59 protein-coding genes and 1 pseudogene (1 of these 60 running past the window's edge) are annotated in these 57671 nt (G+C 42.3%); 44 read left to right on the top strand and 16 right to left on the bottom strand.

All coding sequences use genetic code 11. From position 1 onward, the window contains the following. The 16 genes from arsB to JL57_RS03830 all read left to right on the top strand — a co-directional run. Nucleotides 1-1047, top strand: the 3' portion of a protein-coding gene (gene arsB, locus JL57_RS03905) for an ACR3 family arsenite efflux transporter (protein WP_034140747.1). The gene continues 27 nt to the left of window position 1, outside the view; only the last 1047 of its 1074 coding nucleotides appear in the window; the start codon falls outside the window, past its left edge; the stop codon is at nt 1045-1047. 305 nt (nt 1048-1352) lie between these two features. Next, nucleotides 1353-1877 (top strand): co-chaperone YbbN, encoded by a 525-nt coding sequence (locus tag JL57_RS03900; protein ID WP_034140746.1) that lies wholly within the window; start codon nt 1353-1355, stop codon nt 1875-1877. After that, nucleotides 1874-2566, top strand: coding sequence for a cytochrome c biogenesis CcdA family protein (locus tag JL57_RS03895; RefSeq protein WP_034140745.1), 693 nt, complete (start codon nt 1874-1876; stop codon nt 2564-2566). Before JL57_RS03900 ends, JL57_RS03895 begins: the two co-directional genes overlap by 4 nt. Nucleotides 2567-2741: 175 nt before the next feature. Then, nucleotides 2742-3017 (top strand): type II toxin-antitoxin system Phd/YefM family antitoxin, encoded by a 276-nt coding sequence (locus JL57_RS03890; RefSeq protein WP_034140744.1) that lies wholly within the window; start codon nt 2742-2744, stop codon nt 3015-3017. After that, complete coding sequence (locus JL57_RS03885; protein ID WP_034140743.1) at nt 2998-3303, top strand: type II toxin-antitoxin system RelE/ParE family toxin; 306 nt, start codon at nt 2998-3000, stop codon at nt 3301-3303. The genes JL57_RS03890 and JL57_RS03885 overlap by 20 nt, the downstream gene beginning before the upstream one ends. A 373-nt stretch (nt 3304-3676) precedes the next feature. Beyond that, the gene (locus JL57_RS03880) at nt 3677-4207 is read left to right on the top strand and encodes a DUF2179 domain-containing protein (RefSeq protein WP_034140742.1); all 531 of its coding nucleotides are present in this window, start codon (nt 3677-3679) and stop codon (nt 4205-4207) included. A gap of 32 nt (nt 4208-4239) precedes the next feature. Beyond that, on the top strand, nt 4240-5208 hold the full coding sequence (gene phnD / locus JL57_RS03875; protein WP_034140741.1) for a phosphate/phosphite/phosphonate ABC transporter substrate-binding protein: 969 nt from the start codon (nt 4240-4242) through the stop codon (nt 5206-5208). After that, complete coding sequence (locus tag JL57_RS03870; RefSeq protein ID WP_034140740.1) at nt 5209-6699, top strand: ATP-binding protein; 1491 nt, start codon at nt 5209-5211, stop codon at nt 6697-6699. It abuts the gene before it with no gap. Continuing rightward, nucleotides 6696-7343, top strand: a complete 648-nt coding sequence (locus JL57_RS03865) for a response regulator transcription factor (protein ID WP_034140739.1) — start codon at nt 6696-6698, stop codon at nt 7341-7343. The genes JL57_RS03870 and JL57_RS03865 overlap by 4 nt, the downstream gene beginning before the upstream one ends. 234 nt (nt 7344-7577) lie before the next feature. Beyond that, nucleotides 7578-8492: an NrfD/PsrC family molybdoenzyme membrane anchor subunit gene (gene nrfD, locus JL57_RS03860; RefSeq protein WP_034140738.1), complete on the top strand. Its 915-nt coding sequence runs from the start codon at nt 7578-7580 to the stop codon at nt 8490-8492. A 79-nt stretch (nt 8493-8571) separates the two neighbouring features. Then, a complete protein-coding gene (locus JL57_RS03855; protein ID WP_034140737.1) occupies nt 8572-11103 on the top strand; it encodes a molybdopterin-dependent oxidoreductase in 2532 nt (843 codons plus the stop codon). A gap of 26 nt (nt 11104-11129) precedes the next feature. Beyond that, nucleotides 11130-11822 (top strand): 4Fe-4S dicluster domain-containing protein, encoded by a 693-nt coding sequence (locus tag JL57_RS03850; protein WP_291299674.1) that lies wholly within the window; start codon nt 11130-11132, stop codon nt 11820-11822. A 233-nt stretch (nt 11823-12055) separates the two neighbouring features. Further along, nucleotides 12056-12646 carry a molecular chaperone gene (locus JL57_RS03845; RefSeq protein ID WP_034140735.1) on the top strand — a complete coding sequence of 197 codons (591 nt, stop codon included), beginning with the start codon at nt 12056-12058 and terminating at the stop codon, nt 12644-12646. A 240-nt stretch (nt 12647-12886) separates the two neighbouring features. Continuing rightward, nucleotides 12887-13219, top strand: coding sequence for a metalloregulator ArsR/SmtB family transcription factor (locus JL57_RS03840; RefSeq protein ID WP_034140734.1), 333 nt, complete (start codon nt 12887-12889; stop codon nt 13217-13219). Between the two features lie 58 nt (nt 13220-13277). Next, nucleotides 13278-13523 carry a thioredoxin family protein gene (locus JL57_RS03835; RefSeq protein ID WP_034140733.1) on the top strand — a complete coding sequence of 82 codons (246 nt, stop codon included), beginning with the start codon at nt 13278-13280 and terminating at the stop codon, nt 13521-13523. Nucleotides 13524-13730: 207 nt separating this feature from the next. After that, nucleotides 13731-14159, top strand: a complete 429-nt coding sequence (locus tag JL57_RS03830) for a universal stress protein (protein WP_034140732.1) — start codon at nt 13731-13733, stop codon at nt 14157-14159. Nucleotides 14160-14380: 221 nt separating this feature from the next. On the opposite strand, the gene JL57_RS03825 is transcribed toward JL57_RS03830, so the two are convergent. Then, nucleotides 14381-14644 (bottom strand): hypothetical protein, encoded by a 264-nt coding sequence (locus JL57_RS03825; protein ID WP_034140731.1) that lies wholly within the window; start codon nt 14642-14644, stop codon nt 14381-14383. Between the two features lie 348 nt (nt 14645-14992). On the opposite strand from JL57_RS03825, the gene JL57_RS03820 reads away from it, so the two are divergent. Continuing rightward, complete coding sequence (locus JL57_RS03820; RefSeq protein ID WP_034140730.1) at nt 14993-15421, top strand: universal stress protein; 429 nt, start codon at nt 14993-14995, stop codon at nt 15419-15421. A 111-nt stretch (nt 15422-15532) separates the two neighbouring features. Here JL57_RS03820 and JL57_RS03815 read toward each other — a convergent pair whose 3' ends face one another. Continuing rightward, nucleotides 15533-16099 carry a hypothetical protein gene (locus JL57_RS03815; RefSeq protein WP_034140729.1) on the bottom strand — a complete coding sequence of 189 codons (567 nt, stop codon included), beginning with the start codon at nt 16097-16099 and terminating at the stop codon, nt 15533-15535. A gap of 209 nt (nt 16100-16308) precedes the next feature. Between JL57_RS03815 and JL57_RS03810 the strand changes: the two genes are divergently transcribed. From JL57_RS03810 to JL57_RS03750, 13 genes are all read left to right on the top strand, one after another. Continuing rightward, nucleotides 16309-17778: a sigma-54-dependent Fis family transcriptional regulator gene (locus tag JL57_RS03810; protein ID WP_291299673.1), complete on the top strand. Its 1470-nt coding sequence runs from the start codon at nt 16309-16311 to the stop codon at nt 17776-17778. 342 nt (nt 17779-18120) lie between these two features. After that, on the top strand, nt 18121-19608 hold the full coding sequence (locus tag JL57_RS03805) for an aldehyde dehydrogenase family protein (protein WP_034140728.1): 1488 nt from the start codon (nt 18121-18123) through the stop codon (nt 19606-19608). Between the two features lie 230 nt (nt 19609-19838). Then, nucleotides 19839-20705 carry a xanthine dehydrogenase family protein subunit M gene (locus JL57_RS03800; RefSeq protein WP_034140727.1) on the top strand — a complete coding sequence of 289 codons (867 nt, stop codon included), beginning with the start codon at nt 19839-19841 and terminating at the stop codon, nt 20703-20705. A 12-nt stretch (nt 20706-20717) separates the two neighbouring features. Further along, nucleotides 20718-21209, top strand: a complete 492-nt coding sequence (locus JL57_RS03795) for a (2Fe-2S)-binding protein (RefSeq protein WP_034140726.1) — start codon at nt 20718-20720, stop codon at nt 21207-21209. Between the two features lies 1 nt (nt 21210). Beyond that, entirely contained in the window at nt 21211-22473 is a 1263-nt protein-coding gene (locus JL57_RS36210) for a xanthine dehydrogenase family protein molybdopterin-binding subunit (protein ID WP_034140725.1), read from the top strand. 22 nt (nt 22474-22495) lie between these two features. Then, the gene (locus JL57_RS36205; protein ID WP_034140724.1) at nt 22496-23476 is read left to right on the top strand and encodes a xanthine dehydrogenase family protein molybdopterin-binding subunit; all 981 of its coding nucleotides are present in this window, start codon (nt 22496-22498) and stop codon (nt 23474-23476) included. Between the two features lie 30 nt (nt 23477-23506). Further along, complete coding sequence (locus JL57_RS03780) at nt 23507-24667, top strand: amidohydrolase family protein (RefSeq protein ID WP_034140723.1); 1161 nt, start codon at nt 23507-23509, stop codon at nt 24665-24667. 36 nt (nt 24668-24703) lie between these two features. Beyond that, complete coding sequence (locus JL57_RS03775) at nt 24704-26182, top strand: 4Fe-4S binding protein (protein WP_034140722.1); 1479 nt, start codon at nt 24704-24706, stop codon at nt 26180-26182. A gap of 18 nt (nt 26183-26200) precedes the next feature. Continuing rightward, the gene (locus JL57_RS03770; protein WP_034140721.1) at nt 26201-27073 is read left to right on the top strand and encodes a UPF0280 family protein; all 873 of its coding nucleotides are present in this window, start codon (nt 26201-26203) and stop codon (nt 27071-27073) included. Further along, nucleotides 27060-27638, top strand: a complete 579-nt coding sequence (locus tag JL57_RS03765; protein WP_034140720.1) for an amino acid synthesis family protein — start codon at nt 27060-27062, stop codon at nt 27636-27638. The genes JL57_RS03770 and JL57_RS03765 overlap by 14 nt, the downstream gene beginning before the upstream one ends. A gap of 488 nt (nt 27639-28126) precedes the next feature. Further along, nucleotides 28127-29173 (top strand): PTS transporter subunit IIC, encoded by a 1047-nt coding sequence (locus tag JL57_RS03760; protein ID WP_034140719.1) that lies wholly within the window; start codon nt 28127-28129, stop codon nt 29171-29173. Between the two features lie 432 nt (nt 29174-29605). Then, the gene (locus JL57_RS03755) at nt 29606-30919 is read left to right on the top strand and encodes a cytosine permease (RefSeq protein ID WP_045691056.1); all 1314 of its coding nucleotides are present in this window, start codon (nt 29606-29608) and stop codon (nt 30917-30919) included. Nucleotides 30920-31066: 147 nt separating this feature from the next. Then, nucleotides 31067-31672, top strand: a complete 606-nt coding sequence (locus JL57_RS03750) for a Druantia anti-phage system protein DruA (RefSeq protein ID WP_291299672.1) — start codon at nt 31067-31069, stop codon at nt 31670-31672. A 256-nt stretch (nt 31673-31928) separates the two neighbouring features. On the opposite strand, the gene JL57_RS03745 is transcribed toward JL57_RS03750, so the two are convergent. After that, nucleotides 31929-32309 carry a RidA family protein gene (locus tag JL57_RS03745; RefSeq protein WP_034140718.1) on the bottom strand — a complete coding sequence of 127 codons (381 nt, stop codon included), beginning with the start codon at nt 32307-32309 and terminating at the stop codon, nt 31929-31931. A 274-nt stretch (nt 32310-32583) separates the two neighbouring features. Between JL57_RS03745 and JL57_RS03740 the strand changes: the two genes are divergently transcribed. From JL57_RS03740 to JL57_RS03720, 5 genes are all read left to right on the top strand, one after another. Further along, nucleotides 32584-34185, top strand: a complete 1602-nt coding sequence (locus JL57_RS03740; protein ID WP_034140717.1) for a sigma 54-interacting transcriptional regulator — start codon at nt 32584-32586, stop codon at nt 34183-34185. Nucleotides 34186-34451: 266 nt separating this feature from the next. Next, complete coding sequence (locus JL57_RS03735; RefSeq protein ID WP_034140716.1) at nt 34452-35834, top strand: tryptophanase; 1383 nt, start codon at nt 34452-34454, stop codon at nt 35832-35834. 205 nt (nt 35835-36039) lie between these two features. After that, nucleotides 36040-36924 (top strand): pyridoxal 5'-phosphate synthase lyase subunit PdxS, encoded by an 885-nt coding sequence (pdxS, locus tag JL57_RS03730; protein ID WP_034140715.1) that lies wholly within the window; start codon nt 36040-36042, stop codon nt 36922-36924. Between the two features lie 139 nt (nt 36925-37063). Next, nucleotides 37064-37315 carry a hypothetical protein gene (locus JL57_RS03725; RefSeq protein WP_045691122.1) on the top strand — a complete coding sequence of 84 codons (252 nt, stop codon included), beginning with the start codon at nt 37064-37066 and terminating at the stop codon, nt 37313-37315. Nucleotides 37316-37728: 413 nt separating this feature from the next. Further along, on the top strand, nt 37729-38292 hold the full coding sequence (locus tag JL57_RS03720; protein ID WP_034140714.1) for a hypothetical protein: 564 nt from the start codon (nt 37729-37731) through the stop codon (nt 38290-38292). Between the two features lie 822 nt (nt 38293-39114). Here the strand turns inward: JL57_RS03720 and JL57_RS33415 are convergent. From JL57_RS33415 to JL57_RS03710, 3 genes are all read right to left on the bottom strand, one after another. Next, nucleotides 39115-39708, bottom strand: a complete 594-nt coding sequence (locus JL57_RS33415) for a BBE domain-containing protein (protein ID WP_291299679.1) — start codon at nt 39706-39708, stop codon at nt 39115-39117. Next, nucleotides 39680-40465 (bottom strand): FAD-dependent oxidoreductase, encoded by a 786-nt coding sequence (locus JL57_RS33410; RefSeq protein ID WP_291299671.1) that lies wholly within the window; start codon nt 40463-40465, stop codon nt 39680-39682. The genes JL57_RS33415 and JL57_RS33410 overlap by 29 nt, the downstream gene beginning before the upstream one ends. 135 nt (nt 40466-40600) lie before the next feature. Next, on the bottom strand, nt 40601-40840 hold the full coding sequence (locus JL57_RS03710) for a DUF4085 family protein (protein WP_034140713.1): 240 nt from the start codon (nt 40838-40840) through the stop codon (nt 40601-40603). Nucleotides 40841-41145: 305 nt separating this feature from the next. Between JL57_RS03710 and JL57_RS33405 the strand changes: the two genes are divergently transcribed. Both JL57_RS33405 and JL57_RS03705 read left to right on the top strand, forming a co-directional pair. Continuing rightward, complete coding sequence (locus JL57_RS33405; RefSeq protein ID WP_291299670.1) at nt 41146-41355, top strand: hypothetical protein; 210 nt, start codon at nt 41146-41148, stop codon at nt 41353-41355. A 6-nt stretch (nt 41356-41361) separates the two neighbouring features. Continuing rightward, nucleotides 41362-41703 carry a type II toxin-antitoxin system PemK/MazF family toxin gene (locus tag JL57_RS03705; RefSeq protein WP_034140712.1) on the top strand — a complete coding sequence of 114 codons (342 nt, stop codon included), beginning with the start codon at nt 41362-41364 and terminating at the stop codon, nt 41701-41703. A gap of 96 nt (nt 41704-41799) precedes the next feature. Here the strand turns inward: JL57_RS03705 and JL57_RS03700 are convergent, their stop codons facing one another. Then, nucleotides 41800-42003 (bottom strand): hypothetical protein, encoded by a 204-nt coding sequence (locus JL57_RS03700; protein WP_291299669.1) that lies wholly within the window; start codon nt 42001-42003, stop codon nt 41800-41802. Between the two features lie 190 nt (nt 42004-42193). On the opposite strand from JL57_RS03700, the gene JL57_RS03695 reads away from it, so the two are divergent. Continuing rightward, nucleotides 42194-42664, top strand: coding sequence for a putative iron-sulfur cluster-binding metallochaperone (locus tag JL57_RS03695; RefSeq protein WP_291299668.1), 471 nt, complete (start codon nt 42194-42196; stop codon nt 42662-42664). A gap of 93 nt (nt 42665-42757) precedes the next feature. Here the strand turns inward: JL57_RS03695 and JL57_RS03690 are convergent, their stop codons facing one another. From JL57_RS03690 to JL57_RS33395, 4 genes are all read right to left on the bottom strand, one after another. Beyond that, complete coding sequence (locus JL57_RS03690) at nt 42758-43195, bottom strand: MerR family transcriptional regulator (RefSeq protein WP_291299667.1); 438 nt, start codon at nt 43193-43195, stop codon at nt 42758-42760. A gap of 97 nt (nt 43196-43292) precedes the next feature. Next, complete coding sequence (locus JL57_RS03685; protein WP_291299666.1) at nt 43293-44651, bottom strand: 4Fe-4S dicluster domain-containing protein; 1359 nt, start codon at nt 44649-44651, stop codon at nt 43293-43295. 294 nt (nt 44652-44945) lie between these two features. Next, nucleotides 44946-45278 (bottom strand): hypothetical protein, encoded by a 333-nt coding sequence (locus tag JL57_RS33400; RefSeq protein ID WP_291299665.1) that lies wholly within the window; start codon nt 45276-45278, stop codon nt 44946-44948. A gap of 47 nt (nt 45279-45325) precedes the next feature. Beyond that, nucleotides 45326-45976: a hypothetical protein gene (locus JL57_RS33395; protein WP_291299664.1), complete on the bottom strand. Its 651-nt coding sequence runs from the start codon at nt 45974-45976 to the stop codon at nt 45326-45328. 414 nt (nt 45977-46390) lie between these two features. Here JL57_RS33395 and JL57_RS03675 point away from each other — a divergent pair, with 414 nt between their 5' ends. Together JL57_RS03675 and JL57_RS03670 are read left to right on the top strand one after the other, a co-directional pair. Further along, nucleotides 46391-47821 carry a prenyltransferase/squalene oxidase repeat-containing protein gene (locus JL57_RS03675; RefSeq protein WP_291299663.1) on the top strand — a complete coding sequence of 477 codons (1431 nt, stop codon included), beginning with the start codon at nt 46391-46393 and terminating at the stop codon, nt 47819-47821. A gap of 220 nt (nt 47822-48041) precedes the next feature. Continuing rightward, nucleotides 48042-49379, top strand: coding sequence for an FMN-binding glutamate synthase family protein (locus JL57_RS03670; RefSeq protein WP_034140710.1), 1338 nt, complete (start codon nt 48042-48044; stop codon nt 49377-49379). A gap of 226 nt (nt 49380-49605) precedes the next feature. Here JL57_RS03670 and JL57_RS03665 read toward each other — a convergent pair whose 3' ends face one another. Continuing rightward, nucleotides 49606-50202: a zinc dependent phospholipase C family protein gene (locus JL57_RS03665; protein ID WP_034140709.1), complete on the bottom strand. Its 597-nt coding sequence runs from the start codon at nt 50200-50202 to the stop codon at nt 49606-49608. Between the two features lie 352 nt (nt 50203-50554). Further along, nucleotides 50555-51534: pseudogene (locus JL57_RS03660) on the bottom strand (polyprenyl synthetase family protein). A 392-nt stretch (nt 51535-51926) separates the two neighbouring features. Here JL57_RS03660 and JL57_RS33390 point away from each other — a divergent pair. Continuing rightward, nucleotides 51927-52229, top strand: coding sequence for a hypothetical protein (locus JL57_RS33390; RefSeq protein WP_291299662.1), 303 nt, complete (start codon nt 51927-51929; stop codon nt 52227-52229). A gap of 119 nt (nt 52230-52348) precedes the next feature. Here JL57_RS33390 and JL57_RS03655 read toward each other — a convergent pair whose 3' ends face one another. Further along, nucleotides 52349-53221, bottom strand: a complete 873-nt coding sequence (locus JL57_RS03655) for a class I SAM-dependent methyltransferase (RefSeq protein ID WP_291299661.1) — start codon at nt 53219-53221, stop codon at nt 52349-52351. Between the two features lie 595 nt (nt 53222-53816). Between JL57_RS03655 and JL57_RS03650 the strand changes: the two genes are divergently transcribed. The 3 genes from JL57_RS03650 (at nt 53817) to JL57_RS03640 (ending at nt 55987) form a co-directional block, all read left to right on the top strand. Further along, on the top strand, nt 53817-54017 hold the full coding sequence (locus tag JL57_RS03650) for a hypothetical protein (RefSeq protein ID WP_291299660.1): 201 nt from the start codon (nt 53817-53819) through the stop codon (nt 54015-54017). A 231-nt stretch (nt 54018-54248) separates the two neighbouring features. After that, nucleotides 54249-55127, top strand: coding sequence for an ABC transporter ATP-binding protein (locus tag JL57_RS03645; RefSeq protein WP_034140708.1), 879 nt, complete (start codon nt 54249-54251; stop codon nt 55125-55127). 53 nt (nt 55128-55180) lie between these two features. Next, nucleotides 55181-55987 (top strand): ABC transporter permease subunit, encoded by an 807-nt coding sequence (locus JL57_RS03640; RefSeq protein ID WP_034140707.1) that lies wholly within the window; start codon nt 55181-55183, stop codon nt 55985-55987. 153 nt (nt 55988-56140) lie between these two features. Here the strand turns inward: JL57_RS03640 and JL57_RS33385 are convergent, their stop codons facing one another. Beyond that, entirely contained in the window at nt 56141-56293 is a 153-nt protein-coding gene (locus tag JL57_RS33385) for a hypothetical protein (RefSeq protein WP_291299659.1), read from the bottom strand. A gap of 200 nt (nt 56294-56493) precedes the next feature. After that, nucleotides 56494-56847: a hypothetical protein gene (locus tag JL57_RS03630; protein WP_291299680.1), complete on the bottom strand. Its 354-nt coding sequence runs from the start codon at nt 56845-56847 to the stop codon at nt 56494-56496. Nucleotides 56848-57671 lie beyond the last annotated feature (824 nt).

Genomic DNA, 57671 nt, shown 5'->3' with positions numbered 1-57671 from the left:
AAGTTATCAACACTTGACCGCTATTTGACTTTGTGGATTTTTTTAGCAATGGCAGTGGGTGTTGGAATAGGGTTTGTATTCCCTGGTACCTCTGATTTTATTAACCAATTTCAGATGGGGACGACTAATATTCTGATTGCCGTGGGTTTAATCGTAATGATGTATCCACCTCTAGCAAAAGTTAAATATGAGGAAATCGGACGTGTCTTTAGAAATGGCAAAGTCATGACCTTATCTTTAATTCAAAACTGGATTATTGGGCCTGTTTTAATGTTTGGTCTCGCTGTAATCTTCTTGCATAATTATCCAGAGTATATGGCCGGACTGATTATGATTGGTCTAGCCCGTTGTATTGCCATGGTCATTCTCTGGAACAGTCTGGCTAAAGGAGACTCAGAGTATGCTGCAGCCTTGGTTGCGCTGAATTCTGTTTTTCAGGTTATCTTCTATTCAATCTATGCCTACATCTTTCTGACCGTCCTACCTGGCTGGCTCGGTCTAATGAGCATTAAAGTTGACATCAGCATTTGGGAGATTGCCCAAAGTGTGCTTATTTATTTAGGAATTCCTTTTTTTGCGGGGATGCTTACGCGCTTAATACTTTTACCTATGAAAGGAAAAGAGTGGTACGAGAAAAAATTTATTCCTAAGATTAGCCCACTCGCGCTAATTGCCTTGCTCTTTACAATTATTATTATGTTCTCGCTCAAAGGCCAGACTATTGTTTCCGTACCGTTGGATGTTGTAAGAATTGCGATACCTCTGTTGATTTACTTCACAGTTATGTATTTTGTCTCTTTCTATATGGCTTGGCGACAAGGACTTCCCTATGGTCAAACGATCACCTTAGCTTTTACGGCAGCGAGCAATAACTTTGAACTGGCCATTGCTGTTGCTGTCGCGGTGTTTGGAATTAACTCCGGAGCTGCGTTCGCGGCAGTCATCGGCCCGCTCATCGAAGTGCCTGTCATGATCGCCTTAGTTAATGTTAGTTTGTCCTTCGGGAAGAAGTATTTTAACAAAGAGGGAGTGCCGATAAAAGCATAGCATCTCCATTTCACCCATAAATATTGTAAATTTCTAAGAGTCTTTCACCATTGTGTGAAAGGCTCTTGCTTTTGGGGATGGGTGGGTTTGACATAGAAAAAATTGACAAACATTAATGTATTATTATAAAATTATAATATATATAAATATTAATATAAAGTAAAAACTATAAAAAATAAGTATTTGGAAAATGCAATCAATTCAAGTCGATCCTAATAGATTGAACATACAAAAGATGAAGCAAATACTTGGAAGTAAAATGGCTCAAAGAGTTAGCGTAACGGCGTGGGAGGTTGGAAAGCTTAATGAATAATAAAGAGAAAAAACCTAAATCAGTCATTAAAATCATGGTTCCTATGCTCATCATAGTAGTAATATTAGGGATTTTTATCCTAAAAAGTAATCAGGAAAAGCTTATGGCAGATAACACTGGTGACTTCGCGCTTGAAGCTACTGCCATAGACCTTGAACAGCTAAAATCTTATGGTTTACCTATTGTGATTGATTTTGGCGCAGATTCTTGTATTCCTTGTAAAGAAATGGCGCCTGTCCTCAAGGAATTTAACAAGGAGATGCAGGGCAAAGCCGTTGTGAAGTTCGTTGATGTCTGGAAAAATCAAAGTGCAGCAGCTGATTTTCCTGTACAGGTAATCCCAACGCAGTTCTTCTTTGATAAAGAGGGCAATCCATTTGTGCCTCGAGATGCAGAAGCTATGCAAATGATGTTGTATTCTACGCGTGATACTAATCAACATGTTTATACTGCACATCAAGGAGGTCTGACAGAAGAACAACTCCGAGCTGTACTAAAGGAGATGGGTGTGGAATGATTACTGAATGGCTTGATATTCTTTCGACACTTATCTCGCAAAGTATGTGGGTAGCTCCATTGCTTGCTTTGCTTGCTGGAGTGTTAACTTCTATAACACCTTGCTCCTTATCAAGTGTTCCACTTGTCATAGGCTATGTAGGCGGCACGGGAAACAATGACCCTAAAAAGGCTTTTCGGCTTTCTCTTACCTTTGCGGCAGGCTCAGCCGTAACCTTTACCATCTTAGGAACAGTATCATCACTTGTCGGTAAACTAATGGGAACATCCTCTTCATGGTGGTATCTTTTGCTGGGTGTACTGATGGTGTTAATGGCCTTGCAAACCTGGGAGATTTACGATTTCATCCCATCAACCTCTCTCATTGCCAAGAACACAAGAAGAGGGTACATCGGAGCATTTATAGCAGGAATATTAGGTGGTGTGTTTTCATCCCCCTGTGCAACTCCTGTACTGATTACACTTCTTGCTGTTGTAGCAGAAAAAGGCAGCCTGTTATGGGGAATTATTCTGTTATTGCTCTATTCAGTAGGGCATAGTGCATTAGTGCTTGTAGCAGGAACCTCGATGGGTTTTGTAAAGAATATGACATCAAACAATAAATATGGCACCTTCAGCAAGGTTTTGAGAATTGTCATGGGCAGTGTAATTCTGCTTATAGCATTTTATATGTTCTATTTAGGATTTTAGAGACAAAAGTCTAAACCCAAAAGGTTTGGAAAAAATGGTCAGGGTTAGTACCAAAAGAGAAGGGGGAGTCCTTCGACGAGACGAAGGACTCCCCCTTCTTAAATTGTAAAAGTCATTTTATTTTGTCAAAATAGTGATATAATAATGATATAGTATTAGAGGTGAGGTGAGCGATATGCCAGTAATTCGTCCTGTTTCAGATTTGAGGAACAAGACCCCTGAGATTGAGGAAATTTGTATAAATGAGCATATACCTGTTTTTATCACCAAGAACGGCAACGGGCATTTAGTCATCATGAGTCAGCAGCTTTTTGAGGAACAGCAAGCCCTATTAGACCTTTATGAAAAGCTGGACGAGGCCGAAGAACAAAGTCGTTCCGGAAAACGACGCCCGTTCCGCGATGTTATGGTAGACATAAGGAGCCGCATCCATGCCAAAGCATCTAATTAGTATCACCGAAGCGGCAGAACAGGATCTGGCCGAAATTGTTGATTATATTGCTAGTGACAATCCTGCCGCCGCACTTAAATTGGCTGAAAATATCGAACAGAGCATTTTGATGCTTGAGGATTTTCCTCTGACTGGCACAACACCGAAAAATCGAAGACTAACACGGCAAGGATATCGTATTTTAATAGTTGATAGTTTCTTAATGTTTTACGTTTTGCTGAATAATGAGGTGGTAGAAATCCGGCGTATTATTAGCGGAAAAAGAGACTATAAGTTTTTACTTTAGTGGAACGCAAATAGTACGGGTCCCCACCTTTTTATGTAGGGATAAAGAGAAGTAGGTTTAGGATTTCTCCCGCTATATGCGGGAGAGACTGCGCGACTCGGAGGCAGGTGTGAAGATATTCACCTGCCTCCGAGTCGTGCGCCACGCATGGCTCAAGCACTCATAATAATAAGGATGAGACAATGAGAAAAATGTTTCCCGCCATCGCTTTCCTCACTGGAGGGAGTTTTTATGTCGGTTTCCTTATCGGACAGAATTAGGTGTATACAGGAAATAAGTCTAATCCCAAAAGTTGGATTATAGAAATCAGATCTATTCGGTGACAATATGAAATTAAAAAGGTAGAATATAGGAAGTAAATCAAGCAGCTAAAATGGAGGATATAATGAAACTTATTCTAATCATCATTGGAATTAACGTTGTCTACGTATCTATGTGCACTTTGCGTATGATTTTCGTCATAAAAGGGCAGAGAATTTTAGCATCCATTCTTTCCGTAGTTGAGATTTTTGTCTATATGATGGGGTTAAGGATTGTTCTGAAAAACCTTGATAATTATTGGAATCTAGCAGCTTATTGTATCGGTTATGGTTTAGGGGTGTATATCGGCAGTCGAATCGAGGAGTATATTGCCTTGGGTTATGTCACGGTTCAAGTGACTGTGGATTGTGTTGAAACAGAAATACCGTCCAAACTACGGGAGTATGGTTATGGTGTCACTTCCTGGTTAGCTGATGGCAAGGATGGTCCACGGCTCATGATGCAGGTTTTGGCCAAGAGGAGTAATGAGCGCCAGCTAATTGACATCCTCGATAAGCTCTGTCCTAAAGCGTTTGTTGTCTCTTATGAACCCAAAAATTTCAAGGGCGGATTTTGGATTAAACGAATGCCCAAGTCTTTTTAATAAATAAGCAATTGCTGAACGGAGGGAAAGTAATGTCCAAAAATGATTTTACACGTCGAGAAGTAATTTGGATGGGTGCTTTAGGTATTGTTCAGCTAGGAATTCTAGGAACAGCGGCCTCGGGATTCTGGAACTTCAAGACTAACCAAGAACGTCCTAAAATTCAGCTTTCTCAACTACAGACTCCTCCGAAACAGGAACCTGAATTGGAGGGAAAGCCTGTGTTAAATATTGCGGTGGCTTCTGTCATCTCGCCTATGGAAAATGTTAATCTTTATGGAGATTTGCTTAATATCATCGGAGAGCGTGTCAATATGAAGGTTAAGATGGTTCAAAGGCAAAATTACACTGAGACAAATCGTCTGATCGAAGCTGGGGAAGTTCAATTAGGGTTCATCTGTTCAGGGGCTCTAATGGGGGACAGCGGGGCTAATCAAATCAAACAAATTCTCGTTACTCCCCAAATTGCGGGGTCTACTACGTATAGTTCCTATATCGTCGCTCCTTCATCGTCCAAAGCATCGTCGCTTATAGACTTGAAAGGAAAATCCTTCGCTTATATGGACCCTTTATCGTTTTCAGGTCGTATTGCACCTCAAGTGATGCTAAAAAGAAAGGGATATCAACCTGATGATTTTTTTGGGCAGACGATTTTTACGTATAGTCATGATAAGTCGATTCGAGCGGTGGCTGAAGGCATTGTTGATGGAGCCGCTGTGGACAGCTTGATTTATGACCTGACGGTAGCACGTGATGCAAGCATCGTGGGAAAGATTAAAGTGATTGATCAATCAGAAGCGATGGGGAACCCTCCGGTTGTTGTTTCGCATAAGGCTGATCCAGAGCTTACTGCCACTTTGAAAAACATTTTGCTGACCATGCATATGAATGAACAGGGGCGAAAAGCCATGGAACTTTTGCATTTTGATCGTTTTGTTCATCCAGACCAAGGAATCTATGAAAAAATACAGGTAATGGCACAAGAAGTGGGTTTAACTTAAATGATTAAAAAGACGAAAAGAATTACTGAGTATTTGACTTCTCGAACACTTCAAAAAATCCAAGAGGCGGTCCCTCTTTCCGTCAAAATTATGGGGATTGTTGGAGTATTTATATGCTTATTAGGCTTAACTGTTATTATTGATATGCGGTCTAATATGACCGAAATATTAGATGATCAAATAAGGAAACGAGCGGTTACGATTGGGAACGAAGTAGCTGCTGAAAGCATGGATCTGATACTCGTGGGGGATTTAATCGGCCTTTATGAGAAGACAAAAGCGGTTGCATTGCATAATGAAGATGTTCGCTATGTTCTTATTTTAGATGAGAAGGGACAATTGGTTGCGCATAACTTCGGACAAGGGATTCCAGTGGGTTTGCTGGAATTACGTCAACTTGAGAAAGACTCTACCGGAGCGAATGTAATAGAAGTCGATTCCGAGGAGGGTGTTATCCTTGATGTCCTAGTCCCACTGGGGAAAAATACAGGTTGGGTACGTATCGGTATGTCTGAAGCCAATATGAATCGAACCATTAATGCTCTCTCAATAAAGCTGATGGTCACAACTATTGGAATTACTATCTTAGGTTTGTTCGGTGGCTTTATCATGTCTCATCTTTTGACGAGACCTATAAAGCGCTTGGTGGATGCGAGCATAGCCGTTGCTGAAGGAGATTTAAGCCAACGAGTGAGCATTGGGGGGGAGGATGAGATCGGACAGCTCGGTCGTTCGTTTAATGGAATGGCGAAGAGTTTGGAACGATATACTCAAGAAAGAGAAGCCTTATTGGCAGAGCTAATGGACAAAGAACAAATTCGCCAACAATTACTAAATAAAGTGATTACGGCGCAGGAAGAGGAGAGAAAGCGAATAGCCCGCGAACTTCATGATGAGACGGGTCAAAGTTTGACGTCCTTGATCATTGGGCTGAAACTTCTAAGTCAGGAAAGTGACTTGGAACAAACAAGAGGGATGGCGGAAGACTTGAGAAGAGTTGCCTACTTGACCTTAGAAGATGTACATCGCCTAGCAGTTGAACTGCGCCCTACGGTATTAGACGATATGGGTTTGATTGCGGCTCTGGAACGTTATGTCACTGAATACAAACGCAAACAGGACAGCATGGTGGTAGATCTTGAAGTTCATAATCAAGTGATGGAACGCTTACCAAGTGAAGTAGAGACGATTCTGTACCGAATTGTGCAAGAAGCCCTGACAAATGTAGCCAAATACGCCAAGGCTCGTAACGTAAGTATCGTTTTGGAGATTCGCCCCGAAAGTGTGAATTTGATTATTGAAGATGATGGAGTAGGATTTAACGTAGAGCAGGTTATAAGTGAAAGAAACCAGGGACGTCAAAATCTAGGGCTTGCCGGTATGGAAGAACGGTCAGCACTGTTTGGCGGAACCTTCGAGATTGAATCCGAACCGGGTAGGGGGACTACGCTTTATGTCAGGTTGCCGCTAGAAAGGGGGGGAAAAGCATGAGCGAACAGACACGAGTGTTGCTGGTCGATGACCATACGATCTTGCGCACCGGGTTAAGAATGTTTTTTAATTCTCAGGAGGATATGGTGGTGGTTGGAGAAGCAGTGTGCGGAGAAGAGGCCTTGGAAAAGGTACAATTACACCAGCCTGATGTGGTCATTTTGGACATTTCAATGCCAGGTATGAATGGAATAGAGGCCATTGCCCGGATTAAACAATTAAACCCAGACGTCGGAATTCTCATGTTGACCATGCACGAGGCAGAAGAGTATCTTCAGCAGGCCATGCAGGCAGGTGCCAGTGGATATGTTTTGAAAAAAGCTGCAGATTCTGAACTTTTAGAGGCAGTGCGTGCAGTGGCCAGGAAAGAGATATTTCTTCACCCGGCGATGGCGAACATGCTTATTCAGTCCATCTACCATCCGGAAACCAGAGAAGACTCTAAAAAGAGTATTAATTTGACCGGTCGCGAGACAGAGGTTTTAAAGTTAGTTGCCCTAGGGCATACCAATAAGGAGATTGGAGAAAAATTATCTGTCAGCATAAAAACAGTCGAAACCCATAAGGCGCGAATTATGGAAAAGACCGGGTGCGAAAGACGTTCGGAACTCGTTCGCTATGCTATGCAAGAAGGCTATATTTGAGGAGAAAGCTCAATACATTAAATGCGGTTAGTGTTTGAAAATATAGATTGGAAAGATCCCCCCAATCCCTTTAAGCGATCAGTTGCTTAAAATAGGTATTGGGGTTTTTCATCTCCACCTTCGCAAAAACCCTGATAGATTTTTAGGGTTTTTACTGATTTTTACATAAATCATTCTATGTAATAATGAAAGTAAGTACAAAGCAAAACGTATCAAATTAAAGGAGGTAAATGTATGGAATGGCATGCTCCATGGGACATTCGTGTAACTTTGGATCTGTTCCTCGGAGGGTTGGGAGTGGGAATCTTCCTTCTCTCTGTCCTGCTCACGGTCTATGACAAAAACCGTTATCGCAAACTCGCAGCAATGGGGGCTTATCTGGCTCCGGTATTGGTTGGAGGAGGGATTCTTTTCCTCTTGAGCGAACTTGGTCGCCCCGAACGCTTTATTACAACCCTCTATAACTTCAATCCCCAATCGGTCACATCTTGGGGAGGCCTTTTCCAAACGATCTTTATCCTACTCTCATTAATCTACGCCTGGCTTCACTTCAAAAATACAACTTCAGGATCTTTATTCAGAGCAGTTCTAGGATTCGGAACGATATTTGCCCTCTTGGTTGGGGTATATCATGGACTCTTACTCGCTTCTCTTGGTCGCCCGCTCTGGGTCGGTGGCATGGTGACGGCTTTATTCCTTGTATCGTCTTTCTTAGGAGGAACTGCACTCCTTCTACTTATTAAAGAATTGGGTATTTCCTTCGGAGTATCCCAGAAGGTTCGCAGCGAAGTAGCTTCTGCATCCGAAACTAAAGGCTTAAATTTCACCGTTTTATTTAGCGTCTTAAGTGCTCTCCAACTGATTCTCGTACTGGGCTGGCAAGTCTCCCTCAGTCGTGGGGGGCTGGAAACGGTTACTGCGTCAAACGGCATGATGGATCAATACGGTGGGCTTTGGACTGGTTTAGTCCTTATTGGTGGGCTGGCCCTTCCTCTCTTGGGTAGTCTCTATTCCCTTATCAAAGACAGAACAGCTGAAATGACAAAGGGAATGGCACTGACTCTTTCTGCTCTCGTCATTGTCGGAGGATTTACGTTTAAGCATATTGTTCTTTTAGCAGGTCAAATTAATCTTCCTATTCCGTTCTAGAACTTTAGCATTCATCCAAAAGATTGTAGTTCGAAATACTTCTCCCCGTTTGTCAAGAAATATAAGTGAGGTGGAATTCATGAAAATCACACGCAGAGGATTTCTGCAGGCTTCAGCAGCGACAGGGCTTCTTGTTGCAGGAGCAGGCTTCCCTGCTCTCCAAGCTTTGGCTGAAGGTGAAAATACATCAGCATCCGTTGAGGGAAAATGGTTAAGTACAACTTGTCAAGGGTGTACAACCTGGTGTGCAATCCAAGCCTATGTCGTTGATGGGCGTGTCATCAAAGTCCAAGGAAACCCAAATAGTAAGGCTAGCCATGGCAAAGTATGTCCCAGGGCGCACATCGCCATTCAACAGCTCTATGACCCAGATAGAGTCAAAGTTCCCATGAAACGGACAAATCCTAAAAAAGGCCGTAATGAAGACCCTAAGTTTGTTCCTATCTCTTGGGAAGAAGCAATAGACACCATCACCGATAAGATGATGGAGCTCCGCAAGAATAATGAGCCTGAAAAATACGTGCTCATGCGTGGACGATACTCCGGTTTGGCAGATATTATCTATGATGCCACTACTAAAGTTTTTGGCTCTCCGAATGGTATTTCCCATAGTGCTATTTGTGCGGAAGCAGAAAAATTTGGACCCTATTACACAGAAGCGTACTGGGATTATCGGGATTACGATCTTGATGAAACCCGTTGTGTCCTCCTCTGGGGGGCTGACCCAATAGCCTCGAATCGCCAAGTTCCTCATGCCATCAGTATGTGGGGTAAGGTTTTAGACCAAGCAACTGTTGTCTCTATTGATCCCCGCCTTTCGGCAACAGCAGCCAAGTCTGATGAATGGATGCCGGTCATTCCTGGTGAAGATGGCGCCTTAGCTGTCGCCATCGCTCATGTCCTTCTCGTCGAGGGGTTATGGAATAAGGAATTTGTCGGAGATTTCATAGAAGGAATTAACCTCTTTAAAAAAGGAGAAACCGTTCCTGAGGAGACCTTTACTGAAAACTATACTAATGGAGTCGTTAAATGGTGGAACCTAGAGTTAAAAGATCGCACTCCTGAGTGGGCAGCTGAACGAGCTGGAGTCCCCGCGGATCAAATCATCAGAGTTGCCAGAGCCTTTGGCAAGGCCGCTCCTCATGCTATTTCATGGCTATCCCCCGGTGCCTCCATGCAAGTGCGCGGTGGTTATGTCGCTATGGCAACCCATGCTCTGAACGGCTTAGTTGGCTCAGTTGACAATGTAGGCGGCACCTTAAGAGCTTCCAAAGTCCCGTCTGGAACGATTCCGAGCTATGAGAATTACCTCGATGATATTGCTAAAAAGGGAACAAAAAACAAGAAAATTGACCAACGCGGTACTAAGGAATTTCCGGCTTTAAAAAGCGGAAAAACGGGTGGTGGAGTTGTTACGAACCGTCTAGCGGACGCCATGCTCGCTAAAGACCCTTACGAAGTAAAAATGTCCATTGGCTACTTCAATAACTTCGCGTTTTCTTGTTCTGGTGCCCAACGCTGGGAACAAGCCCTAGAACAACTGCCATTTTATGCCCACGTTACAACGAACCCAGCTGAGATGACCCAGTATGCCGATATTGTGCTCCCTGCAGCTATGAGTGCCTTTGAAAAATGGGCGTTCACGAAAAGTAAAGCCAATAAAGTAGCTTATGCCTCGATCCAACAGCGGGTTGTCGAACCAATTTGGGACGTAAAAATTGACGAAAGTGAAATTCCCTGGATGATTGCGGAATCAATGGCCAAAAAAGGATTTCCAAACCTCTTAGATTACTTTAAAAATGAGTTTAAAGATCCTGAAACAGGTAAGGCTCCCACGACCTCAATGGAATTTAACATGTATGCCGTTAAAAAGTTTACCCAAAATTTGTGGGATCCGAGCAAAGAGAAAAAAGGGGATACCCTTAAAGGCTGGCAGGAATTCGTAGATAAAGGGGTTTGGAATTCTGCAGTGTATTCCTATAAGGGAACCTGGAAAGATTTTGGCACTGTCTCGAAAAAGTTTGAATTTTACAGTGAAACTCTTAAGAAAGCCCTTGAAGGCCATGCCGAAAAGCATAAGACCAATGTCGACGATATTATGGAAGCCACAAAATACCTCGCCCGCGGGGAACAAGCCTTTGTCCCTCACTACGAGGAGCCTTTCCGTTGGGGAGAGAGTGCTGAATATCCCTTCGTCTTCTTTGAGCATCGTTCAAGACTTAACCGAGAAGGTCGTTCAGCGAACACTCTCTGGTATCAAGAGTTTAAGGATGTCGATCCAGGGGATGAAGCTTGGGGTGACGTAGCTAAAATTAATCCTACCGATGGAGCAAAACTCGGTATCAAAACCGGAGATAACATCCGCATTACTTCCCCGACTGGCAGCATCACTTGTACCGCTAAGCTTTGGGAAGGGGTAAGACCCGGAACTGTTGGTAAGTGTTATGGCCAAGGCCACTGGGCCTATGGTAAAATCGCCGCCCTGGATTACGCTAAGCGTACCCCGCGGGGCGGAAATAACAATGAGATTCTCCCTGCCGACTTTGAGAGATTGAGTGGAAGTACGGCCCGTCACGGTGGCGTTACAAGAATTAAAATAGAGAAAGTATAATAATAAATCTAATAATATGGAGGTGAATGACATTGGCACGATTGGGAATGGTTATTGATTTGCACAAATGCGTTGGCTGTGGAGCCTGTGAAATATCTTGCAAGAATGAGAATAACGTTGATCGGGATATGTTCTGGTCTCACCACTTAATTCGTACAACGGGGATTTTCCCTAATGTAAATTATGAGTTTGTACCCACCCTTTGTAATCACTGTGATAATGCGTCTTGTGTCAAAGCTTGTCCTACAAAAGCTATGCATAAGGATGACCAAGGTTTAACCCTAAATGATCCTAACAAATGTATCGGTTGTAAGAGTTGTATGCTCGCTTGTCCTTATGGTGTAATTTCCTTTAACGCTAAAGAGCCGCATGGTTTCTGGAGAGATAAAGCGATGCTTATTGAGGCAGGAACCTCATCAGGACAAGAGACCGCTAAGGAAGTTGGGGAGAAAATCCCTTACTATAACCCTGATAGAGCTACAACCTATGCTGGGATTAGACCTAAAGGAATCGTAGAAAAATGCACCTTGTGTGATCATCGTCTAGCTAAAGGGGAAGAGCCTTACTGTGTCTATTCTTGCCCTGCAGGTGCCCGAATTGTTGGGGACTTTGATGATCCTAATAGTGAAGTCAATAAGTTGATTGCTCAATATAGCTTCAAACAGTTAAAACTGCATGCCGGCACACAACCTAAGGTATACTACGTTCGTTCCTATTAACCCCTTTTCTCATTTTTACTAGAAGGGGGAGGCTTCTATCCCCCTTCTTCCTCTAAATCGATCCCGCTTCATCTAATCGTGAGACTCCTCCTTCGCCGCGAAGCGTTCCTTTTAGGGTTAGCGGCTTCGGCGATAGTGTCACCGGACACTATCGTCAGTGAAGTGTCGATGTTCAACTTTAGTTGACCCAGTTCACAACTCTTCAAATGTAAAATAGAAAGGTTGGGTTAGCAATGACCTCTTCCGTAGATGCTCAGAATTTAACCCAAACAGCAAATGCTTATAAACTTCTCTCCTTGCTCTATGGTTCCCCTACCGAAGAACTGGAAGAGGTGCTTACCCATTTAGAGCAAACTCTCCAGAGCCTAAGGCCTGAATTAATTCCCCTTGTATTAGAAATGAAAACCCTGTCTGATAGCGAAGCAAAGCTTGAAGAATTAACGGTAGATCATACGAGATTATTTATTGGCCCCTTCGACCTCTTGGCTCCTCCTTATGGTTCGATATATTTAGACGGCCAACGTCAAGTCATGGGGGACTCTACTATGGAGGTCTTACAGTTTTACCGCCAAGCGGGCCTTAATTTAGCAGCCGACTTTAAACAACCCCCAGACTATATTGTGACTGAGCTAGAATTTATATACTATCTTATTGGCAAATACCTCGAGACCGAGGATGAACAATGGCTAGTACAGATGGAAACGTTCCTCAATAAATACCTTGGTAAGTGGAGTAGAGATTTTACAAGTCGAATCAATGAACATGCCAAGAATATATTTTACAAGAATCTTGCACATTTGACTCTTGAGATAATTCAAAAGTAGTGTGACAGGTGATAGTCGGATTGCTGGCAACTCATGCATTTTATTGAGCGTGATGCCAGCAATCTTTTTATCTCCTCCTGTGCCGAATCTCTGAGTGAAAAGTAGGTTAGTATTGTTCAACGTTCGAGGATAATTAAAGCTACATGGGAGTCAATATAGGGATGGATTTGCATCAAAGGGTATATTATAATATTATTAAGTAATAGGATTATCGGAACAAAGATTCGGGAGGGTTCTAACGTGAAAGAACAAATAATATCCATGAAAAGTGATTTTTTTAAAGCCCTAGCGCACCCTACTCGAGTACGGATCCTTGAGCAATTGGCAAGACGAAAAGAAGAAGTCTGTGTTTGTGAGCTAATTGATGATTTGGAAATAGAACAGTCCAATTTATCTCAACACTTAAGTATATTGCGCAAACAACAGATTATTGTATCGACAAAAGTGGGTTTGAAAGTAATGTACCGTATTAAATACCCAGAAGTATTGATAATTTTAGACAAAGTTCAGGAAATCCTTGCTCAACAATTCAGAGAAGGGGAAGCTTTGATGAGGCATCTGGCCGAACGCTAAGAAGCTGGAAATGTACTTCTGCGAAAGTTGAAAATTACTTTGAAAGGGATTGAGGAAGTTGGAGATTAAAATTTTAGGTTCTGGTTGTGCGAACTGTACGAAGCTTGAAAAGGTCACTAAAGAGGGGATTGCGGAACTGGGAATTGTAGCCCAAGTTGAAAAGGTCGAGGACATGCAAAAGATTATGTCTTATGGAGTTATGAGTACACCTGCTCTCGTGATTAACGGTGTGGTTAAGCTGACTGGGAAGGTTCCGAATAAAGCGCGTATTATCGAAATTCTAAAAAAAGAGTTGGATGCTTAAAAATAAGTTCCCACTTCACTGTAGTTTAGTGTGGTGGGAACTTTTCTGAAGAATTCCTGTGGTTAATAGGATCTTTAGAAAGATAATTGTAACTTCTATATAAATATAGTTGTAATATTAAAAAAACTAAGCAGGATTAATATGTTAAACGTGGAATACACTCTTACAATAATCTGCCATGATCTGTAATAAATGAGGGGGAATTATGTGTATAAAAGAATAATGGTCCCAACAGATGCCTCAGAATATTCGCGTCGGTCTCTAATAGCTGCTTTGGAACTTGCTAGGAAGTTCCAAGGGGAAGTGGTTCTTCTCTTCGTCACCTACACCCCGGAAGCGTACTGGGGCTATAATCCAGCTTATACTATTGAGGTATCTAAAGAACAAATCGAAGAGACAGCGGAGCAGACGTTAATGGCCACCCTTGAAGGAATTGATGTGGGTGACGTTCCCTTGAAGAAGAAGAAAATACCGGGACATCCGTCGAGCGTGATTCTAGAAGAAATCGGCAATGAGAATATAGACTTAGTGGTCATGGGGAGTCATGGATACGGTCCGATTGCTGGAACAGTGTTGGGCAGTGTGAGTCAGCGCGTTCTCCGAAAATCAACCTGTCCTGTTCTAATCGTGAAGTGAACGCTTGTCGGCAAAAGATAAATGAGCGCTACCGAATATCGAAGAGCTGTTGACGATTAAACTTCGTAACAGCCCTTTTCCTTTTAAATGGCTACTTTTTAAAAGCTATCATTTTACGAACCATTAATACTCTTAAGTAAGGCGAGCTCTCTTTCTCTAGGGATACGGACTGACCGGCTTATCGTAGAGCAGGATCATTATAATTTAGGGCAGAGTTTCCATTAAGCTTTATACAGAAACCATTTACAGGTGTTCAACTCATATTTGAGTTCATATGGTTTTAAGAGTCCGTTCATTTCACTTTGACAACGAAAAAGAATCATGCGATTTCCGGCAATTTTCTCCTCGGAGCGGGTTACGACTCGATCAACTTTGACCACGATGCTCGCGGCGTCAACGGAAGTTAGCTTATAGTGAATTGGATTGGGGGTTCCCTCTTGTGTGAACCAAGCAATCATTTCGATCGGTTGCATTAATATTTTCATACGTATCACTCACCTTTATAGAATGCTAGACAAGCGGGTACAAATGTTTGACTGACGTAAGTGCGTAGAAAATGTCTCCACAAGGGATAATAAGATTAGTGTCACAAGAATTACTTTACCAGAACAAATGTTCCGTGTAAAGAGTATATACGTTTTTATTCTTTAATATGCTCATACTAGATAATGGAAAATATTAACCCTAGGCTTAGAAGCAGGGATGGCATTATAAAAATCATTAGTTATTAAGCGTTGAGAAGAATCTTTATCAAAAGTAAAGCAGGATTCGAATAATAGGATGAAGAATTATCATCATAGATTAGGTTTAAAAAAGAGGAGGTAGCACTAGTTGTGTTTAAAAAGATATTAGTAGCAACCGATGCTTCGGAGTATTCTCGTCGAGCATTAAAAACCGCATTAGAACTTGCTGGGAAATTTGGTGGGGAAATTGAGCTTTTGTTCGTTATGTACATTCGAGAAGCCTACTGGGGTTATAATGTAGCTTATAGTGTTTTAGTTCCGCCAGAACAAATTGAAGACGCAGGGAAGCTCGCCTTAGAAGCGACGCTTGAAGGTATCGATGTGGGGAATGTCACTTTGAAGAAGAAAGTAGTTCAGGGATATCCGGCGACTATGATTCTCGAAGAAGTTGAGCAAGAGAGCATAGATTTAGTGGTCATGGGGAGCCATGGTTACGGTCCAATTGCCGGTTCGGTGTTAGGCAGTGTGAGCCAGCGCGTTCTTCAACGAGCAGAATGCCCTGTTCTTATCGTAAAGTGAGGCTATTAAGGTTTGATTTGAATGTAAAAAAGCTGTTGATGATCAAAATTGTCAACAGCTTTTCCTTGTATTTTATAAGTTAGTAAAATCGCAGTATTGAGGTGAATGGGCTTAAAGTGGAAGCCCTATCCGTCGAATGAGCGCAAAGCCTGCTCGCTTAGCGAGGGGGAGAAATACTTTGCGTAGAAGCGGAAGGCCAACACGCCGAGCAAGGGGAATTCCTACTTTTTGCGCCAAGGGAGGGCCAATGTGCTGGGCGATGGGAAGCCCTACTTTGCGAGCTAGAGGAGGCCCAAATTGTCTCATGAGAGAAGGTCCATATTTTGTTATAAGAATTCCAACTTGCTGTTGCCAGAGGTTAGAAGGTTCTGGCGTAGCGGAAGAAGTTTGCGGTAAAGAGTTAAGTTGCTTCTGAACAGAAGCGGGTTGGGCTACAGACTGGGTTACTGGTTGAGTTACTGGTTGAGTTACTGGTTGAGTTACTGGTGGGGTTACTGATTGGATCATTGGTTGGACTATAGGATGAGTTGCTTGAGAAGTTGGTGTAAATATTTGCTGTTTAACAGATGATGGTCCTGGTCCCTGCCGCGGAACAGAGTTAGTACCCTGTCGCTGAATTGGGGAGAACCTGTTCTGTTGAATCGGAGAATAACCCCGTTGCCCCATCAACGATTTCATGGGCAAGCCCCCTTTATATAAATGTGAGAATTATTTGAGTTATAATACACGTTATGCATAAATCACCTTAATGTTACTGATTAGGGTATAATACCCAGTTAATTGGCTAGGCGGTTTCGTCCCTTAGCTTGTCTTTTGTATCTGAACATGCATTCCCTTTAGGATGACTTATTTGGACGGGACTATATGATAAAATGAGGAGGAGCCTTATGTTGTTCTTTGAATTGTATAACAATACCGTGAAATATTTATTGGATGCATTAATTAAAGTATTAAACCAATTTTCAATAATAGAAGAACTAAACGAAGAGTTGGAGTCTATATTTTTAAATTCATATGATGGAATTTCTATCGTGAATAATAAAGGAATTACAATCCGGGTAAACCCGGCAATGGAACGATTAACTGGAGTGAAAAAAGAAGAAGTAATAGGCAAGGATATGAGACAGTTAGTTAAAGACGGGGTTTTTAACGATTCAGTTTCACTTCAAGTGTTAGAAACAAAAAAAGCTACTACGATTATTCAAAAAAGTCGAACCGGTAAACAGACTATCATGACAGGAACACCGATTATGGATCAAGACGGAAGAATTAAGAACGTAGTAATTAATATAAGGGATATTACTGAATTGTATAACTTAAAGGAACAACTGGAACGGACCAGAGAATTAACTAGTCACTATCAGTGGGAAATCAATGAATTGAGACTTCAAGTAATCAAACAAAATGATATAGTGGCTGAAAGTAAAGAAATGCATGATATTTTAGATTTAGCTTTAAGAGTGGCAAAAGTAGATTCTAGTGTTTTGTTGTTAGGGGAATCTGGAGTCGGGAAAGAAGTATTGGCAAAAATAATTCATAAATCGAGCAGTCGTTTTCAATTGGGTTCTTATATTAAAATTAATAGTGGAGCTATTCCTGCTAATCTTTTGGAATCAGAACTTTTTGGTTACGAAGAGGGGGCTTTTACTGGGGCAAGAAAAAAGGGTAAGCCTGGTATGTTTCAACTGGCAACAGGAGGAACGTTGTTTTTGGACGAAATTGGTGAATTGCCGCTGGAACTACAAGTGAAATTATTGCGAGTTATCCAAGAAAGGGAGTTAATACCGTTAGGTGGAGTAAAATCTGTAAAAGTCGATGTTAGAATAATAGCCGCTACTAATAAGAATTTAAAAAAGATGATGGAAGAGGGTAAGTTTAGAGAAGATCTCTATTATCGTTTAAATGTTGTTTCCATTGAAATTCCGCCATTAAGAAAACGGAAAGAAGATATTCCCGCGCTGATTTCACATTTTCTCAATGAGATTAACCATAAATATAACTTTAGAAAACAATTTACCGCGGAAGCATTGAAACAATTAATTAGTTATAATTGGCCAGGAAATGTACGGCAATTGGCAAACATTGTTGAACGTAGTCTGATAACTTCCAAAGAAGAATGGATATGCAAAGAAGAGTTGTCAGAAGAATTTACCGAAGGGAAGGCGCGGCAATTCGATTTTGATGATATTATTCCCTTAAATAAAGCTGTAGAATTAGTAGAAAAAACTCTAATAAATAAAGCCATGGAAAAGTACAAAACAACATATGAGGTGGCTAAAGTTCTTAATGTAAGTCAGGCGACAATTGCCAGAAAAGCAAAAAAATACCGTGATTATGAACATCAACGAGAAAAATAATTCAATTATGAATTGTTACAATACATAATTGAATTATACAAAAAATGGACATTATTAGGAATTGGTGGAATTGTTTGATCTGGAGTTTTATCTTAATTCATTTTAAAATTTATATCTTTTTTTAGATTTTAAATTCTTAGAACTATAGTTTTTTATAATTGTATTTATTTTTATAGGAAATTTTAATAAAACGTAATCCATTTTTGAATTAAAAATCTATAAAAATTTCGATAGAATCCAAATAAATCTACCTAAAATGCGGTCAAGCAGCATTTTAGAAAGTTGGCATAGTTCTTGCATCTATAATTCTGATAATTCGGAATATAGAGGAGGCAATTAGTGATGGCTTTAATACCAGAGGTTAAAAAATATTATGGAAGACATAAACTTTTTATTAATGGAGAATGGATTGACTCAAAATCTACCGATGTAGAAGTAAACAGAAACCCGGCAACGGGAGAGATTATTTCAGAATTACCTAATGCGACTAAAGAAGAGGCCTTAGCAGCTGTAAAAGCGGCTCATGAAGCTTTTAAGTTGTGGAAAGAAGTCCCAATGAGGGACAAGGCAAGATTACTTTTTGATCTACGTGCTAAACTGGAGGAACGTTCGGATGTATTAGCCAAAGTACTTAGTCAAGATCACGGTAGAACGATCGGAGAAGCAAATGGTTCAGTGAGAAGGGTTATTGAAAACGTAGAATCTGCTTGTTCTGCGTTATATGGTTTGGTTAAAACTAATGAGCATATGGAGCAGGTTGCCCATGGCATTGATCAATATTTAACCTGGGAGCCGCTTGGTGCTTTTCTCATCATAACACCTGGAAATATACCAATGCATGCATGGTCGTCCTTTGTTCCTTACGCACTGGCCGCTGGTTGTACTGTAGTGGTAAGCCCGAGTAGGCAAGACCCTGTCGCTGCTGAATATATCTGTAGAGTGGCCCAAGAAGTAGGTTTTCCCCCTGGAGTTATAAATTTAGTTCATGGTGGTAGAAACATCAATAAAGAGATATTAATTCAACCTGAAATTAAGGGTGTAGGATTCATTGGTGCCAATAAAGCGGGTTGGGAGCTATTTGAGTTATGTGGTAAATACGGTAAGACTTCATCTATTAATGGAAATGGGAAAAATTACTTTGTAGTTATGCCGGACGCAGACTTGGATGAAGCAGCGCAGGGCCTTCTAAGATCTTGCTTTGGTATGGCGGGCCAGCGTTGCTTAGGAGTTGACAACATAATTGTCGTTGGAGATATATACGATGAATTTAAAAAGAAATTTGTAGAAGTTGCTAAAGGTATGAAAATCGGTTATGGCCTTAATAAGGAAACTGAACTTGGACCCTTGTCTTCAAAAGCTGGAAAAGACAAAGTATTACACTGGATCGAGGAATCACTTAAAGAAGGTGCCGAAATGGTACTTGATGGTAGAAATGTAAAGGTGGAGAACTACCCTGATGGATTTTTCCTTGGACCTACTATTCTCGGAGATGTCAATGTGGACATGGCAATGGCCAAAGTAGAGGCTTTTGGTCCGGTTGCCGCCTTAATTAAAGGAGACAGTCTTGAACAGGCTATTGGGTGGATAAACACGAAAACTAATCTTGGGCACTCAGCAAGTATTTATACAAACAACGGAAAACATGCGCGCCGTTTCAAGAGAGAAGTTAACGTGGGGAATGTAGGAATAAACATAGGTGTTCCGCAACCTTATTCATTCTTCCCGCTGGGTTCGAGAAGGGAATCCTTTGTGGGAACAGCAAAATCGAGGATGGCTTCAATGCGGATGTTTATGGATGAAAAAACGGTTTGTGAACGTTGGATAGATTAAGAGTAATTTTTAAAACGAACTTAAGAGCACCTAAGCGCTCTTGGTTTATGCAGAAGGAATGGGGAGCATCGCAAAATGCTGCCCTTTCCTTTATCTCCATAAAGGTAGAACTAAGGCAGTCAGCATTTTATTAATGAAGCGAAATTCAGTCGGCCATTGCCATATTTAAGTGAATTCGGAATTGGTCAATACAGGCTTGGATATTTTAGCATGGCGGGAGGCGCTAACTAGTGAGTAGATTTGAATATTATCGTCCCAAATGTTTAAACGAGGCATTTGAGCTGATGGCAGAAAATACTGGTTACAGTCTATTAGCAGGCGGGACAGATTTAATGGTCAAGCTTAAAGAAAATATGCTTAAACCGACAGCAATTATTGATATCAATGGGTTTGAAGAACTTAAAGGGATAACCGTTGAGGCAGGACGGATTGTACTCGGTGCTTTAACGACCCACACTCAACTTGAGCGATCCGAAATTATTAATAGACATGCTCCAGCTTTAGCAAAGGCTGCTGATATAGTTGGTTCTCCTCAGATTCGAAATAAGGGGACAGTCGGTGGGAATATGGTCAATGCTTCACCTGCAGCAGACACGGTACCAGCCCTCATTGCGCTTGGAGCAGAGGTTACCTTGTCGAGTAACGAAGGGATAAAAACGATTCCCTTGGAAGAACTGTTCCTAGGTCCAGGACTCACAGTGCTAAAACACGGTGAGTTGATTACAATAATTTCTTTTGAAGTTTCAACTTATCGAGGGTGTAGTTTCCAGAAGCTTGGTAAACGCAAAGCACTGGCTATTTCAGTTATTAATGTAGGTGCTTCGATAGAAATAGATCCAAAAACTCGTATTATCAAAAAGGCAAGAATTGCATTAGGATCGGTTGCATCTACTCCCGTCAGGGTGTCGGCGGGAGAAAAAATACTAGTAGGGAAATGTTATTCACCTGAACTGATTAAAGAAGCTTCTGAGGCAGTTGCGGAGGCTATTAGGCCAATTGAGGATGTTCGTTCTACAGCAGTATATCGAAAACGGGTAGCTAAGGTATTGGTTAGACGAGCATTGGAAGAAGCCTGGAGTCAAATTACCTGTTACTAGGGGGAATAAAAAATGTCAAAATCGTTAATAAACTTCATACTGAACAGTCAAAAAGTAAGTGCTCAGGTTGATTCAGATATGCGTTTAGTTGATTTTTTGCGTGATGAAATGGGATTAACGGGTACGAAGATCGGTTGCGAGGAAGGGGGCTGTGGTGCTTGTACGGTAATTATTGACGCTCAAACCGCTAATTCATGCTTGGTTTTAGCTCCGCAAATTGATGGCAAAGAAGTGACCACAATTGAAGGACTTGGTAGTTATGAGCATCTACATCCTTTACAGGAAGCTTTTATCGAAGAGGGAGCAGTACAGTGCGGCTTCTGTACTCCGGGAATGTTATTATCGGCTAAGGCCTTGCTTGATGTGAACTCAAACCCAAAGCGTGAGGAGATTATTCGTTCGATATCAGGGAACCTTTGTCGGTGTACCGGATATACCAAGATAGCAAATGCTATTGAAAAGGTCGTTAAGACCAAAGGCAACAGAGCAGAGAGGAGTGAATAGAGTGCTGGAATTGAATGTCGTCGGAAAATCAGTAACACGTAAGGATGCCTTGGATAAGGTATTGGGGAAAACCCAATATAGCGGAGACATCAAGTTGCCAGGCATGCTTCACGTAAAGGTTTTACGGAGCCAGGTTGCTCATGCTGTTCTAAGAAATATTGACTGTCGAGCAGCAGAATCTCTACCAGGCGTTCATGCAGTTTTAACGGCAAAAGATATTCCAGGGAGTAACACTCATGGCATTATCATCAGGGATGAACCCGTGTTGGCGATAGATAAAATCCGTAAGATTGGGGATCCTCTAGCAGTTGTCGCTGCTGAAACTGAAAAAATTGCCCTCCAGGCACTGTCTCTTATTCAAGTCGAATTCGAGGAGTTGCCGACGGTGTTTGACCCAGAAGAAGCTATGAAAACAGAGGCACCCAAGGTCTATAAAGAAGGCAATATTCAATATGTCAGAAAGATCCGCAAAGGGGATATTGAGTCGGCATTTGCCCAAGCGGATATTGTTATTGAAAATATCTATCGTACGCAAATGCAGGAACACGCTTATATAGAACCGGAGGCGGGAGTCGCTTATTTGGACGGTGATGTTGTGGTTTTGCGTGTCTCTACTCAGAATCCTCACTTTGACCGTACAGAGGTTGCGCGGAATCTTGCTTTACCCCTTAATAAGGTGAGAATTGTTCAAGCCCCGACTGGCGGCGGCTTCGGCGGTAAGTTGGACATTTCAGTGCAAATCCATATTGCCCTTCTGGCAATTCGTACGAAGAGACCAGTGCGTCTAGTGTATACCCGAGAGGAATCTTTTGTTACTTCTACAAAGCGTCATCCCTATATTATTTATTATAAAACGGCAGCGGATAAGAATGGTAAATTGATGGCTATCGATGTAACTGTTATTGGAGATACGGGGGCCTATGCATCATATGGCCCGGGTACATTGACCCGGTCGGCTGTTCACGCAACAGGTCCGTATGAAGTGCCAAACGTTAAGGCCGATGCTTACACCGTCTATACAAATAACCCGACAGCTGGAGCCTGTCGCGGTTTTGGGGTACCCCAACTAGCGTTTGCCCACGAACAGCAAATGGATATGATTGCCCAAAAAGCAGGAATCAGTCCAATCCAAGTTCGCTTGTTGAACGCTTTACGGCCAAATAGTATAACAGCTACTCGCCAAGTTTTAGAAACTGGTGTGGGCTTTATAGAGACGATTAAAGCGGCCCAGGCTAAGGCGCAGGAAATTATGGGCCAAGTCTGATAGGAAAGGAGGCGCTAAGGGGATGAAAAAAAGAGGTATTGGTATAGGGTGTATGTGGTACGGAATTGGAAATACCGGTTTGCCGAATCCAGCAGGTGCCTTTGTTGATTTGTTGGATGACGGTACCGTTAACCTAATGGTAGGGGCCGCTGATATCGGACAAGGCTCTAACACAATCTTAGCTCAAATTGTTGCAGAAGAACTCGGCGTGCGGTATGAGGATGTTTTGGTAACGTCGGCAGATACAGGGGTTACTCCGGATGGGGGAGCCACATCTGCCAGTCGTCAAACTTATATATCCGGCAAGGCGGCACACTTGGCAGCTCAAGAAGCGAAGCAGGTGTTGCTAGAAGAAGTGGCTGCATTATTTGGGGTAGAGAAAGAACAGCTCATCATTCAGGATCGCAATGTGTTTGTTAAGGACTACGAGGAAAATGGCAAGAGTATTTTGGAAATGGTCCAAAGTTGCCGAAAAAAAGGGAAAATGACCATCGGGCATGGCTGGTTTAATCCGGAAACCACCGGGCTGGATGGAGAAACTGGAGCGGGGAGCCCTTATGGTACCTATGCTTTTGCGACTCAGATTGTTGAAGTTGAGGTGGATACGGAAACTGGCCAAGTTGAAGTACTCCATATTATTGCAGCTCATGATGTAGGTCGAGCCATCAATCCTCAGAATGTGGAAGGACAGATTGAGGGTGGAAGTGCCATGGGACTAGGACTTGGGCTTTATGAAGAGGTCGTAATGAGTGAAGGAAGAATTGAAACACCTTCATTTACAACTTATTTGATTCCAACCTCTATGGATGTTCCTATCGTGCACTCGTTAATTGTTGAAGAACCAGCAGATAGTGGTCCGTTCGGAGCCAAAGGGGTTGGAGAACCTTCCCTTATTCCGACATCGGCGGCGATTGCCAACGCAATTTTCAATGCTGTGGGCATTCGGATTACTGAATTGCCTATAACACCGGAAAGAATTTTAGCCCAACTGACGGAAAACTAATAGGTAAGATTCTTAGAGGAGGTCAACTTGATGGCAACTATAGCTCTAATCAACATTGGGACACTAGTAACCGGAGATATTCAACAATCGCTGAGCAAAGCGAGTACGATTGTTGTCCAAGATGGCATAATTGTCAAGGTCGGGCAAGCAGAAATCCTTAAAGATTTTAAGATAGAGAAGACAATCGATGTAGTCGGGATGACTGTTACACCGGGGTTGATAGACTCTCATGTTCATCCGGTTATTGGAGATTATACCCCTCGTCAAAAAACCCAAGATTATCTTGATAGTGCCGTACATGGCGGAGTAACAACGTTTATCTCGGCAGGTGAACCCCACTTTCCTGGACGTCCAAAAGATTCAGTTGGAACAAAGGCCTTAGCAATATTAGTTCATAAGTCCTTCAAAAACTTGCGCTCATCGGGTTTAAAAGTTCATGCTGGGGCTGTGATTCTGGAAAAGGGACTGGTGGAAGCTGATTTCGCTGAGATGGCTAAGGAAGGAGTCTGGCTCGTCGGAGAAGTTGGGTTAGGAAGTGTAAAGAAACCGGAAGATGCTATACCGATGGTTAATTGGGCCAAAAAATATGGAATGAAAGTAGCGATGCATACTGGTGGGACTTCAATTCCAGGAAGCTCAACTGTTACAGCGGATGATGTCATTGCCGTTCAGCCGACGGTGGTTTCCCATGTTAACGGAGGACCTACGGCGATTTGTGCGAAGGAAGTTGAAAAGTTGATTAACGATACAGATTTGATGCTTGAGATTGTACAATGTGGCAATCCGAAGATTGCTGCTTTTACCATCAGTAAATTGGCTGATAAAGATGCTCTGGATAGAGTCATCTTCGGAAATGACTCTCCTTCCGGCACGGGCATTATTCCTTTGGGAATCTTAAGGACGATCAGTTTCATTGCCTCTTTTACAAATGTCCCAGCCGAAAAGGTCATTGCGATGGCTACAGGTAATACGGCACGGGTCTTTGGTTTGGAGACGGGTCTTATCGCTGAAGGTAAAGAGGCTGATTTGGTAATAATGGATGCGCCCATGGGCTCCATAGGGAATAATGCTTTAGAAGCATTGAAAGCGGGTGATTTGCCAGCAGTTGCACTTGTTATGGTTGATGGAGTCATCAAAGTTACAAAGAGTCGTAATACTCCCCCTTCTGAACGTAATTATTCTGTTAAGTAATTTATAGTTAATGGATGACAGGGAGGACTAGACTAAATGGCAGTTGTGATTGACATTGAGTTATGTAAGGGATGTGGCATATGTAGCAAGGAATGTCCAAACAAAGCTATCCTTATTAAGGATAACAAGGCTTTTATTCAAGAAAGTTGTACGGCCTGTGGAATCTGCACTAGAGTATGTCCCTTTAAGGCTGTTGTCAAGACTAGCGAAAGTATAGATGGGGCAGTCAAATGTACATCGTGCCCTGTACAATGCGAGATTTTAGAAGGGTATACGGGGGCTTGTCAGCGCTATAAGAATGATAGTGGTCAGCTTATCCGTAACCGGAAATTAGTGACTGGAGTTACTCCGGGAGGTCCACTAATTACTGGAGTTGGGGCTGGAACTACCTATCCATGCTGTCGACCAGCACCGTATATTGCACAGGACACCATTGATGGGGTTGAGATGGTTACTGTCGTAACCGAAGCACCTTTAAGTTACAGTGGGATTAAGGTTAAGATTGATACTAATTTATTTGTCGGTGAAGAAGGAACGAAGGTTAAGCGGAATGGCAAAGTTGTAGGTATGGTTGATATCGAAGAGTATGGTTCCAAAATGCTTTCCATTGGCGGAGCGAACTTACTTACAGGTAAAAATGGATTTATTGTTGCTCGAACCATTGTCGAAATTGCCAATGGAGAACGTGTGACCTTAAATGTTGAGAATAACACACTGGAACTTCAAATCGGTTTTCCCCCAATTATTAACGGGATAGAAGATACGAAGATGCGTGTTGGTTGCGGAAGTGCAACGGTTGGAATGTTTGCTGCAAAGCTCAAAGAGGTTGTCGATGAAGCGATCATTCTTGATCACCATGTTGTTGGCTTGCTCTCAGAACACATGGCTGGGGAATCAGTCGGTATGAGTTGGAGCGGAGTAATCCCTAATGCCAGACGAAGTACTCGGGGACGTTACTTTGGAGAGCATGGACAGGGTTGGGGTGGTACTAATATAGAATATCCAAAGGATGCGATTCAGTCGGTCGATATGTCCCGGGCTAAGCCAGGTATGAAAGTCCTTGTAACCGAGACCACGGGCAATATGTCAGCCCTATTCGAAGTCCAAGCAGATGGTTCCGTGAATGAAATACCCATGACCAATGAGGTTAGGCAAGCCGTCGATGTTATACGAGATACGTGTGAAAATGCACGAGTTTCCGCTCTCTATTTTGGAGGAACAGGCGGCAGTGCACGTGCCGGTGTTTCGGTGAATCCACTTAAAGTAACCCAGGCTGTCCATAGTGGAGAGGCAATATTAACCATTGGTGGAGCTGAGGTATATGTACTTCCCGGCGGGGGAATTAACTTTATGGTCGATGTTGAAAAAGTAGTTTCCAAAGCCTTTACTTGGGTTCCCACCCCTGCAACGGTTGCTCCGGTAGAATATACGATGCCCTTGCAAAAGTATAAAGAAATTGGTGGTCATATCCAAGCGATTAGGACGTTAAATCAGATAGTCTCTCAAATAGAGTAACCGGGAGAAGGTATAGTAATGATCAACGTCTTAGCCGAAGATCAAGTATTCCTGAATTATGGCCCGGTTCAAATGACGTTATTGGCCAGGGCTCGGGGCCAGGCAATGACGGAGCAACTACAGGAAGCGGCCAAGTATGTAATGGGGATTCTGGCGGATTTAGCGAAGGTTCAAAAACAAGCAAGACATGCTTTGACGTTAGATGAAACGGATCTTAGTGCCTACCCATTGCCGTTGCGATTGATGGTCGAGGCTGTGTTAGAAATCGGAGATCTGACCTTAACACCCATGGCAGCAGTAGCGGGAACGTTTGCAGATTTAGCGGGTGACTGGTTAGTGGAAAAAGGTGCCTCAAAGGTCATGATCAATAACGGCGGGGATATTGCGATAAGATTGCTGGGAAAAGAAAAGACGAAACTGGGACTGACGCCAAGTATTGAAGCTTTAAGGTATAGCCATATTCTTAATCTTACCGCCGGAGATGGAATTGGGGGAGTCGCAACCAGTGGTTTAGGAGGGCGTAGCTTTACAAAGGGTATAGCCAGTGCAGTGACGGTTGTTGCGAAGACTGCTCGAGCCGCTGATGCCTGTGCAACGCTTATAGCAAATCATTGTTTTACTGAAGATCCAGGCATTTTGAGACTGCATGCTGAACAACTGGACCCGAATACAGACATACCCGGACAGTTGGTTACAGTCAAGGTTGGGGACCTAAGTCCTCAAACTAAGATAAAAGCTTTGGAGAATGGCTTGAGTAAAGCCATAGAACTTAGGTCTCAAGGTTGTATTCACGGTGCAGTGATCTTTCTTGATGACTTGGTGGTTATGATACCGGATAACTTTTGTCAAACGGCAAGATATGATGGAGGAGATTTAGATGGAAATTCGTAAAATTGTAACAGTCGTTGAAGAAACTCATAAAGATGGCGAAAAGACGATAGATATTCCTACTCGTAAGGCGGTGGCTATGGCCGTTATTAATAATCCATTTGCAGGACAGTACGTGGAAGATTTAACAGATTTGATGAAGATTGGCGAACAATTGGGTTCAATGCTCGCTGAACGGGCAGTAAAAGCACTTGGAATTGCAAGAGAAAGCGTCGAGAGCTACGGCAAGGGAGTTATTATTGGTGAAAAAGGTGAACTTGAACACGCCGCAGCTATTTTACATCCTCTGTTAGGCAAACCTTTTAGGGAACAGGTTGGGGGTGGTAAAGCAATTATCCCTTCTGCTAAAAAACTTGGCGGAATAGGAACGGGTTTAGATGTACCCTTACATTACAAAAATGCTGCGTTTGTGCGTACACACTACGATGCTATGGAAGTGAGAATTGCGGATGCACCTAAAGCGGATGAATTGGTTATAGCACTGGTTGTTACGGATTCAGGGCGTCCACATCCGCGAATTGGCGGTTTACAAAAAAGTGAAGTTAAAAGTGAAGACGGCCTCAGATAACTAAATGGCTGAGATATACTAGTGAATTAACACTAAGAGGAGGTGGTAGCGGTATGTATTCTAGATACACAGCGTGTGTTAGCCCCGGTATCCGGAGCCCAAGCTGAACATGATAGTTAAAGTGGGTGATCCCTTGCCTAGAGTTGGAATATCCGAAGAAGCCATTCTTTCTGGTACTAGTCAGAAAGTATAACTTTCAGTTGTATACTTTCTGGAAGGTCCCTTCTCGCCATCACGGCACCTTGCCGTCCATGGCGGTGCTCTAATCTCGAACATCCTTGTTCGAGTCGTGGCTACAGGGACACTCGGCCATCCATGGCCAGCGCATAAGTGCAACTAAGGCGACCGCCGGTGCCTAAAGGCTGACAGAATTCTAATTCGTGCGAAGACAGTGTCTTCGGGCGCTAGCCAAGTTTTCTATATAAACTTATTGTAAGGAGTGTACCTAAAGAGGGAGTAGGATAATAAAATTGAGGAGGCAGGAAATTATGACTGAAAATCCTGGAAATCCTGTAAAAGAAGTAGAAAAGGTTAGCTTTTTAAAACGCAAAAATATAATATTTTCTGTAAAAAGATATGGTATTGATGCCTTAGGTGCTATGGCCTTGGGTTTGTTCGCTAGTCTTATTGTAGGGCTTATTCTTAAAGTAATTGGAGAGCAAACTGGATTACAATTTTTGATTGCTTTTGGTAAACAGGCCATGGGAATGATGGGGCCGGCCATCGGTGTAGCTGTCGCCTTTGGCTTAGGAGCGCCTCCGCTAGTATTGTTTGCATCTACTATCACCGGTATGGCAGGTGCTGCAGTCGGAGGGCCCGTCGGTGCATTTGTGGCAGCCGTCGTGGGGGCAGAATTCGGGAAACTAGTTTCCAAAGAGACAAAAGTAGATATTATTGTAACTCCTGCTGTTACCATCTTGCTTGGTGTCGCTGCTGGGACCATCGTTGGACCACCCTTAGCAGAATTTATGAAGTGGCTGGGATCAGTCATAATGTTGGCGACAGAACTTGCACCTATTCCGATGGGTGCTTTGGTGGCTGTGCTGATGGGCGTAATATTAACGTTGCCAATTAGTAGTGCTGCTTTGGCTATAATGCTGGTATTAAGTGGTCCCGCTGCGGGGGCTGCGACCGTTGGTTGTGCTACCCAGATGGTTGGGTTTGCAGTAGCGAGTTATCGTGAGAATAAATGGGGTGGTTTAGTTTCCCAAGGGTTAGGAACGTCCATGCTCCAAATACCTAACATTGTTAAAAATCCATTGATATGGTTGCCTGCCATAATAGCCAGTGCCATCTTAGGTCCCTTAGCGACAACTATTTTGCCGATGGCCAATATCCCTGCCGGTGCTGGCATGGGTACCTCAGGGTTAGTTGGGCAGTTTGGAACAATCAGTGCTATGGGCATGAGTACTGGTGTCTTAATCAAAATTGGATTATTACATTTCATTTTACCCGCTAGTCTGACTCTGGCTATCGCGGAGTTTATGCGCAAAAAAGGTTGGATTAAGTTAGGAGACATGAAATTAGATATTTAGTATTGGAGTTTTAGGGGTCCTTTTGCTCAGTCTGGAACAACCGAGCCTTGGCAGGACAATCTAAGGTTAGCCAGGCGACAGTAGCCAGAAAATCTCTAATTCATGTATGAATTATCTGAAAGTACGTAGCTATATCAGTTAGTACAGAAGTTTTAGCCAAAGAGTTAATTCAAAAATGAATTAAAAAGTGGATTTTATAAAGCAGCTGTGTATACTTCTCTTGTTTCCTATGTTCGTACAAACCTTGCTATACCAACGGTTAATCCAAAATAAAAGGGACAAAATTGTATTACTAGTTGTTGGCATTGCTTTTGCATTAAATATTTTTGGTGTATTCTGAATTATCAAAATCTAAAAGGGGGGAGAAGTTTACGCACTGGATCAACTGTTTTTATAAATTATAAATTATAAATTATAAAGGGAGTGAACAATATGTCAGAAGAAAAGGACCTAAAAAGTAACGGTTTAAATACTAAAGACGGGGAATATGAATATGCATTTGACTCTGTTCCAGATGAAAAGAGAAAAAACTTATTTATGTTAACAATTATTTTGGCTGGTTATCCTATTGCATTATCAAATTTTGTAATTGGTGGTAGCGTTGGTGCAGGATTAACATTTATTGATGCGATTATAGCCTTATTAATAGGTAATGGGGTGTTAATATCTATAGTAATTGCAACAGGCATGTTAGCGTATAAAACGGGTCTTTCTACATCATTTCTAGCCAGAAGAGCTTTTGGTTCAATTGGATCAAGTATATTTTCTGTATTGCTTGCCATTTCAGCTGTTACATGGGTAGCCCTAAATGGCGACATTTTCTCACGACTAATACTATCTACATTTTCTTGGTGGCCATTCACAGTGCCAGTTACAGCAATAATTGTAATTTTGTTATGGATGCAATCAGCTATTAGAGGAATTAAGGGTCTGCAAATTGTAAGCATGGTTGGTGTTCCTGCTGCCTTAATTTTTTCCTTATATGGTATTTTTGCAGTATATAATAATACTGGTGGTTTTAAAGGATTAATGGAATATGTTCCGCTACATCCAATAACATTTACTGCTGCTACTGCTGCAATAGTAGGTGGGTGGGTCTTTGGAGCTACGATTACTCCTGATGTTTGTCGTTTTGCAAAATCTAAGTTACATGTAGGTATTGCAGGATTTGTTGCATTTATAGTTGGATGTTTTGGAATGCAATTGGCAGGTGCTATAGTGGCTATTTCAACGGGCTCTGGAGATTTTGTAAAGGCAATGTCAGCATTAGGATTAGCATTAATAGCCTTTATTGCTTCAATATTTTGTCTGTGGACTACACAAGATAACAATATTTATGGTGCTAGCTTAGCGCTGCAGAATGTAATTAAGCAAACAAAATATTATGGTAAAGTAAAGCACAAACATATTGCTATAGTCATTGCTGGTCTAGCAGCTGTTTTAGCAGCAGGAGGTATTTATAGCAAAATATTGCCTATAATACAGTTTTTGGCTGTTTTAATCCCGCCAGTACCCGGTATTATAATGGCTGAAGAATATGTCGTAAAAAAATCAAAAGCTAATATGAATGTGAGTTATATAGCATTAATTTCATGGCTACTCGGTGGAGCGGCAGGTTATACTTCGCTAAAATTAAATTTCTTTGTACCACCGATTATGGGGATAGTTGTTGCTGGGCTTATGTATGTAATACTTAGCTCTATTTTTTCTCAAATAGATTTAAAAAGTTCTACAATCAAGCAGTAAATAGTTTGGAGGTAATCTTAAATGGAAATAAGAAAAATTGTAACTATTGTAGAAGAAACGTAACTATTCAGGTCGCCTAGAGATCAGTAATTTAAAACTGGACTCTGGGCGGCTTTTCTCATTTAAAATAGAATTATGATGGAAGTAATGATTCAAGGGCGACTACTCAATGAAAAACATATCGAATGGATCCGAGAACTGATGGATAGTAACCCAGATTGGCATCGGACCCGATTGTCCCAGGAAATTTGTGCCGTCTGGAACTGGGTAGCTATCAATGGCCAATTCAAAGATATGGCTTGTCGCACGATGCTGCTCAAGCTAGAACGCCGTGGTTACCTGCAACTTCCAGCACGCAGAACTGCCGGACGAAACAACGCATTTATTGGTCACATACCCATCGAACATTCCACCACTAGTATTGAATGTGTACTGCAGGATCTAACTCCACTTTCCATTGAGGTCGTTCAGAGTACGGAAACGTTGAGGTTGTTCAATCATTTACTGGCAAAATACCATTACCTTGGATTCGGTAGTACGATTGGTGAAAACATGAAATATATTGTCTACGATTGCGACCGTCGTCCTCTGGCCTGTTTACTCTTTGGTTCAGCCGCTTGGAAGGTGGCTGGTCGTGATCAAGAGATTGGTTGGAACACCAAAACGCGTCATGATCGCCTGCGCCTCATCACTAACAACACACGTTATCCAAACAAGAATAAAATCCAAACCTTTCAGAACAAAGCCGTGTAATCAAGCCGCTTTCCCCTAAAAAGGTTTGGATTTTTTCTATGGTATGATCTTGCTATCAATTTTGATAGGAGGTCATCCATATGAATGTGGAGAATCTAAGAAACAACCATCCCAAGCTCATCTCGTACATGGAAACTGCTGGCTATTCGAATGACTACATTAGCAGGTTACGGAGGGAAATCCAGTGGATTCTGGCGGAAGCTGACACCAGGGGCTGGGACTGTTACAACGACGTGTACCGATCCTTTACATTTTACTATTCAGCGAGAGCGATTGCTTCAATCTCAACAATGGCGTCTTTGGGTAAGCGCGCAACTTGTACAGCCGAACGAGCGGGTGGATTATTCGGGAAATAAGTGGCATAAACGGTATTCATCGCTACGAAGTCATTCATATCTTTTAGAAAAACTACGGTTTTTATGACTTTGTCCATGGAAGAGCCTGAAGCTTCTAGAATTGCTTTGACATTATCTAAGGATTGTTTGGTTGCTCCTTCAATATCAGCGACCAATTCACCACTTTGTATGTTGATAGGGAGCTGTCCGGATGTAAAAATTAAATTTCCAACTTTAACCCCCTGAGAATAGGGGCCAATGGCCGCAGGTGCATTTTGGGTACTGAGAGTTTGTTTATTCATGTTGGTCTACCTCCTTGAAGTTGTCATGCATTTGGCGCTATGTGTTCCCAGGCCATAACACAACTAAATTTAAGTATACCTGATTTTTAGGAATACACCAAGCAAGATATTGGGATTTAGATAACAATAAGATTGCGTTAGGTTAGTTTGCTCTAATTAAGAGGGTTTTATCAATTAATTGGGAGTTAAACTTTGCTTATGATATAATTCATTGACTGAAATTATTGAGTCTACTGTCGATATTTCCATAAACGGTTTATTTAGGAGGTAGCTCATGGAATTTCTGGAGCATGTGATTCAGATTGATTTCGAAGACCGCTTGGGTTTGGGAATGGAGATCTTTGAGGTTTGCGAAAAAACTGGGGTTGACAAGATTGGGATGGAGGTCATTCCAGATCAGGGCATGTTTATTAAATTCCGTAGTACTTTTGATGAACAGGTTCAAAGATTAATAAGAGATTTGGAAGCGGTTAAAGGGGTTCTTTTTGTAAAATTTCGTGATCAGATGCCATACGAAGAGAGAGAACATGAGTTAAGGACCATTTTAAACTCTGTCAGCGAAGGGATTGTGGCCGTTAATAAAGAGGGAGAGATCATTCAAATTAATGAAGTGGCCTGTAAAATATTTCACTGTTCAGCTGAAGAGGTAATCGGGTCAAACGCTGAGGGGCTGTTTCAGGAGAATGCTCCCATTCTAGAAACTCTTAAAACAGGACTGCCCTATCGGCTCGAGGAACGAGAATTTAAAAAGGGAAATCAGGCCATTCATTTTTTGACGACGGGGGTTCCGGTGCTCAATGCGAAAGGTCAGGTCATTGGAGCGGTTGCCACCATGAAAGATTTTCGTCAAGTAGAAGAGATTATTTCAAAAGTAGACCGACAAAAACACTTAATGTCCTTCGAGGGGATTATTTATCAGAGTGCAAAGATGCGCCATGTTATTGAAACCGCTAAAATGGTTGCTAAAGGTAACTCAACGATCTTATTGCGCGGGGAAAGTGGAACAGGAAAAGAGTTGTTTGCTCGAGCGATTCATATGGAAAGTTTGCGTAATCAAGCTCCCTTTATTGCTATTAATTGTGCAGCCTTACCGGATAGCTTGCTGGAAAGCGAACTCTTTGGCTATGAAGAAGGTTCGTTCACAGGGGCCGCGAAAGGGGGAAGGAAGGGGCTTTTTGAACAAGCAGAACATGGAACCATCTTTTTAGATGAAATTGGGGAAATTGCAGCGCAGGTTCAGGTAAGGTTGCTGCGGGTTTTGCAAGAGGGCACGATTCGCCGGGTTGGAGGAACCAAGGAAGTTTCGGTAGATGTTCGCATTGTTGCTGCGACACATCGTAATCTGGAAGAAATGATCCAAAGGGGAGAATTTCGGGAAGACCTATATTATCGCTTAAATGTTATCCCCTTGCGGATTCCTCCCCTTCGAGAACGTCCTGAGGATATTCCTTTGGTCGCTAAATACTTGATACGCAAGATTTCTGAGAAGTTAGAGAAACCTGAGATCCATATAACTAAAGAGAGCATGGACTGGTTGATGGTTCAAACTTGGCCAGGAAATGTTCGACAGCTTGAAAACACACTGGAACGAATTATCAATGTCATGGATTCCGTTGAAATTACGCCTCGTCTTTTCTATGAGTGGGCAGATTTAGCCTCTGCCCAACAACCTTTAAAAACTGAAGAGGAAGATTTTCAAATAAAGATTCCGTTAAATAAAGAATGGCCTACTTTAAAAAAGATTGTGGGAGACGTTGAGAAGCAAGTTCTCATACGGGTTTTGGACACCCATTCGTCTTCTAGAAAAGCTGGAAGGATACTTGGAGTTTCCAATACAACGATCTTAAATAAGATGAAGACTTATGGGATCGACTAATAAAATAATGAATTTGATAGTGACAAGTATTTTTATCACTGATAAGAATACTTGTCACTATTTCTTATCAGCTAATTAATTAGCTTTTAAATGAGCTTAAAAACCCTTTATTTAAAAGTGGCCTGGTAAGGGCATTCTAATACCTAGAAGAGCATTTTGAATAATTTCTATTTCATCTGCCAATGGCACACATTTTGCATTCTATATTATTTGGACTTTAATAGCTCATCTAATACAAATAACTAGATAAAGGGAGGATACTTGTAATGGCTAGAAAAGCTGAACCTTATCGCATTAAAATGGTGGAATCCATGCGCATGATTTCTCGTGAAGAGCGCTTGATAAAACTTCAAGAAGCAGGGTATAATCCCTTTCTTTTAAAAGCTGAAGACGTTTACATAGATCTGCTCACTGATAGCGGTACTGGTGCTATGAGTGATAAACAGTGGTCCGCGTTGATGCTCGGAGATGAGTCCTATGCTGGAAGCAAATCCTTCTTCAAAGTGAAAGATGCAGTAAAAGGAATTTTCGGGTATGACTATGTCATTCCGACTCACCAAGGTCGAGGGGCAGAGCAAGTCCTCTTTCCCCATTTGAAAAAACACGACGGACAATTTGTCCTCGGCAATATGCACTTTGATACAACGATGGCCCATATCGAGATGAACGGTATGGTAGCAGTGAACCTTGTTATTGAAGATGCCTTCGATACGCAAAAAGAGCATCCATTTAAGGGTAACTTCGATCTAGAAAAACTCGAGAATTTTATCGTTGAAAAAGGTCCTGAAAATATTGCCTTCATTATCGTGACTGTAACTTGTAATTCCTCGGGAGGACAACCGCTTTCCATGGAGAATTTCCGTGGGGTTCGGAAAATTGCGGACAAATATTCTTTGAAGATCGACATTGACTCCGCTCGTTTTGCTGAGAATGCTTATTTTATTAAAAAACGTGAAGCAGGGTATGAGAATAAGAGCGTTCAAGAAATTGTTAGAGAAATGTATGATATGGGTGACTACTTCACGATGAGTGCCAAGAAAGATGCCATTGTTAACATGGGCGGGCTGATCGGCATTAAGAATGAAAAAGAATTATATCAAAATGCCTGTACGACCTGCGTGCCTATGGAAGGCTTCGTAACTTATGGCGGGCTCTCCGGTCGTGATATGGAATGCTTAGCGGTTGGACTCTATGAAGGTCTGGACTTCGATTATCTCGAAAGCCGAATTGGACAAGTGGAATACCTCGGAGAAGAACTTCGTAAGCGTGGTATTCCCATCCAATGGCCTGTCGGCGGACATGCTGTTTTCGTGGATGCTGGAAAGTTTCTTCCCCATATTCCTGCAGAACAATTCCCCGCTCAAGCCCTCAGTAACGAACTATACCTTGAGGCGGGCGTCCGTCCGGTTGAAGTAGGTTCTTTATTACTAGGCCGCGACCCTGAGACAGGGATTCAAAAGAAAGCTGGCGTGGATTTCATGCGTTTGACCATTCCGCGTCGTGTCTATACGGATCGTCATATGGATGTAGTTGTGGATGCTCTAGCAGCGATTTGGGAACGTCGAGACCAAATTAAAGGCTTGGAATTCACCTATGAGCCGAAAGTACTCCGTCACTTCCTCTGTAACCTTAAACCTATCGAAGGTTAAGGGTTAAAAACCTGTAAGTACGAACGAGAAGTTTTAGGCACTAGTGCAGTGAAGGTTTACTGTGCTAGTGCACCGTTCCGGACCCGACTGGTTTTCTAACCTGATCGGTTTTTTTATCTGATGGCTAAAGATGACTAATCCAGTAGATAAGTTTCCTGTTGGGGTTTAACTGATGTTAAATAATGGTTTAGGAGGAGTTAAAATAATGTCTGAAATGGGTACTTGGGCCTTAAAAAGAGGTTTAGCTGAAATGCTTAAGGGTGGAGTCATCATGGACGTAACGACTCCTGAACAGTCCAAGATCGCGGAAGAAGCGGGAGCCTGTGCTGTCATGGCCTTGGAAAGGGTGCCTTCGGATATTCGTGCGGATGGTGGGGTTGCCAGAATGGCTGACCCATCTATTATTCAGCGGATTATGGAGTCGGTTACGATCCCAGTAATGGCTAAAGCTCGGATTGGACACATGGTCGAAGCTCAGATTTTAGAGACACTCGGAGCAGATTATATTGATGAAAGTGAAGTTCTCACTCCAGCTGATGAGGAGTTTCATATTTACAAGCATGATTTTAAAGTTCCGTTCGTGTGCGGAGCACGGAATCTAGGAGAAGCACTTCGGCGAATTGGTGAAGGGGCAGCTATGATCCGGACGAAAGGAGAACCTGGGACGGGTAACGTTGTGGAAGCTGTTCGTCATATGAGAAAGGTCATGAGTGAAATTCGCTTTCTCCAAAACCTCCCGAAGGAAGAATTAATGACCGCTGCCAAAAATATGGGTGCACCTTATGAATTAGTGGTTCAAGTCGCGGAACTTGGAAGGCTACCCGTCGTTAACTTTGCAGCCGGAGGAATAGCAACTCCTGCAGATGCGGCTTTGATGATGCAGCTGGGGTGTGACGGAGTCTTTGTGGGATCGGGAATCTTTAAGTCGAAGAATCCAACTGCACGTGCTAAAGCGATTGTCGCTGCAACGACACATTACCGTGACAGTCAGATTTTGGCGGAGATATCCAAGGACTTGGGAGAATCAATGCCAGGGCTTGAAATATCAACTCTTCTTAAATCAGAGCGCATGCAAGACCGCGGTTGGTAAATGAATAAGTTTAACTAAACGGACAGATAATCGTCTGATGTAAGTTGCCTTTAGAGGAAGGTCAATAAGGCCGGTGAAAGATTAACTAAGTTAATTTATCACTGGCCTTATTTTATACTATCGTAAAATTAACTACATAATGGATATGACGAAATCGTTTTTAGATGGAGAAATCGACTACATAAGTTTTTATCTAGACTTTCCCTATGAGGTGGAAAAGCGTTATCGGAAAATGGTTCGGGAAGACAGAGAATATGCAGAACTTATTTTTGATTGTCTATTAGAAGAAGGTACCAATAAGTACGATGAACTATCTGAAGCCCAGTTCAAGAGATTGATCCGTAAACAGTATAAATACATCAAGGATGTTGCAAGTGAAGGATTTTTGTAAGACCGCGAAATTCGCCCCCGATTTTTAATGGTTGGTTGAAAATCGGGGTGAATTTTTAGTACTACGCTATTTGTTCCACCGCTTACATAAAAAGCAGCCGGTTAAGGCTGCAGTAGTTATTATTTCTATTTATATTGTTAATGAATGCCAAGCTGATCCTTTAGAGCGCTTTGTAGAACCTGTGAGAAGTTTACGTTATTCTCCTCCGCGAGCCGTCCAAAAGGGCGGTGCGTTTATTTTTAACTGTTTCGACATGTTTCGCTAGACATTAATGTTATAATAATTTAATAAGAGTTAATAGGCTGTAAGTTTAATGCAATATTATTCCATTAATTATTCTCCGTAAGGACATGTCGCCACTGACACTGAGTATAATGATGACCAAAAGGATTCTTTCAGGGAGGTTGGTTATTATGGTTAAGAAGAAATTTTATTTGTATAAAGCATTATTTGACAATGCCCATGATAACATCCAAGCCAATTTGGACGGAATAATTTGGTCAAATGATTTCTCGTTGTTAGGTTTTGATCGAAAGATATGGCGAGGAGATAAGATCAAAAGTGTTGAAGACTTATTGCGTCTAAAGCCATTTGAGGTAGAACAAAGAAGCTATGAACAGCTTATAATACTCGCTAAACATCTAGGGATTACCGTGTTGTCAATAGGTTTTACAGACGAACTTAGCGCAGATGAGTATGATGAGCTTGTTGAATTGCTGCATACAGATGAACCAGACGATTTAATCGCTTTTATAGAAGAGCAAAGATTTCATAAACTAAATGAAATTGAGGAAATAACTTTCGCTTCAAAAAACGAAAGTGGTAAATTAAATTATATTTCTTTTTCTCGAAATGCTGTATTAACTCTTGACGCGGATGATCGAAACATTAATCTTTTTTTGTCTGCGCCTCCGATAGGTGTTCTATCCGGTAATTATCTGCTTAATGAGAGCAGTTGCTGGGCAAATGAGAAGTGATATAACCGAAACCCAGACTGGTTTCATTATCAATATCGATGAGTATTTAAGTCGTATAATAAGTAGATCTTCATCTGGAGAGTCGGAAAAAGAGTGGCTGATAAACTGGAGCGGTTTAATACCCGCTCTCTTTATTTTATGCAATACCAATCGACTTCTGACAAACGCATATTTCGTTGCTTGAGAAATTCAATTTGCACGATAGTCCTAAGGAATAGCCCATCGGCTGGGTAGTGTCTAACCCTGGCTATGTGCCATTATGAATGCTTATCAGCTTTAAGTAATTAACTTACTGCATAAATTATCCCCTTGGCCAAATAGGTCGAGGAGATTTAATTAACGTCCATTCCCGTATTAGAGCGACAACGCAAGCAAAATCAACACTACAATGAAAGAGATGTTTATTGAAAAAAGCTCTATTAGTTGAGAATTTTGTGTTTATACTCGTCTACCATTAACTTATCAAGGATAAATATGCAAAGAAACATACCCCCAATATCTATTGACGCAAATATCAAAAACCAACCTTTAATATTAATGTAGATAAGGGCTGATTTATAAGCCAAATAAAGGATAGGCTGCATTTTTTGTCCGAGCTTGCCCGCGCGCGGTAGATCTTCCCTCGATTTCTCGGGGAGCTAACCGCGCTTAGATCGTTGTTTATGGTCTTTGCCGCGCAGGAATTCCTCCTCGTGGCCTCGGAGTAATACCCGCGCTGGGTCGCATTATGCTGCCGGGGAGCCCCCCCTGCAACCGCGTGCCTAGCTTGGTGAGCGGCAAAGGCATAGTCAAAAACTTCGACCAGCATTTTCTAATACATAATTATGGCAGCAATTTGGCGGGTGGGATGCTCTGGGGGAAATTGAAGACGTTTTCCGGGTCGTATTTGGCCTTTACCCGGGTCAGACGGTCGAAGTTGCTGCCGTAGTAAGCCTTGGGCCAGTCCTTGATCGAGAGATCCGATGTATTGACATAAACGCCTTTGGTAAAGGGGCGCATCGCCCGGCGGAATTCTTCTACCCAGCGGATGCCCGGGGCCGCCCCATCAGACGTGTTCCAGGTAGCGAAAAATGACATGTTATACAGAGCTTGGCGGTAGAAGTAGGCCGTAGCCTTCCTCGGCACCTTGGTCACCGCCCCACCAAGGCCATGGAAAAAGACGCTTACCGAGGATGTGGGCGGTTCGTTGATGAAGCGCCTGATCGTGGCGATGGCCTCATCCGGCAGCAGTTGATTGACAAAGGGGCCTACGCTCTTGAAGGGCTCGGGAGAATCTGGCTGGGTGGCAGCTATCCGGGCTACGGCTTCAAGCCAGGGTATCTCTTCGATAGTCACCTTTTTCGGTGAACCAGCCCGGAGCAAAGGCTGCAGCAGGCGGCGCAGCTCTTTAGCAGAACCGAGGAAGACCCCTTGCATCAACAGCAACGACTCCAGTCCTGAAGCTATAGTTAGGATGGGGGTGAGTCGCTCGCTGGCGTCGGGGGTTGTAATAAGTCTGCCAGGTTCGCAATACCGGCTCCAGGTCCCGCATATCCCAGCTGATATCAGCGTAGGCAACCGTGTCAATGCGGTGCGTGCGGAAGCGGAAGGAGGTACAGATGCCAAAATTACCACCGCCGCCACCGCGTGAGGCCCAGAATAGATCAGCGTGGTGGTCGGCATTGGCGTGGAGCACGTGGCCGTTGGCGTCGACCATCTCCAACTCAAGCAGGTTATCGATAATCAAACCATACGGCCGGGATAGAATGCTCTGGCCGCCACCCAGGGTAAAACCAGCGATGCCCGTGCTGGGGCAGAGACCATTCGGCACCGCCAACCCCTCGGACCCAAGCGCCTCGGCTAAGGTAAAGTCTCGTTGGCCAGTTTGGACCGTGGCAGTGCCGCGCTTATGGTTCACCTCCACACATTGCATATCACTGACGTCAATCACGATGCCAGCATCGACGACCGACAAGCCCTCGTAGTTGTGGCGGCCGGAGCGAATGCGGATCGGCACGTCCCGGTAACGTGCCCAGCGCACGGCGTTGACTACATCCTGCGTCTCCTGAGCGAAGACGATGACTAACGGGAACCTGTTGAAGAAGGTGTTGAACTCCCGGCGGGCTGCGTTGTATAGGGGATCTTTTGGCACAACGATACGCCCGGTCAGTTCAGGCTCCTTGCCGCAATGCATACAAACCACTCTCCTTATCCCAAATTGTAATAGTCTATAATATGTTGATTTGGGACAGGTGTGATTGTCAACCAAGACCCGAGTAATTGCTGGATCAAGATGCTCACTCGTACCTCGTTGCGCTCTCGAGCCAACCTACTCTGTAAAAGCTCCAGAATTATCAAGCAAAATTTTCAAAGACTGTTCAGATTGTTTTACGTTTGTAATTTTACAATCATGAAAATCAATATCCTGAGCGGTTTCAACTATTTTGGGGTCAAGTCCTTTGAAGGCATCTCTAAAATAGTCTTCATATTCGCTCATAGTTCGTTCAACTAACTTGTGATTAGCCCAATCGCTCATCAATTCATACCATTCTTGAGTAAAAAACTTCATAGTGTTATCCTTTCGATAGTGATTTGCAGTCCTACCGAGGTGGGGCGGTATTTATACAGAAGGGTTTAAGAATAATGCGAACTGACTATAGTCACATAACGTTCCGCGTATTCCCGAAGTCTGGTTATTACATTCATACTCTCTCAGATTTTGGGAATACGTTGTTACCCGAAGTGTCCTGCTTCGTAGGGATGCTTAATAGAATATGTATTCTAGCATTTATTCTACAACCATATGATTATCCCCTTCTAAATTGGTAAAACTAGCCATAAAGTATTGAAACAGCATTTGGCAGGTGATATGATATGGACAAGAAGAAAATAAATAATTCTTGTGAGGAGGAAAAGGATATGTCAACTGCATTAGACAATAAAAAAATCACTCTACAAGAAATGTTGGATAAAATAAGCTCAAAATCAGATGCCTTAACGGGTAAAAAAGGTATGATTGAATTAAATCCCGACAATCCTCTTCATAAAGAGTGGTTTGAAGATGACAAGTATAAGGGGCAATAACGACTAATGCCTGAAAGACGAGATATTTACACGGCTATTATTTATTATCGTGGTCAATCGGGAGCTTCTAAGCTTAGACCTGTGGTAATACTGAATGAACTTGAAAATAATATTGTTACGATCGCTGAAATAACGTCTGTTCCACCTAAAAAGAATCCTGGATTTTATGACAAGTTCAAAGAAGAAATTGTTAATTGGGAAAAATGCGGATTAGCTGAACCATCATGGGTAAAGTGCTTCAAAGAAAATACTCATAATATTAATATTGGCAGATTACATGATAAAATTGGAGTTATGGATTCTCAAGATTTTGAAAATGCCGTAATGAATATGTATTACAATAATTAAGACCTCCAAAACGGTGGTCTTTTCTCATTCCCTCCCTGCCTCCTTCCAAAGCATTCATCTAGCATTCAAATACGAAACTACAAAGACTAGCATGGATCAAGACCGGATAAGAATGCGTGGATGTAAAGAAAACTCATTAATCCATTCTGAATCAGCCACTTCTGCCACAGCATTATAGGCTTTTATTTGAAATACATTAATCTTATCATCAACAGTTTGCTTAAAGGCAATCGTTTCTAAAAAAGTTGTACCTGTCCAGCGATATTCCCCATCCTCGTCTTCAAAATCATACATCAGCACATAATTTACTCTATCAACTCTAACTTTTGGAGACTCCATAAACTCTTGAGATCTTATTGACAAGAACAAGAGAGGCACTGGACTAGGAATCTACAATTCAATCATCGGGATCACGTTACTTCCGGCAAACCGTAAGTCCTACTTTCAGTGTGATATAATAAACACAATCATTCAGAAAGATGGTGAAAAAGTGGAGGACTGTTGTGCTATTCAAATCGAACCAATAAAATTTGACTTAGGGTTTAGTTGCCCGGAGTGCGGCGATAAGGGCAGACCGATGCAAATTATTACTTTGAAATGCCTGTTAGTGCCAAGCGCATTAGCTAAACTGGAACCTTCAGCTTCTTACAAAATGTGTATCAACAAAGCCTGTTCCGTAGTTTATTTTAGCGAAAAACAAGAGGTATTCAAAACGACAGACATGAAAGTCGAAGTCTATACGAAAAGCGATGACGAAGACTGTCCAGTTTGTTACTGTTTCGGATGGACTAAGAAAAGAGTGATACAAGAATTTGAGGAAAAGGGCAAAACTACCGCCTTAGAGGAGATAACCGCACATACAAAGGCTGGTCGTTGTGGCTGCGAGGTAAATAACCCAGAGGGCTCTTGTTGCCTAGGTAATATGAAAAGACTGATAGATTCCCTTACCATAAGAGTCTAAAAATGAAGGTTACCAGACGGCAACCCTTGATCAAACTTTTTTATCTCCATCAATGTAGAGATCAAGCGAATAACCCGGCTGAATGCCGGGCTTTTAAAATTGAGCCTTTTTGTTACTGCATGCAGGAAGGCATACCTCTAGTGCACATTCTTTGCACACATTTAAGGCTTCCATACCTTTCTCAATACTGGCTTTAGAGACTTCAAGCTCGGAAATCTTATCTTCGATTTTCTTTAATTGCTTTTCCAACAAAGAATAACTTGCCCTTATTCTTTGCATCTTGCTTTCCCCGGGTTCAGAACTGTCTATTAACACTTGAATTTCTTCCAGAGGTAAGCCAAGTTCTTTAAAACGTTGAATGAACTGGAATCGATTCAGATCTTGTTCCGTATATAACCTAAACCCTCCTGGGCTGACTTCAGTCGGAGACAATAGTCCCATTTCTTCATAGTAGCGAATTGTGCGTACTGTTACGCCGGCCCTTTTTGCCAATTCCCCAATCTTTAATAAGTGCTTTTTTTCCTGGCTCATGTTAATCATTCCATTTCATACTGCTCTTCAGGATCATATTGTATCCAAGATGTATATGTAGTATAGCATATGGAACTAATGGCTTCCATAACTGCACTTACTTTATCCACTTCGGTTTTAGATTTTTATATGGTTTCTTACCATAAAGGTAATCATCAAGTAGGGGAAATAATCGTCTGGAAATTTGGGATTGGCGCAGGCTAAACCGGACTAGTTTGTGAATTGGAGTATCCGGTTTACTATAGGGGCAGGAATTCATACAAACCGCACAATCTGTTCCGATTTTTGACCAATAAGTATAACACGTTTCCTGATTAATCTGCCAGCGTGCAACACCGTTAATGTTGCTTTTTGGACCATGGGGTATCGATTTAGATGGGCACTCCCGAGAACATTTTTCACAATAAAGGCAAAATTGTTCTAAGCCGAGACTTAAAGGCTTATCCGGCTGTAAAGGCATGTCTGTTGTAACAACCCCTAGCCGCACACGGGGACCAAAGCGCTCCGTCATCAGAATTTCCATACGACCTATTTCCCCAAGCCCGGCATCAGCAGCAACCAGAGGTGCAACGACCAAATAGTTACCGTCCATATGATTTCTGGCTTCAAATCCATATTGTCTGATGAAATAGCTTAGTTGCATTCCTATTGTGGCTGCAATGATATATTGTTGAGAAGACTCTACGACCGTAGGAGCTTTCGGAGCATTTTTTACCATTTCGTAGTCCATTTCAACTGCGAAAGCTATAGCATATTTATGACTAAGCTGTACTTCAGTGCCGTACGATTCTGGTCGTCTGCCGCGGTGGGTATATAAATGATAAGGCTGTAGTTCTGTAATCCCAACGAGTACTGCACCGAAATACTTCGAGATTTCTTTAATCATGCTGCTTATTTCAGACGGATCCACCGTCATTGGGGTTACGGAAGTTTTAGCTCCTTCAACATACCGAGAAATATCGTATAGATATTGAAAATTTCCTTCCGTAACAGCTGCTGCAATAGGATTATAGGTAGGAGTCAGAGGGCTGCAGAGACCGGGGAGCGAGCGGATAAAATCATCAATTGGCTGTTTCTCCGGGGTTCTTCGATAATAATCAGCATAGCGTACTTCTTCCTCCCGGTAAGATGCCCTGGAAAACATAACATCTCTCTCATCAATTCTTTTAATACCCTCTGGCATAACGAAAGGCTTAGCTTTCCCAATCGGCAACAGCAATACTGAAATTACTAGGAGTATGATCAAATCACAAGCCATTAAAATGATATAGCGATGGGGCAGGGAAGTACTGATCAATGGTAAAATTAAGACGCCTAACAGAATAATTCCGGGAGCGACAGCCCTCGGTATCTTATCCTTTTCATGTTCAATAAAAAGTGAATACACTGTTAATATTAGAAGCCCAGTAAAGAATAGGATTAATATCAAGTTAAAGCCCTCTAATAATAGAAGCATATCTCTGTCCCCCTCGATTTCAGAACTAATTTCTTAGTCCCAGTATTCTTAATGGGCTCAAAATGAGGACACGAACCCAATCATTCCCATTCCTGATACTCCGCGCGACTAAAGTCGACGGGTTCTTAGGTACATAGACTTCCGATCTACTCTCGCTCACTGGCATGGTATTTCATCGGCAAGGTACAACATATAAGGACTGGTCTGCTTCCCTAAGACTTTACTATCAAACAGTCCGTTGACTATATTAGCGGTAGTATGACGCCCGCATCATGACGCTTTTTTGGGTTTTAGTTAAATTCCCATGCTGACTAGTTTACGGTTCGTTGAGGTTTTCAGTCGTTCAATCTCTCTATCGTGAAGTGTCTTGAATCTCGAGTAGGTTTCAAGGCACTGTTGGCGATTAATTGTGCTTAAATCAGGGTTTACATGCAGGATCAGAAAACTATTATATAAGTCTCGTTGGATTTTATCTTCGCCAATCATAGCCCAGCGTTCACTTAGTTCCTTTTTCATGTAGTCATCTTCTACATAATTGTATTGTGATGCTTTAACCTCGACGGTTTTTATCCTGTGCAATTCTGTTCCAAGATGCTTTAACTTATTGTCCAAGATGGTTAAAAACATGGCTGGGGCCTTATTCGCTAAGGATTTACCGAATCGTTTCTTGCGATTTAGTTTACTTTTTTGTTTTTAGTCGTCTTTTTAGCTCTCTTCTGGAGACCTTTAAACGACATTGTTTCTACATTAACCTCTGTACCAAGGCTAATTATCTCGTTAGCTAATCGATTATGCGATTGCTTGCGGAGGCTCTTTAACTTACCTTGGATTCTTTGCAGTTTGAGTTGATCCAACTGATAGTGCTTCGACTTTACCCAACGATCGTTATTACTCCGATTAAACGTCCCATTCGCCTTATACTTGTTCGGATTAGTTGCTCGGCGACTTCGATCCATTTTCCGCTGCAATTGCCTGATTTTCCGATAAGGAGTCTCTATCTCAGGGGCCAGTTCGAACAAACTGACCGTTTCTTCGGAGGTGATCCCTGCTGTTTGCGGACCAATATCGATTCCAACCTTCGAGCTGCCTACCTTGTGCCTGAACTCACCGTTTTTATCGAGCTTAACTGGAGGGATACCTTCTAGGATTAACTGCAAGTAGTAGTTTGTACCGCTCTTTAATACCCGACAGTATTTAATGGTTTGCAGTAGTGCCATCTGTGCGTAGACATCCGTGGGATCAACGAACACTTTAATCGAGAGTCCATTCCAGACTAAGGTCTTATTTCGGAACTTGATACCGGCTGAATTCGTTTTACCTTCCAAGCTTTGCAATTCGCCATACTTTTTGAAGTGTATCGTTTTGGCAGTATGATAGATCTTCCCTTTAAAGGCTTCAAAGCAGCGCGTGGCAATTTTTTGGACAGTGTGAGAATCTAAATTTTTCTTAAAGTGATGCTACATTGGCTTAACAAACTGGTGTAGTGAATACTCGGTCAATCGGTACTTCCTGTTTAACTCTTGCAGTACTAGATTGCGGGTTGTCTCCGTTTTGGCATTTTTTGTGCACTCTGGTACTCTTTACTCTCAACCATTAAGCGATACCGCTTATTAAGTTCATTGAGACAGGCATTATAGATTCTTCTACCGATATCTAAGCGCTTATTTGCTGACTTTGAGAAGCAATATACTCAACTTGATAAAAATAAAAGAATCATTTTAGTCTGTCATACAGGGCCAATGGGGGACGCTTCTGGTCAGTTCCTCAAAACAAAAGGTTATGAACAAGTTTTACAATGGCTGAGGCAGAATCGTCAAAGAGGATGGGGGAAGTTTCCCGGTGACAAACCGGATGAAGAGATAACGAAGATCGTCGGAATGGTTCTTCATGGGAGTCAAGGAGGGTGGAGAGCTAAGATTCAGCTTTTATCTCAGGCACGGCATTTTTCTTATATGATTTTATCACTAGGAGAAAGGGCGGTTCCCGGTCTCGAGGGGCCAACGCCTGAAGAGATCTTGCTTCCGACCGTTCTCGAGGATAGGGTTTTAGCTAAGTTGCCACTCTATGGCCGACCGGTTGTAATTGCGGCATCACTTCTTGCCTCAGATTCTCAAGAGGGAATTAGGAAAGGGATTCAGTACCTTCTGGAAACACAAATGCCTGACGGTTCCTGGTCAGAGGATATTATTGTAACCAGTTTGGCTATCCTTGCGATCAGACGTCAGAGTAGCTATCCTGAACGAATAGAAAAAGCAGGACGGTGGCTGGTTCAGAAGCAATATCCAAGTGGCGGTTGGCCTGCATTTGATCAACTTAAAATATGGGCCGTGGGTTGGGCTGTTTGTATCTTCGGAGAAACGACTCAGAGGTTAACAGATATCCCTTGGCTAAATCAAGCGGTAGATTGGTTAAAGCGGGGGCAGAACGCAGATGGTAGCTATGGAAGCACTCCTCCGTTTACGCATCCAGATTTAGATGATACGGCGGTTGCTTTGATCGGTTTACATCAAGTTGGGGAAGAGAATCATTTAGGAGTTAACCTCCTCAAGCAGTTACAAAATACCGACGGAAGCTGGGGAACATTTCCCAGTTTTCAAGGCATACCTCCCCATATTTCCTCGGAGTTCCCAGTATATATTCCGAGTGTTGACGTAAGTATTCATGTACTAGAAGCATTATGGCGACGTTCACGTTCACAAGATGAACGAATTTGGCGTGGGTTGAATTGGATTTTATCTCAGCAGGACGATCAAGGTGCATTCCCGGCATCTTGGTTTGAAGGGCCAGTTTATAGCACAGCACAGGCCTTAGAACTACTCAGCAAGTGGAAGTTTAGTTGGGAACGATGGAACACCGCACGCCGCATTCTAGGGGCAAGAAAAAAAGGCCTGGAATTTCTTATAAAAGCACAGAAAAATGACGGAGGCTGGGGTTCAGTTGTGGAGACCGGTTTGGCCCTTTCCGGGTTATTGCGATATACGAAAGTTGTTCCTAGAGATGTCTTCGATAAAGGAGTAAGAAACCTTCTTTCAGTCCAGAATAGCAATGGTTCATTTGAACCTTCTTACCAAGGAATCTACGCCAAGGGATGGAATTATGAAGAACCTCTAACAACAGCCCTGACAGCCATTCGTGCCTTACAAAGGTATCGACAAATTTACAAGGGATGATTTTTTAGATATTAAAACGGAAATATCGGAAACAACCCCCCAATCGCTTTACATTGTTTGTAAATTGCTTGGGAGTTAAATATTAATATTTAATCACAAAGTTATAGAAATATCAGAGAAAAACGAGACAGACGAAACAAGTTTATATCATTCGATACCTTCTCATATTGTCTTAATAAAAGGGCATGCTATGCTTTAATAAATGGGGAGGTGCATAAAATTGATTAGCGAGCTTATGATGCGTATGATGAATCCGGTTGCAGATGATATCTTCAGCACCATGCTTACCAAACAGTATAATGATAACCCTTTAGTCATGATGACGATTATGGAAAAACTGACACTTAGAGCGATTGCTGAGGCCGGAATCCGGGCGGAGACAGGGAAACCGCTTTCGAGGCCGATAGGTAGCCCCCTGCGGCTTTCACCATGGGAAAAGGTGCTGTTAAATGGGCGGCAACTATTTGAACATCCGACTGCTGATGAGAACAGTATTCAAATGCAAGTGACGATAGGTCCCAGAGCCAAAAAACCACTGAAAATCGACATGCCGATTTTGCTTACGGGCATGTCTTATGGCGGATCTTTAAGCCTAAAATTAAAAGAAGCTATCGGCAAAGGTACGGCTATGGTCAACACTGCTACCAATACCGGAGAATCTGCTGTTTCGAAGGAAGAAAGGTCAGCAGCTAAATTTCTTATCGGTCAGTATAATAGGGGAGGATGGTTGAGCGATCCTGAGCAACTGAAACAGTTAGATGCGATTGAAGTTCAGTTCGGTCAGGGGGCCTGGGGAGGTGGAGTAGCTTCAACTATATATCCGGAAATGATGGATGAACATTTACGCGAGGTGTGGAAAATCAAACCTGGGCAAAGCACCGGTGTGAAAGCCCGCTTTCCCAATGTCAACACACCTCAGGATGTAATAAACCTTGTTAACTCACTGAAGCAGCAATATGATGTACCTGTGGGAATAAAGATTGCTGGGACTCACTTTATCGAAAAAGAGTTGGAGGTAATCGCTCAGACCCAGGCAGATTTTATCACTGTCGATGGTCAAGAAGGTGGAACATCTGCTTCTGCACCTACATTAGAAGACGATCTGGGTTTACCTACACTTTTTACATTGGCTCGAACTGTTAATTGGTTAGAACAGCAAGGAAAACGGCAACAATTCATAATACTTGTAGCCGGAGGACTTCGAACTCCTGGTGAGTTTTTGAAGGCTTTAGCACTGGGAGCAGATGCAGTTTACATAGGGTCTATTGCATTGATGGCCACTTTACAAAGTCAAATGAAAAAAGTTCTTCCTCAGTCACCTCCTCCACAACTAGCTTTATTTGAAGGCAAGTTTAAAGACCTCTTCGATTCTGATGAGGGCAGTCAACATCTAGCTAATTTCCTGAAGTCGTGTACTGCGGAAATGGTCATGGCTTTACAAGCAATGGGCAAGACCAACATTAATCAACTGGCTAAAGAAGACCTTGTAAGTGTTGATCCAGTCCTTGCCAGAACTCTAGGTATTGGATATGCAGGGGATGCTTTATATTTACAATAATCTCGAAGGCTATGCAAAGTTCGCCAAATTCGTTTTATTCCCGAAGAAGCCCCCTGAGTATTGATTCAGGGGGCTTAACATAAGAATCCATTTGGAATCTTCAGTGGTGGAGTCGAGAAAGCTGAACAGGAGACACGTGAAGATATAGTGGGAACAGTTAAAGAAAGATTCAACAAATCAAGAAAAATTAAACGGTAAACAAGGATCGCAATGGCATACATTCATTTCACTGAAGAGTTTGGGCTTTATTTGTATCAAAATCAAAGATGAAGTCGATAATTGTTTCTATAGTTTTAGTACAAATATTTGAAGCATAGATAAGATCGTTGCGATAGTCTTCATTTAAAGAATATTCCCAGAGAACTGCCTCAATGAAGGATTTCAGGGTGTCGTTTTCTAAATAACTAACGGGTTGGAGAGATAAAGTGGGGATAGTAAGGATATTTTCAGCTGAATGGTTTAGGTTTTTCTCATATTTTATATGAGGAAGCATCATCGAAGAGTTATAATGCCATCGATTATAATGCGGAAAGCAAAAAAAATCACATAAAAAATGACAAACAATTCCAATGTCTTTGCTGAATTTATTACGAGTCTGTTTATTGTAAAATACAGAAGGCGATGTTTTACCTAATGCAACAATTTCGTCGATGACAAAATCCAGACTTTCATCTTTATAGTGGGACTTTAAAACCAAGCCAGGTACAATATCAGGCTGAATATTTCCCCAGATAAAGTAGTTGTACTCTAATTTGAAATTGGAGTTTTCTTGAACCTTGTCATAAATTATGGTAGATAAAATTTTATGAGTATTAATAATCAATTCTTTTAACACTTCCTAATAATTTATTGGGCAGTGTATTAATAGCAAAAGCGATAATTCTTATTGATTTTTTTCATTGATTTTTCAATACCATAATATGGGATGAGCGGCGTGTCCTGTGAATGGTTTAGGATCTTCTAATAATATTGACGTCTTATAATTAATTCAGGATTAAACCCCACGCTATGCGTGGGAGATCCGAATAGGAAGTACCGATGAACATGATAAAACAGCCCTCTTCTGCTATACTGACGAAGGTTACGCAAGCCAAAGTCAGCAGCAGAGGAGGGCATCCAAATAGATAATTCGAGTTTATCACATACGAAATGGAATGCACGTACCACAACAACATTTAAAATTTGCGTGTGCGCACAAACTCAGCGAGTTCTCTAAGAGCCTTGCGAGTTGGTACCATAGGGAGATCCTCAAGATATCCTCAAGATATCCTTTAGCTTTATTCACATAAAGATCAACCCAACGCATGGATTCATTTATAGCACCGGATTCTTTGATCAAGCTTATTGCTAAGTCTACCTCCGGATCAGTCTTATCTTCCTTGCTAAGGAGTTCGTAAAGTTTTTCGCGTTTCGGCGAGAGCTTCAGTGCAATGATCATAGGTAAGGTCATAATACCCTGACGCAGATCTCCACCGATTGGCTTGCCTAGTTCTGATGCTTCAGCCGTGACATCCAAAATATCATCCACTATCTGAAAAGCCATGCCTAAAGCATGTCCATAGGCACCCAAGGCCCAAACCTGTCTTTTCGGTGCTCCACTTATAATTCCACCCAAACGGCAGCTTGCTTGTATTAGTAATGCCGTCTTCCGCTTAATTCTGTAGTGATATTGTTTAAGACTTTGCTGAGTATCAAATGATGACTTGATTTGCTGAATCTCACCTTGGCACATTTCAATACTAACTTCGGCTAAAATTCGTGATACTTCAGGATGGTTGATCTTGGCAATGAGTTCAAGTGATTTAGCAAGTAAATAATCGCCGGTATGGACTGCTACTATATTTCCCCACTGAGCTTTAACTGTTGGACGTCCTCGCCGTGTCATTGATGCATCAACGACATCATCATGAACCAGAGTTGCCATGTGAATAAGCTCTAAAGCCACGGCAACAGGCAAGAGCTTATCCAATGAATAACCATAAAACTTGCCTGCCAAAAGAGTAAAGGCAGGCCGCAAACGCTTGCCTCCTGCAGTAAGCAAATGAACGGATGACTCATTGAGAATTGGAAAATCCGTCGCAACAAATTTCTGTAGTTCTGTTTCCACTTTCTGAAGGTCGGAATTTATTTGGTTGAAGAGCCAAAGTTGTTTCAAAACCGGTTCACCTGCTTGCATCCTTTTATCCTAAGTTTTCTGGATTATGTCTTGAAAGGGTTAGAATTTAAAAAAGAACGCCTAAAGCTTTAATTGCATAGGATGGCTGAGAACATAATATGCTGAAAATTAGAATTAGATGACTAATACTTATTCTTCTCTTGATAGGTCACCCCCACTTCCCTTGCTCGAATCCTCGTATAAAAGAACAGTTGTCGGAGGGTTAATTTAAATTACTTCTTCAGTTTTGCCACGAGATTACTGATAAAACCTTTGATTCCACCTTTTTGGGGTTCTTCCCAGGCAGGTTGGACGGGCATTTGTCCTCCATACACTTGGTTATATCCCTGAGGTGCGTACCCTTGGGGCGGATAACCTTGGGATGGGAATCCTTGCAACGGGTAACTTTGGGTCGGGGGCATAGGCTGCTGTGGCGCTTGCTGCCCGAAGCCTTGAGGTGGATAGTCAGGTGCGACGTAGCCCTGAGTCCAAAAAACTACTGGAACGTGGGGTATTTAAATGACCATAGAAAACTGGAAATTCAGTTAGTATGGTCACATCAACAAGATGCGCGCAGGATAACGCATACCCCATGCAGCCGTCGTGCCTGTGAGCAGTGTGGACAAGTCAACCCCAAAGCATACTTCAAATTCAACTTATCCAAAGCCTTTTGTGGTGCCTGGTCCCAACGTTAATCTTACATATTCTTCGGCTCAGAAAGTGTGGGGCAGACAAGACGCTCATAAAAAAAAGAGAGGCTTCCCAAGAAGTCCTCTTGGAACAAAAAATATTTAGTTAATCTTGTATCTAATTTCTAGCCCGAAAGTCCTGCAAAAAAATAGTGCGATATCCTTAGTGGCAAGGGAGTAATTTCAATATCAGCGTAACCGGTTTGGAGAAAAAGTTCCCTGATCTCATCCTCTGCTGGTAAACCCTGAAATCCTTGGTTACAAGCTAAGAAGAAAATCATCAGGTTTTGCGGTATCTGCGTCCGAAATACCCGGCTGGAAAAGGTTCCACTTTCCCGCAAGGCAGTTAATATCCCTATTTGCCCCATAGGTTGTAAAACTCTTTTCAGATTGTTCAACAAACTGACTCTCTGTTCTGGACTAAAGTAATAGATATTATTGTTTAACAAACATACATCAAAAGTACCTATATCTTGGCTAAGATTTAAAGCATCACCACATATAATTTTCAGACGATCACCTAATGGTTGAGAATTCCTTTGTGCCCTTTCGGCAACAAGAGGGTTAATTTCGATGCCAACTCCCTGAAGAGAAGGAAAACGCTCAAGTAGTTTATTTAGATATAATCCTTCTCCGCAACCTATATCCAGGACCCGTTGCCATTTGTTCTTTTGACACTTGTTTTTTAAAAAGGGCCACACAAATAGTTCGGAAGCCATGGATACTTTCGATATTAATTCATCCTGCATTTCCGAATCGAAGATGATTTTCTCTGATTGCCCGGAGATCAGTTCTGGTAATCTGGAGAAAGCGGGGCTCCAATGAACAACGAACTCCTTATAGAGTGCTTCCAGTCCGTGAAAACGATAAGTTTGAATTAATTTGCCTAATTTTGACGTCTTATATGAAAGTTTGTCTTTGGATAATAAATCATGGCAAAAGGCTTGTTCCAACCAATGGTCTAATAGTACTCTGTCCCAAGTTGGATGTGATTCCATTAGGTCTTCTAAACATTTCAGCTCGTCTAGTTCATTCCATAATTCCAGTTCAACCGGTCTGGATTACCCAAAGGAACCCCAAGTTTTCCATTATAGAAATTGTTCTACCCAGCAACGCTAACATTCCTGGTTCCAAATAGTTCACTCCTTTCGCAGACCATGCTACAGTTTATTAATAAACATTTTAATTATGGCATGGGATTGGGCCGTTTTATTTCTATCCTTCTCATGTGAATACGTAAGAACGTAGATTATGTGGGCAGTAGAGGGGAAAAACGCTCTAGACGTAAAGACCAAGAAGCCAGATTTGAGATGAGAAAATCCCGTACTGCCCACATCTGAGAAGCCTGGATAATTGACTCATCGCCTTCAAACTGGTCCCATCTCATTTCATGATTATTTGTGGTGAAGCTAATAACACAGTATGCTCTCTTACTTATCCGTGTTATTATTTGCCAAAAAATAATTTTGACGTTAAAGTAAGTGTTTATTTTTGTTTTCCACGAAGCGTTTCGTACAGGTAGGGTAATGGCAATTCTAATAGGAACACACCTCTCCGCAGTGGAATATATTTCCGATAGGGAGGTGTTAACTGATGTTATTTCGACCTGGGAATATCGGTGCCGTTACTGAAGCAGGAGGAACTGATCTAGCGGGGGAAGGTTTTCTGAACCAGTCTCGCCCAATGCCGATGGGAATGCAAAAATTCTTAGCTAAAAAAGGAATCACTTCTTCTAATCAACTATTCGAATTGACGAAATATGCTCCTAGAATCTGTTTTAGAAGGCTTCGTTAAGACAGCAGAAAAGCGGCTTAAGTCAAGACTTAGGGCGCTTTTCTGCTAGTTTATGATTACCATCTCCTTTTGTATCCAAACTAGACTACTTGTTTGGTAGACTATGTGGAATTATGTGGAAGACAGACACTACTGGTTTACCAATAACATAAATAGTAGGGATAGATGTAATCCATACTGAATCGTTGTACGTTGAGCATTAAGCGATCTTTCTAAGGAAGCAGGCAGGAAATGATTGAGGTTAATGAACTGACCAAAGTTTATCGCGAAGGACGAGGAATAAGGAACATTAGCTTTCAGGTCGATCCTGGTACAGCGTTCGGATTTCTCGGCCCGAATGGAGCAGGGAAGACCACGACCATCCGTCTTTTAATGGGGTTTTTAAAGCCGGATTCAGGACGAGTAACGATCAACGAGTATGATTGCTGGCGAGAAAAGACTGAGGTGAAGAGGTTCGTCAGTTACCTTCCGGGTGAACTTCATTTTATTGAGAACTTAACAGGGGTTGAATTCTTAGATCTTATCGCGGGAATGCACGGCGAATATTGTCTTCCAATAAAGAAATACCGAGAATATTTTGTGAGTGCCCTCGACTTAGATTTAAAAATACTCATTCGTAAGATGTCTAAAGGGATGAAACAGAAGTTGGGGATCATTTCGGCATTGATGTTGGATGCCAGTGTGCTTATCTTTGATGAACCGACCTCTGGCTTGGATCCGTTAATGCAAAAAGTGTTTATTGATTTAATCCTAGAGGAAAAGAAAAAAGGGAAGACTTTATTTATGTCTTCCCACCAATTTTCAGAGATTGAGCGTACGTGTGAGCAGGCTGGGATTATTAGAGAAGGGAACCTTCTAGCCGTTCAAAGTATTTCTCTGCTTAGACAAGCCGAGTATCAAACGTTCGAAGTTGAAGTCGAAAGTGAGAAGAATGTCGAGCTTCTAAGGCAGAGTCAGTTAAATATAACCCCTATTCAGGGTGGCTGCTTCGTCATCCGGGTAGTGGGTGAATTGGATAACCTATGGCTTGCTCTCGCTCAAGTTCGTGTCAAACGTTTTAGGCAACGTTCGCTGGAGTTAGAAGAGGCTTTTATGGATTTTTACCGGTAATCGTCGAAGTTTGACAGAGAGCCATAGTTGTAGATTTAGGTGGGGTGAAAACTATGAATAGGGCATTGTTCCGGGCGATGTTTAAACAGTATCGAAAGAAAGTAGCCGTTATTTCAACAGGAATTGTTCTCTATGAAGGACTTTTAACCTGGGTTTACCCTGTGATAGCTAAAAATCCTGCGGTTACGGAGATTGCGCAGTCTCTCCCGTCTACGGTAAAAACCGTGTTCGGGGTCCCAGAAAATGCACGGACCGATACCTTTGAAGCCTTAATATCGGGACAGTTTTTTGCAAGGATTTGGGTAATGATCATGGCCTTATATGGAATAGAAACCGCCAATGCTTTACTTGCAAAAATGGCGGATGACGGATCCTTAGCCTTTCTTTTATCCACACCGGTCTCACGAAGTGAGATTATTTCAACCCAAATTGGGGTTTTGATTAGCACAAATGCTATTCTCGTAGCTGCTATGATCTGCGGAGTCTATTTCGGCACCTTTTGCTCAGGGATTGAAATCGAACATGGGCGTTATATAGACCTAGGTCTCTTAGGACTTTCCTTTTTCACGCTGATAGAAATTTATAGTCTTTTTTTCTCAGCTTGGTTTGCTGAAGAAGAACAGGCTTTAACGTATGCGATGGGCTTAACGCTGGCCTTTTACGGCCTGGATATTGTTGGAGGACTGAGTGACAAACTATCCTGGCTAAAAAACCTCTCGCTCTTCCAATGGTTTCAGCCGCAAGAGGTACTAGAGGGAACAACAGACCCACTATGGCCCATTATAGGGTTTAATGTCGCTTCAGCAGTCCTTTGGTATTTGACAAAAAAGGTGTTTGAGACAAAGGATCTAGCGATTTAGTTGGGTAAGCATTTCTTAGTAAAATAGTTTATCGTAGCCAGCATAAATGAAGAAAAGAGTCTGTTCGCTGAAAAACGGAAATAGTGGAAGCAAGGCCCCTCAATATTTTACTTTCTGTAAAATATTGAGGGGCTATTTATGAGTTTATTGTGTTTAATAACCTCGGAAAGGTCCTCCATAGCCGGGATAGCCACAGCCGGAATAACCATATCCGGGATAACCAGGGCCAGAATAACCGTAACCTGGGTACCTCGCCAACCCATTAAGCCAGTAGGGCCAGGTATACGCCAAGCCGAGTGTCGGCATTTTAAAACCTCCTTATGAGAAAATCTAATAGCTGCAGAAATTTAGAATACAATTCCCAAGGCGATAAGCAAAAGAATAATCACAGTGACAATTGCTATACCTGCACCAACACCATATCCGCCTGCACCAGCAACTCCAGCACCGAATGCCATGTTTATTCCTCCTTCTTTTCAATTAGTAAAACTTTTTAGCTTATAATCTTAAAAGATGACACCCAAGGCAATTAAAATCAGAATTGCGATGGCAATAATCCCTACGCCGACACCAGCTCCGCCGTAGCCACCAGCTCCACCGTAACCACCGCCATAGCCATTAAAAATGCGGTCATAACCACCATATCCACCGTAACCACCCAGTCCGCCATATCCGCCATATCCACCGTAACCACCCAGTCCGCCATATCCGCCATATCCACCGTAACCACCCAGTCCGCCATATCCGCCATATCCACCGTAACCACCCAGTCCGCCATATCCGCCATATCCACCGTAACCACCCAGTCCGCCATATCCGCCATATCCACCGTAACCACCCAGTCCGCCAATTCCATACATAAACTTTCATCCTCCTTTTAGATTAGTTATTAAAGATTTTAGAAAGAATCACCACTGCAAAAAACAACCATGATGCGATAATTGACTCGTCGCTTTTAAGAAGGTCCCATCTCCTTGTATGATCAACTATGGTGAATCCATTAACACAATATGCTCACTTGTCTTTTATTTGTTATAATTTACCAAAAATATTACCTTAACGTTTTAGTAAGCGTGTCCTTTTGGTTTTCCAGAAGCATTTTGAACAGCTGACCTGGGCATATCGGTGCCATGCCTGAAGTGGGAGGAACTGATCTAGCGGGGGAGGGATTTTTGAACCAGTCTCGCCCAATGCCGATGGGAATGCAAAAATTCCTAGCAAAAAAAGGAATTACTTCTTCTGATCAACTATTCGAATTAATGAAATTTGCGCCTAGAATCAGTTTTAGAAGGTCCCTTTAAGAAAATAAAAAAGCAACTTAAGTCGAGACTTAGGTCGCCTTTTGTGCGCCGGGCAGTTCTATTTGTATTGGAGGATTAAAGTTCCTCTGTGCGCCGATTCCATTCGGAAGCACTAGCTAACAGACAGGGCGTCGTCCGTGAGGAGGGGTCCGGAGGGTCTGAAGGCAAACTGTGGAACGGAGCGAAAGCGAACCGATGCTGGCTGGTTTGGTGGGTAACTTTGCAAGATGTGAGAAAGCCCGATAAATGGAAAAAGCCAAATTAGTTAAGACGGTCGAGTTCACAGGGAGGCAAGTAGGATGACCCCGGGAGATCTCGCAGTGCCCGTGGAACGGTAACCTGACCTGCAAGGAGTGGTACTCTAAGTGGTCAACTATGCATTG

The organism is Desulfosporosinus sp. BICA1-9 (assembly GCF_000802135.1).
The sequence above is the reverse complement of the archived record's forward strand: the minus strand, read 5'-3'. Positions and strand labels throughout refer to the sequence as shown.

Excerpts from the sequence above, each read along its gene's own strand:
- JL57_RS03900 (WP_034140746.1), top strand. The coding sequence starts at position 1,353 with ATGAATAATAAAGAGAAAAAACCTAAATCAGTCATTAAAATCATGGTT.
- JL57_RS03895 (WP_034140745.1), top strand. The coding sequence starts at position 1,874 with ATGATTACTGAATGGCTTGATATTCTTTCGACACTTATCTCGCAAAGT.
- JL57_RS03890 (WP_034140744.1), top strand. The coding sequence starts at position 2,742 with ATGCCAGTAATTCGTCCTGTTTCAGATTTGAGGAACAAGACCCCTGAG.
- JL57_RS03885 (WP_034140743.1), top strand. The coding sequence starts at position 2,998 with ATGCCAAAGCATCTAATTAGTATCACCGAAGCGGCAGAACAGGATCTG.
- JL57_RS03880 (WP_034140742.1), top strand. The coding sequence starts at position 3,677 with ATGGAGGATATAATGAAACTTATTCTAATCATCATTGGAATTAACGTT.
- phnD (WP_034140741.1), top strand. The coding sequence starts at position 4,240 with ATGTCCAAAAATGATTTTACACGTCGAGAAGTAATTTGGATGGGTGCT.
- JL57_RS03870 (WP_034140740.1), top strand. The coding sequence starts at position 5,209 with ATGATTAAAAAGACGAAAAGAATTACTGAGTATTTGACTTCTCGAACA.
- JL57_RS03865 (WP_034140739.1), top strand. The coding sequence starts at position 6,696 with ATGAGCGAACAGACACGAGTGTTGCTGGTCGATGACCATACGATCTTG.
- nrfD (WP_034140738.1), top strand. The coding sequence starts at position 7,578 with ATGGAATGGCATGCTCCATGGGACATTCGTGTAACTTTGGATCTGTTC.
- JL57_RS03855 (WP_034140737.1), top strand. The coding sequence starts at position 8,572 with ATGAAAATCACACGCAGAGGATTTCTGCAGGCTTCAGCAGCGACAGGG.
- JL57_RS03850 (WP_291299674.1), top strand. The coding sequence starts at position 11,130 with ATGACATTGGCACGATTGGGAATGGTTATTGATTTGCACAAATGCGTT.
- JL57_RS03845 (WP_034140735.1), top strand. The coding sequence starts at position 12,056 with ATGACCTCTTCCGTAGATGCTCAGAATTTAACCCAAACAGCAAATGCT.
- JL57_RS03825 (WP_034140731.1), bottom strand. The coding sequence starts at position 14,644 with ATGAAAATATTAATGCAACCGATCGAAATGATTGCTTGGTTCACACAA.
- JL57_RS03815 (WP_034140729.1), bottom strand. The coding sequence starts at position 16,099 with ATGAAATCGTTGATGGGGCAACGGGGTTATTCTCCGATTCAACAGAAC.
- JL57_RS03810 (WP_291299673.1), top strand. The coding sequence starts at position 16,309 with ATGTTGTTCTTTGAATTGTATAACAATACCGTGAAATATTTATTGGAT.
- JL57_RS03805 (WP_034140728.1), top strand. The coding sequence starts at position 18,121 with ATGGCTTTAATACCAGAGGTTAAAAAATATTATGGAAGACATAAACTT.
- JL57_RS03795 (WP_034140726.1), top strand. The coding sequence starts at position 20,718 with ATGTCAAAATCGTTAATAAACTTCATACTGAACAGTCAAAAAGTAAGT.
- JL57_RS36205 (WP_034140724.1), top strand. The coding sequence starts at position 22,496 with ATGAAAAAAAGAGGTATTGGTATAGGGTGTATGTGGTACGGAATTGGA.
- JL57_RS03780 (WP_034140723.1), top strand. The coding sequence starts at position 23,507 with ATGGCAACTATAGCTCTAATCAACATTGGGACACTAGTAACCGGAGAT.
- JL57_RS03775 (WP_034140722.1), top strand. The coding sequence starts at position 24,704 with ATGGCAGTTGTGATTGACATTGAGTTATGTAAGGGATGTGGCATATGT.
- JL57_RS03770 (WP_034140721.1), top strand. The coding sequence starts at position 26,201 with ATGATCAACGTCTTAGCCGAAGATCAAGTATTCCTGAATTATGGCCCG.
- JL57_RS03765 (WP_034140720.1), top strand. The coding sequence starts at position 27,060 with ATGGAAATTCGTAAAATTGTAACAGTCGTTGAAGAAACTCATAAAGAT.
- JL57_RS03760 (WP_034140719.1), top strand. The coding sequence starts at position 28,127 with ATGACTGAAAATCCTGGAAATCCTGTAAAAGAAGTAGAAAAGGTTAGC.
- JL57_RS03755 (WP_045691056.1), top strand. The coding sequence starts at position 29,606 with ATGTCAGAAGAAAAGGACCTAAAAAGTAACGGTTTAAATACTAAAGAC.
- JL57_RS03750 (WP_291299672.1), top strand. The coding sequence starts at position 31,067 with ATGATTCAAGGGCGACTACTCAATGAAAAACATATCGAATGGATCCGA.
- JL57_RS03745 (WP_034140718.1), bottom strand. The coding sequence starts at position 32,309 with ATGAATAAACAAACTCTCAGTACCCAAAATGCACCTGCGGCCATTGGC.
- JL57_RS03740 (WP_034140717.1), top strand. The coding sequence starts at position 32,584 with ATGGAATTTCTGGAGCATGTGATTCAGATTGATTTCGAAGACCGCTTG.
- JL57_RS03735 (WP_034140716.1), top strand. The coding sequence starts at position 34,452 with ATGGCTAGAAAAGCTGAACCTTATCGCATTAAAATGGTGGAATCCATG.
- pdxS (WP_034140715.1), top strand. The coding sequence starts at position 36,040 with ATGTCTGAAATGGGTACTTGGGCCTTAAAAAGAGGTTTAGCTGAAATG.
- JL57_RS03725 (WP_045691122.1), top strand. The coding sequence starts at position 37,064 with ATGGATATGACGAAATCGTTTTTAGATGGAGAAATCGACTACATAAGT.
- JL57_RS03720 (WP_034140714.1), top strand. The coding sequence starts at position 37,729 with ATGGTTAAGAAGAAATTTTATTTGTATAAAGCATTATTTGACAATGCC.
- JL57_RS33415 (WP_291299679.1), bottom strand. The coding sequence starts at position 39,708 with ATGCAAGGGGTCTTCCTCGGTTCTGCTAAAGAGCTGCGCCGCCTGCTG.
- JL57_RS33410 (WP_291299671.1), bottom strand. The coding sequence starts at position 40,465 with ATGCATTGCGGCAAGGAGCCTGAACTGACCGGGCGTATCGTTGTGCCA.
- JL57_RS03710 (WP_034140713.1), bottom strand. The coding sequence starts at position 40,840 with ATGAAGTTTTTTACTCAAGAATGGTATGAATTGATGAGCGATTGGGCT.
- JL57_RS33405 (WP_291299670.1), top strand. The coding sequence starts at position 41,146 with ATGGACAAGAAGAAAATAAATAATTCTTGTGAGGAGGAAAAGGATATG.
- JL57_RS03705 (WP_034140712.1), top strand. The coding sequence starts at position 41,362 with ATGCCTGAAAGACGAGATATTTACACGGCTATTATTTATTATCGTGGT.
- JL57_RS03690 (WP_291299667.1), bottom strand. The coding sequence starts at position 43,195 with ATGAGCCAGGAAAAAAAGCACTTATTAAAGATTGGGGAATTGGCAAAA.
- JL57_RS03685 (WP_291299666.1), bottom strand. The coding sequence starts at position 44,651 with ATGCTTCTATTATTAGAGGGCTTTAACTTGATATTAATCCTATTCTTT.
- JL57_RS33400 (WP_291299665.1), bottom strand. The coding sequence starts at position 45,278 with ATGTTTTTAACCATCTTGGACAATAAGTTAAAGCATCTTGGAACAGAA.
- JL57_RS03675 (WP_291299663.1), top strand. The coding sequence starts at position 46,391 with ATGGGGGACGCTTCTGGTCAGTTCCTCAAAACAAAAGGTTATGAACAA.
- JL57_RS03655 (WP_291299661.1), bottom strand. The coding sequence starts at position 53,221 with ATGGAATCACATCCAACTTGGGACAGAGTACTATTAGACCATTGGTTG.
- JL57_RS03650 (WP_291299660.1), top strand. The coding sequence starts at position 53,817 with ATGTTATTTCGACCTGGGAATATCGGTGCCGTTACTGAAGCAGGAGGA.
- JL57_RS03645 (WP_034140708.1), top strand. The coding sequence starts at position 54,249 with ATGATTGAGGTTAATGAACTGACCAAAGTTTATCGCGAAGGACGAGGA.
- JL57_RS03640 (WP_034140707.1), top strand. The coding sequence starts at position 55,181 with ATGAATAGGGCATTGTTCCGGGCGATGTTTAAACAGTATCGAAAGAAA.
- JL57_RS33385 (WP_291299659.1), bottom strand. The coding sequence starts at position 56,293 with ATGCCGACACTCGGCTTGGCGTATACCTGGCCCTACTGGCTTAATGGG.
- JL57_RS03630 (WP_291299680.1), bottom strand. The coding sequence starts at position 56,847 with ATGTATGGAATTGGCGGACTGGGTGGTTACGGTGGATATGGCGGATAT.